Origin of the sequence: Muricoprocola aceti (genome assembly GCF_025567005.1) — a bacterium.
GTDB classification, from domain to species: domain Bacteria; phylum Bacillota; class Clostridia; order Lachnospirales; family Lachnospiraceae; genus Marvinbryantia; species Marvinbryantia aceti.
Genome location: NZ_JAOQKE010000020.1, coordinates 1 through 57,671, shown reverse-complemented (window position 1 = coordinate 57,671; position 57,671 = coordinate 1). Strand labels below are relative to the sequence as shown.

Here is a 57,671-nt window from a genome sequence, read left to right as displayed (position 1 = left end):
CAGAAGGCAGGAATAAAAAAAGATATTACTCCGCATACATTGCGGCATTCCTTTGGTGCACATCTGGTACAGAATGGTGCAGATTTAAGAGCTGTTCAGGAGATGATGGGGCATGCAGATATATCTACGACACAGCTTTATATGGATATGAATGTACGAAGAGTGCGTGAGATCTATGCGAAAGCGCACCCGAGACGCTAGAGGATAAAGAAAGCAGTAACAAAAATGCAGTAACCACAATCAGTGGATACTGCATTTTTTGTAAACAAAATAAAATCATTCCAGATTAACAGGATTTATAGATATCATAAATCAACTGTTCAGATTCCTTCCAACCGAGGCATGGATCGGTAATGGACTTGCCATATACATGGTTGGTACAGCCGATTTTCTGGTTGCCAGGTTCAATGTAACTCTCGATCATAACACCTTTCACCAATGTCTTTAAACGAGTGTTGATAGAACGGCTGTTCAGAATCTCTTTCACAATACGAATCTGTTCCATATACTGCTTATTAGAATTGGAATGGTTGGCATCGATGACAACAGCAGGATTCTGAAGATCACGTTGATCGTACATATTCAGCAGATTGACCAGATCTTCATAGTGATAATTCGGAATAGAATTACCATGCTTGTTGGTTGCACCACGTAGAATGGTATGGGCAAGTGGATTGCCAGGGGTATGTACTTCCCATCCACGATAAATAAACTGCTGTGCAGCCTGTGCGGCAACAACGGAGTTCAGCATAACGGAGAGATCTCCACTGGTTGGATTCTTCATTCCGGCAGGAACATCCATACCACTGGTTGTCATACGATGGTGCTGGTCTTCTACTGAGCGGGCACCGATGGCTACATAAGAAAGGATATCAGCAAGATACCAGAAGTTTTCAGGATACAGCATCTCGTCAGCAGCGGTCAGACCGGTTTCTTCTACGGCACGGATGTGAAGTTTACGGATAGCAATCAATCCGGCCAGCATATCCGGCTTTTTCTCAGGATCTGGTTGATGTACCATGCCTTTATATCCTTCCCCGGTAGTACGCGGCTTATTTGTATAAATACGCGGGATGATCATCAGGCGGTCGCCTACTTTATCCTGAACCTTTGCCAGGCGATGAATATAATCCATCACAGATTCTTCATTATCTGCAGAACAAGGACCGATGATGACAACGAATTTATCGGAATTTCCTGTAAAGATATCCTTCAGTTCCGCATCACGCTGCTGTTTTACCCTGGCAACATAATCAGAAACAGGATAAGCTTTTTTAATTTCCGCAGGAATCGGCAGTTTTTTTATAAATTCAAAGCTCATAATTTCCTCCAAATAGTTTCTATGCGATTTTTATTATAAACCACCATATGACAAAATACCAGAAAAAAATTCTACTTGATGAAAATCAGAAGTTTTTGTATACTGAATAATTAGATGTACATAAAGTAACTATGAAATTTATGAGAGGAATCAGTAATGAAAAAACCTTATTTTCCGCTGTTTGTGGATCTTTCAGAAAAGAAAGTATATGTAATAGGAGCCGGAACCATTGCCAAAAGAAGGATTCGATCTCTGACAGATTTTACTGATCATCTGATCGTGGTTGCACCGGAGGTGAATCCGGAACTGAACGGACTGGAACAGGAAGGAAAGATTACCATCCTCAGAAAAAAATTTGAACTGCAGGATATTGCAGAGGCAGATATTGTGATTGCAGCCACCAATGACCATTCATTGAATGGTGAGATTTATGATTATTGCATAGAACAGGAAATTCTGGTAAATGTATGCAATGATAAGAAAAAATGTGATTTTTATTTCCCGGGACTTGCCATGAAGGATAATGTGGTGGTAGGTGTAACTGCTAATGGTACGAACCATAAAATGGCCAGAAAGGCTGTAGAAAAAATCAGGGAGATGCTGGAAGAATGGTTGTAAAGATCTATACAGATGGTGCAGCAAGAGGAAATCCGGATGGACCGGGTGGATATGGCACAGTATTACATTATGTGGACAGCAAAGGGGTGCTTCATGAACGGGAGTACAGCCAGGGATATGTGCGGACAACAAATAACCGCATGGAATTGATGGCAGCGATTGTGGGACTGGAAGCACTGACCAGACCATGTGAAGTGGAGCTTTATTCCGACTCGAAGTATCTGACGGATGCTTTTAATAAAAAATGGATTGATGGATGGATAAAGAAAAACTGGAAACGTGGAAAAAATGAACCGGTAAAAAACAGAGAACTGTGGGAACGTCTGTTAAAAGCCAAAGCTCCGCATCAGGTTACTTTTATCTGGGTAAAAGGACATGATGGGCATGAAATGAATGAGCGTTGCGATACGCTGGCGACTACAGCGGCAGATGGAGATGATTTAATAGAAGATCCGGGAATTGCATAAAAACTTGAAAAGACAGCATTCCTATGATATATTTAAGGGTAGATTTTTGAAAGAAGTTTTGAGGAGATCAAAGATGGGAATTTATGAAGAATTAGTTGCCAGAGGATTGATTGCCCAGGTAACAGATGAAGAGAAGATCAGAAAACTGATCAATAATGGAGAAGCGACCTTTTACATTGGCTTTGACCCAACGGCAGACAGCCTTCACGTAGGACACTTCATGGCACTTTGCCTGATGAAGCGTCTCCAGATGGCTGGAAATAAACCAATTGCTCTGATCGGCGGTGGTACCGCAATGGTTGGAGACCCTTCAGGACGCAGTGATATGCGTCAGATGATGACAAAAGAGACGATTCAGCACAACTGTGACTGCTTTAAGAAGCAGATGTCCAAGTTCATCGATTTCTCAGATGGCAAGGCATTGATGGTGAACAATGCAGACTGGCTTCTGGATCTGAATTATATCGAGCTGCTTCGAGATGTGGGAGCATGCTTTTCGGTGAATAATATGCTTCGTGCAGAATGTTACAAGCAGAGAATGGAAAAGGGATTAAGTTTTCTGGAGTTCAACTACATGATCATGCAGAGTTACGATTTCTATGAATTATACCGTAAGTACGGATGTAACCTGCAGTTTGGTGGTGATGACCAGTGGAGCAACATGCTGGGTGGCCGTGAACTGATTCGCCGTAAGCTGGGACTTTCTGAAGAAGATGCCAAGGCACAGGCTATGACCATTACTCTTCTCCTGAATTCAGAAGGAAAGAAGATGGGTAAGACACAGTCCGGTGCAGTATGGCTGGATCCGAACAAGACATCTCCTTATGATTTCTATCAGTACTGGAGAAATGTAGGCGATGCTGATGTATTAAAATGTATCCGTATGCTGACATTCCTGCCACTGGAGCAGATTGATGAGATGGATAAGTGGGAAGGAAGCCAGTTGAACCAGGCAAAAGAGATTCTGGCTTATGAACTGACTAAGCTGGTACACGGCGAAGAAGAAGCTTCCAAGGCTCAGGAAAGTGCCCGTGCACTGTTTTCCTCAGGTAATGCAGAAGATATGCCGACAGCAGAACTGGAAGATGGAGATTTCAAAGATGGCGCGGTAGATCTGATCTCTATGCTGGTAAAGGCGGAACTGGTTGGAACGCGTTCCGAAGGACGCCGTGCGATTGAACAGGGTGGTGTGACACTGGATGGTGAGAAGATCACAGATATTCATTTTACACTGAAAAAAGAAGATATTCCGGAAGATGGACTTGTGCTCAAACGCGGAAAGAAGAAATTTAAAAAGATCATTGCAAAATAGAAGGTGTAGAACCTTTAAGGAGGAACAATATGAAAAAGTATGGAGTAAATGAACTTCGTAAGATGTATCTGGACTTTTTCGAGAGCAAAGGCCATCTGGTTATGAAAAGCTTTTCCCTCGTACCACAGAATGACAAGAGTCTGCTGCTGATCAATGCAGGTATGGCTCCGCTGAAGCCTTATTTTACAGGAGCTGAGATCCCGCCAAGAAGGCGTGTAGCTACCTGCCAGAAGTGTATTCGTACCGGCGATATTGAGAATGTAGGTAAGACCGCACGTCATGGTACATTCTTTGAGATGCTGGGTAACTTCTCTTTTGGAGATTATTTCAAGCATGAAGCCATCAACTGGTCCTGGGAATTCCTGACGGAAGTAGTTGGACTGGATTCGGATCGCCTGTATCCATCCGTGTATGTGGATGATGATGAAGCATTTGATATCTGGAATAAAGAAGTAGGTATTGCACCGGAACGTATTTTCCGTTTTGGTAAGGAAGACAACTTCTGGGAGCACGGTGCAGGACCTTGTGGACCATGTTCTGAGATCTACTATGACCGTGGAGAAAAGTATGGCTGTGGAAAACCAGGCTGTACCGTAGGATGTGACTGTGACCGTTATATGGAGATCTGGAACAATGTATTTACCCAGTTCGAGAACGACGGTAATGGAAATTATACAACACTGAAGAATAAAAATATTGATACCGGTATGGGACTGGAACGTCTGGCCAGTGTTGTACAGGATGTAGATTCTATTTTTGATGTAGATACTGTATGTGCACTGAGAAATCATGTATGTAAGATGGCAGGAAAGGTATATCAGGAAAACTACAAAGATGATGTATCCATTCGTTTGATTACAGACCATATCCGTTCTGCAACATTTATGATTTCTGATGGTATTATGCCGACCAATGAAGGACGTGGATATGTACTGCGCCGTCTGATTCGTCGTGCAGCACGTCACGGCAAACTGCTTGGTATTGAAGGAAAGTTCCTTGCAGACTTAAGTGCAACAGTCATTGAAGGTTCCAAAGATGGATATCCGGAACTGGAAGAAAAGAAAGAATTCATCTTCAATGTTCTGAACAATGAAGAGAATCAGTTTAATAAGACAATTGATCAGGGACTTCGTATTCTGAATGATCTGGAAGAAGATCTGAAGGCTAAGGGAGAAAAGATACTTGGAGGCGCAGATGCATTCAAGCTGTATGATACCTATGGATTCCCGATGGATCTGACGAAAGAGATCCTGGAAGAAAAAGGATATGAGATTGATGAAGCTGGTTTCCAGGCCGAGATGGATGCACAGAGAAAACGTGCCCGTGAAAGCCGCGAAGTGACCAATTACATGGGAGCAGATGCCACTGTTTACGATCAGATCGATGTATCTGTCACTACAGAATTTACCGGATACACTACTCTGAAGGATGAGTCTGAGATCACAGTGCTTACTTCTGAAACTGAACTGGCAGATTCTCTGGTAGAAGGTCAGAAGGGAACGGTATTTACTGCGAAGACACCATTTTATGCTACCATGGGTGGACAGGAAGGTGACACAGGTGTGATCTATACAGAGAACGGTAAGTTCCAGGTAGAGGATACCATCAAGCTTCGTGGAGGAAAATATGGCCATGTTGGTCATATGGTTTCCGGTATGCTTTCCAAGGGTGATAAAGTGACTCTGGAAGTGGCAGAGCAGGAAAGACTAGATACCTGCAAGAACCACAGTGCAACTCATCTGCTTCAGAAAGCATTGAAGACTGTGCTGGGAAGTCATGTAGAACAGAAAGGTTCTCTGGTTACGCCAACCAGATTGCGTTTTGACTTTGCACATTTCCAGGCTATGACAGCAGAAGAGATTGCAAAAGTAGAAGAGATTGTGAATAAAGAGATCCAGGCAGCAATTCCGGTTGTGACAAAAGTAATGCCGATCGAAGAGGCAAAAAAGACCGGTGCAATGGCGTTGTTCGGAGAAAAATATGGCGAAGAAGTACGTGTAGTGTCTATTGGAGATTTCTCAGTAGAGCTCTGTGGTGGTACACATGTGGCAAATACCAGCAGTATTGCACTGTTCAAGATTGTATCGGAAGCAGGTGTGGCAGCAGGTGTACGTCGTATCGAAGCACTGACTGGCAATAATGTATTGGCTTATTATAAAGAGATGGAAGAGAAAATGGCAGAAGCTGCCAAAGCCCTTAAGACAACACCGGCAGAGATGTTGGAGAAGATTGCCCATTTACAGAAAGAGGTTAAAGACCTTCAGAGCGAAAATGAGTCCCTGAAGAGCAAGATGGCTCAGAACTCTCTGGGTGATGTTATGAGTAAAATAACCGAAGTCAAAGGTGTCAAAGTACTGGCTACTGCAGTAGACGGTGTGGATATGAACGGACTTCGCGATCTGGGTGACCAGTTAAAAGAAAAACTGGGAGAAGGTGTCGTTGTACTGGCATCTGCCAAAGATGGAAAAGTCAGCCTTCTGGCAATGGCTACCGATGGAGCTATGAAGAAAGGTGCTCATGCAGGTAACCTGATCAAGGCTGCTGCAGCAATCGTTGGAGGTGGCGGCGGTGGACGTCCGAATATGGCACAGGCCGGCGGAAAGAATCCAGATGCTATTCCAGAAGCAATTGCTAAGATCCCAGAACTGGTAGAAGGACAGATCAAATAAAAAGTGGATAAGTAAACAAAAAAGGTGAATTTCCAGAAAGAAACTACTTGACGAAAGTGGATAAAGTAGGTATAATCCTAGTAGTGCAATAAAATAACCCAACAGTTGTATTATGCACAATCTACAACTGGAGGGAGGTTAGGTGTGAGACAATGTCAAATGTAATCGTAAAAGAAAACGAGACTTTGGACAGCGCTTTACGCCGTTTCAAGAGAAACTGCGCAAAAGCTGGTATCCAGCAGGAGATTCGTAAAAGAGAACATTACGAAAAACCAAGCGTTAGACGTAAGAAAAAATCCGAAGCTGCTCGTAAACGTAAATTTAACTAATGTGCAGACAAATCCCTGGTCATATCGATCAGGGATTTTTTCTGCCTAAAATACTGTAAAAGATATCTGTGGATTGCTTCACACTCTTAGAATCACATATATCGAAATAGGTAGTATATAACGTTTTTAGTGTTCATAAGTTGTACTATTAGATAAAAGGGGCGTGGTGCAATGATAAGAAATGGAAAAATGTGTATACTGCTTTTTATTTTGTGGATATCCCTGTTTTATGGTATTTCATGGAACGCAGGGGCAGAGGATCTGGAACTGGCTTCCCAGGAGGCGGTGCTGATGGAGGCTTCCACTGGAAAAATCTTATTTGAGAAAGCTTCTCATGAGAAACGCAGTCCAGCCAGTGTAACGAAGATTATGACGGTACTTCTGGCTTTTGAAGCATTGGAAAATGGTCAGATTCATCTGGAGGATGAAGTAGTGACCAGTGCGTATGCCAAATCTATGGGAGGATCTCAGGTATTTCTGGAAGAAGGAGAGAAGCAGACAGTGCAGACTCTGCTGAAGTGTATTCTGGTTTCCTCGGGAAATGATGCCTCTGTGGCATTGGCGGAGTACATAGCAGGCAGTGAAATGGAGTTTGTCAACAAAATGAATGAAAAGGCAAAAAAATTGGGGATGAATGATACCCATTTTGTGGATTGCTGCGGGTTGACGGATTCGGACGATCACTACACATCAGCCAATGATATCGCGATAATGTCCCGGGAGTTGATTACCAGATTCCCGGAAGTTTTCGATTATACCACTATCTGGATGGAAAATATCACCCATGTGACTCAGCGGGGAAGCAGCGAGTTTGGTCTGTCCAATACCAATAAACTGCTGCGCAGCTATAATGGCTGCAATGGATTAAAAACAGGCAGTACCAGTAAAGCATTGTTCTGCGTATCAGCTACAGCATTGAGAAACGATATTCAGCTCATCAGCGTGATCATGGCCGGACCGGATTCCAAGACCAGATTCAAAGAGGCAGCACAGCTCCTGGACTATGGATTTGGAAAATGCCGCCTGTATACAGATGAAGAACAGATGAAATTCCCATCACTGAAGGTTCGAAAAGGGGTTCAAAATCAGGTTACCTGTCATGTGAAGGAAGATTTTCGATATCTGGACACTGATGGAAAAGATCTTGCCGGGATTCAGCGCAGTATTCAACTGGCGGATACTGTCACAGCACCGGTACAGGAAGGAGAGACAGCGGGCTATCTGGTATATACACTGGATGGAAAAGAAATAGGAAGAAGCGAGCTGGTATTCGATAAGAGCGTAGAAAAAGCCGGGTATGGATTCTGTGTGAAAAAGGCGTGGGAAGTATATAGTATGTGAGAAAATACATATATGGACTTTGTAAAAAGAAACAATTATAATAAATGTGTATCCGCAATTATGCAAAGGAGAACAGGAATGGGAGGTTTTGATTCGTGATGAAGCAGGCAGAAAAGATATTCAGAATGAATATGTTCGATTTTTACGTGGCTTATTCAAAGGCGCAGAGCCGATGAAATATATCAGCCTTGCTTATATCACCGGCATCCTGCCAATGATAAAATTTAAAACACAGTCGGCACTGAATAATTTCGATGAATTTACCATGCTGGATGCCGGACAAATGGCTCCCTATATAGGTTTTTCAGAGGAAGAGGTAAAGGCACTGTGCCAGAAGTATCAGATGAGATTTGATGAAGTGCAGAAATGGTATGATGGATATTTTTTGGATGACTGTCATGTATATAATCCGAAAGCGGTTGTCAGTGCAATGACACGGAAAAAAGTGCAGAATTACTGGTCTCAGACGGCCTCCTATAAATCCGTACTGCCATTTATCAGTATGAATTTTGATGGATTAAAAACAGCTATCATGGAAATGTATTCCGGATCAGAAGTAGAGGTAAATGTAGGATCATTCCAGAACAATATCAGCAGTTTCTCCGGGAAAGATGATGTACTGACTTATTTGATTCATCTTGGATATCTGGGCTATGACCAGTACCACAGAACGGCATTTATACCAAATGAGGAAATAAGACAGGAATTTCAGACAGTATTGAAAGAAGAAAAATGGGATGAACTGCATCGGATGGAAAAAAAGACAAAAGTGCATGAATGTGTAATTGAAAAATATAAGAAAAAATAATTGCTTGAAGGGAATCGGAATTATATCTGATTCTCTTTTGGTTTTGAACAAAGAATGTAATATGATATACTATACCATAAAAGCTATATTGATGATTGATATGACCATTAAGTTTGGCGAAAAAATGAAGATAATATTGGAAAAAACCCCTGTTGAGCAAAGGGATAATTGAATGCAAAGAAAACCAGATAATTAACTAAGACTTAAGAGATTTAGAGTGACGAATCGGTGCTACAGAAATCGTCGCATTGGAGATATTTTGAAGGAGTTGCATTTAACAGAGGGAAGAAATACAGGGTTTGGAAAAATACTGAGAGCACTTTCTGCAAATGGTTCGCCAAAACCAGAGTTTGAAACAGATGATGATCACAGCTATTTTATATCAAGATTTTTTGTACATGAAGCATTCTTAGAAGATGAAAATGAGCGAAGTTTGAGCGAAGAGAAAGAAAAAGAATTAAAAGATTTGGAAAAGGAGCCGAAAAAGAGCCAAAAAGGAGCCAAAAAAGAGCCGAAACAAAACAGAAAATACTAGAAATATTAATTTCAAATTCTAAAACAACACAAACGGAACTTATGGAGAAATTAGGCATTTCAAGAAAACAGGTTCAAATATTGATGGAAGAATTGCAGGAAGAAGATCTGCTCAGCAGAGAGGGAATGAACAGAAATGGAAAATGGATTGTGAAAATAAATAATTCGACAATTGTATGAAATATACGGAATGAAAATTTGGGTAAATCAACACCAAAGCTATATTCTTCCCTTTCCCTTGCCAAACCCACAATATTTGTTTATACTATTAAACAGAAAATTGGGTTGGTAGAATTATGAGTAGAATAATTATCAGACACTACCGGATTGCGTTGCCGCGAAAGGTTCCTAAGCCTACGGCACCGATCCGTATTGTAGTGATAGGAGATTTGCACAATCGAACATTTGGAAAAGGTAATCGGAACCTGGTGGAGCAGATCGTAGGGCAGCACCCGGATTTGATTTTTTCCGTGGGTGATCTGACAGTATGCAAGCCGGGAAAAGAAACGAATATTGATGTGGCGGTTTCGTTGCTTAAGAGACTGTCCTGTGAGTGTCCGGTATATTGCATTAATGGAAACCATGAATTCAGGGCTAAAAGATACCCGGATGCTTATGATGGTGTGTATGAGCAGTTCAAAAGGGGCATCCATACATCGAATATACGTCTTCTGGAAGATGAAAAAGAACAGATCGATATAAAGGGAACTCATTTGACGGTACATGGATTTGAACTCCCTGAGAAATATTATAGGAGATTTCACCAGCAGTATATCAGCGCAGAGGAGATCCGTAAGTCGATTCAGAAACCGGAAGAAGGACGTTACAATATTTTACTTGCACATAATCCGGTGTATTTTGAAGGTTATGCACTGTGGGGAGCAGATCTGACTTTAAGCGGCCATCTGCATGGAGGCTTGATGCGCCTGCCGCTAGTTGGAGGTGTAATCAGCCCACAGGTGAAGCTTTTTCCGAAGTATGACTGTGGAATGTATGAAAAATATGGAAGAAAGCTTCTGGTCACAGCAGGATTGGGATCCCATTCCATTGCATTTCGCATCAACAATCCGGCAGAATTCATGCTGGTGGAGTTATATTAAGTGATGTCAGAATTGTGTGAGATGTTTTACAGCATAAGGCATCGTAAAGTATAAATAATTCAGAGGTAACTATGGGAATTTCGGTAAAATTGGAGCAGTTTGAAGGACCGCTGGATCTGCTGCTGCATTTGATTGATAAGAATAAAGTAGACATTTTTGATATCCCGATTGTGGAGATCACGAATCAGTACATGGAATATCTTCATGCCATGAAAACGGAAGATATGTCAGTAATGAGTGAATTTCTGGTCATGGCAGCCACACTTCTGGATATCAAGGCCCGTATGCTTCTTCCCAAGGAAGTCAATGAAGAGGGCGAAGAGGAAGATCCGAGACAGGAACTGGTGGAACGCCTTTTGGAATATAAGATGTATAAATATATGTCTTATGAACTCAGGGACCGCCAGATGGATGCAGAGCATATGCTGTACCGGGATCCATCAATTCCCAAAGAAGTACAGCAGTACAAGCCTCCGGTGAATCTGGATGAGATCCTGGGAGATTTGAATCTGGAGAAGCTGAATGCCATTTTTCAGGATGTCATGAAGCGTTCTGAGAATCGCCTGGATCCGGTGAGAAGCAAGTTCGGTCAGGTAGAAAAGGAAGAGGTGGATCTGGATCAGACCATCGCCTATGTGGAGAAATATATATCCCGGCATCGGAAATGCAATTTCCGTGATCTGTTGAATAAGCAGAAGAGCAAGATGCGCATTGCGATTACGTTTCTGACTATTTTGGAAATGATGAAGACCGGGAAAATCGAAGTGGAGCAGGATGAGATCTTTGGAGAGATTCTGATTACGGCAAAGCAAAGTGAGGAATAAGTGTGGATAAAAAAGAACTGGAAGCGGCAGCAGAAGCCATTTTATTTACTATGGGAAATGCAGTAGAGGTAGAGCGGATTGCCAAAGCGATTGGCATGAGTACGGAGGCTACCCGGAAAATGCTGCGGGCCATGAAAGAAAAATATGAAACAGAAGGTCGTGGAATCCGTCTGATTGAACTGGAAGATTCTTTTCAGATGTGTACCAATCCGGAACTTTACGAATATCTGATCAAAATCGCCAAACAACCGAAGAAGATTGTATTAACGGACGTAGTTTTGGAGACACTTTCTATTATCGCATACAAACAGCCCATTACTCGAATTGAGCTGGAAAAGATTCGTGGAGTAAAATGTGACCATGCCGTCAACAAACTAATTGAATTTAATCTGGTCAAGGAAGTGGGACGACTGGATGCACCGGGGCGTCCACTGCTATTTGGAACGACAGAAGAGTTTCTGAGGAGATTTGGAGTATCCTCTTTGGAAGAACTGCCGGAAGTGAATCCTGTGAAGATGGAAGATTTCAAGGCAGAAGCGGAAGAAGAGATAGAGATGACATTAAAGGTTTAGGAAGATCCGAACCGGAAAGGAAGCAGCGTGCCAACCACATATGCACATGATTTGTTTGGAAAAATGGTATATCACCGGCTGAGTCCGGAGATCAGAGAGGTGATAAAAGCACATCAGACCACCTATCAGATTGGACTCCATGGACCGGATATTTTATTCTATGTTCGTCCATTTCACAGAAATCGGTTCAATCAGATGGCACATCGGCTTCACAGAGAAGAAGCGATTGGATTCTTTGAAAAGGGAAGACTGCTTTATCAGCAGACAGGGGATGAGGAGATCTTAGTATATCTTCTGGGCTTTATCTGTCACTTTATGCTGGACAGTACCTGTCATCCTTATATCAGTGAATATATGAAAAAGACTGGTGCAGGACACGATGAGATCGAGACAGAATTTGACCGGAGTCTCATGATTCGTACCGGAAAGGATCCGTTCCATTATCAGCCGGGGAGTGTACTGCGGATAGAGAAAAAAAGTGTAGATGCCATATCGAAAGTATTGGAAGGTATGAGATACAGAGATATCGTGCGGGCATTGATGGGAACGAAGTTCTATACAAAGCTTCCGATCTGTGAATCAGAACAGAAGAGAAAGATCAAGCTGGCGATCGCAAAGGTATTTTTTGTACATCGATTTGCAGATGGGAGGATTATCCGGGAAGAGGCGAAGCCTATCTGTCTGGAGAGTACAGAGCACCTGACCAGGCTGTTTCAGAGTGCAGTACCAGAAGCGGCAGCAATGATAGAAGTATATTACAAGGATCGAAATGACGACAGAGAACTAAGCCAGAGATTTCGGAGAAATTACAAATAAAAAGTAGAGCAGTTCGGACATAAAATTGTGGAAGCATCATAAGCTGATAAAAAGCAAATCGGAGCAAGCAATATGAAGGCAAGCAGAAGAAGAGTGCTGATGACCCTGATCATCTGGCTGGCATATATCTGGCCGGTATCAGCTGGAGAGGTGGCGCTTCCGGAGGAATTGCAGAATCTATACGCCCGCAGTGCCGTTGTGATGGACGGCAGCAGCGGGCGTGTTCTTTTTGGAAAAAATACGGAAGAAGTTATGCCGATGGCCAGTACCACCAAGATCATGACCTGTATTCTGGCGTTGGAAGCCTGCACACCGGATACAGTTGTAACCGTGTCAGAAACAGCAGCGGCTCAGCCGGAAGTACATCTTGGAGCTTCTGTTGGAGAAAAATTCTATCTGGATGATCTCCTTTATGCTCTGATGCTGGAATCCTTTAATGATGCAGCAGTGATGATTGCAGAGCAGGTAAGTGGAAATGTGCCGGCATTTGCAGAGCAGATGAATGAAAAGGCAAAAAAGATCGGATGTGAAAGTACGCATTTTGTTACGCCAAACGGACTGGATGGAGCAGATGAAGACGGCGCACATGGAACAACAGCAGAAGATCTGGCACGCATCATGAAATATTGTACCTGGGATTCACCGAAATCAGAAGCATTCATAAAGATTACCAGAGAAAAGAAGCATACGTTCACAAATTTGTCCGAAACAAGAACCTATGCCTGCTACAATCATAATGCATTTCTGGATTTATATGAAGGAACGATATCAGGAAAAACGGGATTTACTGCAGCAGCAGGATATTGTTATGTCTGTGCGGTGGAACGTGATGGAAAAAGATTTACCGGTGTGGTACTGGCATGCGGATGGCCCTATAACCGAGCCTATAAATGGAAAGACATGACAAGGATGATGAATTATGCAGAACAACATTATCGTTATGTGACATTGGAGTACCCACAGGAAATACGTTATGTAAGAGTAGAAAATGGATGGAACAGGGAAGAAAATCCATGGAATCCGGTCGAAGTGCCAGTTTATGTGGAAAAAACAGAGACACAAAAGGTATTGCTGGGCAGCCAGGAAAAAATAGTGAGACATACTGAATACAGAAAAAAAACAGAAGCGCCGCTGCAAAAAGATACGGTACTTGGAAAAGTACAATTTCTTCTGAATGGGGAGGTGCTTCAGGAAAAAAGGATTCTGGCAAAATCATCAGTCGAACAACGAAAAATGGAAAACTGGTTAGTCTGGACTTTACAAAGGTTTCTGTTCTGAGGAAAATAGGTATTGTCAAAATTGCTATAAAAAATAAGAAAATAAGGGGGAATTTTTATGCTTACTAATCGACAAAAGGCTTGCCAGTACCTGCAAAACAAGTTACAATGATACATGGCAGATAATTGGTTACAATTTATCTAATATAGAAAAATGGAGGGCTGAAAAATGAGTAACACAGCACAAAGCTTAGCAGGCAAAAGAATCGCGTCTTTGCTTGATGAGAACAGTTTTGTTGAAATTGGTGCAGGCATTACTGCCAGAAATACAGATTTCAACATGGCGAAGGCCGAGACTCCGGCAGATGGTGTCATCACAGGTTATGGTGTGATCAATGACAAACTGGTTTATGTATATAGCCAGGATGCATCTGTTTTAGGCGGAACAATCGGTGAAATGCACGCGAAAAAGATTTCAGGTATCTACGATATGGCTATGAAGATGGGAGCACCAGTGATCGGACTGATCGACTGTGCAGGCTTAAGACTTCAGGAAGCTACAGATGCCATGAACGCTTTTGGTGATATCTACATGAAACAGACACTGGCATCAGGAGTGATTCCACAGATCACAGCAATCTTTGGGAACTGCGGTGGCGGTCTGGCACTGGTTCCAGGTATGACAGACTTCACATTCATGGAAGAGAAGAATGCAAAATTATTTGTAAATTCTCCAAATGCACTGGATGGCAACAGAGTGGAAAAATGTGATACCGCATCTGCCAAGTTCCAGAGTGAAGAGACCGGTCTGGTTGATTATGTAGGAAGTGAAGCAGATATTTTTGCACAGATCCGTGATCTGGTATCCGTTCTTCCTTCTAACAATGAAGACGATACTTACTATGCAGAATCTGAAGATGATCTGAACAGAGTATGCGCAGATCTGGCTAACTGTGTTGGTGATACATCCATTCTGCTGTCCAATATCGCAGACGACAATCTGTTCATCGAGACAAAGGCAGCATATGCAAAAGACATGGTTACCGGATTCCTTCGTCTGAATGGACAGACTGTTGGTGCAGTTGCCAACCGTACAGAAGTTTATGATGCAGAAGGAACTAAAACAGACAGCTTTGATGCAGTCCTGACAAGAAAGGGTGCTGAAAAAGCAGCAGAATTCATTAATTTCTGTGATGCATTTGAGATCCCTGTATTATCCCTGACTAATGTAACAGGTTTCAAGGCTGATATTCATTCAGAAAAGGGTGTTGCAAAAGCAGCAGCAAAGCTTACCTATGCATTCGCTAACGCTACAGTACCGAAGGTAAATGTAGTAGTCGGTAAAGCATACGGAAGTGCTTACTCTGTTATGAACAGCAAGGCTACAGGCGCAGACATGACATTTGCATGGCCTACAGCAGAGATCGGAACAATGGACGCTAAGCTTGCCTGCAAGATTATGTATCCAGAAGCAACAGCAGCAGAATTAAATGAAAAAGCAGCAGAATATGCAGCACTTCAGACAAGCGCAGTTTCAGCAGCCAGAAGAGGTTATGTAGATACTATCATCGAAGCAGCTGATACAAGAAAATATGTGATCGGTGCATTCGAGATGTTATTCACAAAAAGAGATGACCGTCCAGGCAAAAAACACGGAACAGTTTAAGCGAGGTGTATGATATGAGAAAATATAAAGGATTATTCGTTTCCGTATCTATGGCCGCTATGCTGATGACATCCGGAACCGTTTTTGCCGAAGAGACAGAAACTACCGAAGTTGTCACTGAAGTTGCATCTGAGACAGAAGCAGCTTCTGAGAGTGCATCAGAAGAAGTAGCTGTGGAATCTGAAGCACAGGCAGCAGAAGAAGTCGTAGAGGGCGGAATCAGTGCATCCGACAGAGCATCTCTGGAATCTTATGCTCAGCAGAGCATTGAGATGATTGTAGGAATGGACGATGCTCAGGCAGAAGAGATTCTGCATCCTTCATCCATCCTCAGCAAATACCAGGACAGCATGGTAGCGAGTGTTCAGTCATGGGTGAATGCAAAAGAGGAACTTGGCGCATACAAGCAGATCCTTGCGCAGGATATCGAAGTTGATGATGATATCGTGATCAAGACAGACTGTGAATTTGAGAACGGCGAAAGCGTAGTTACTACCACACTTTCTCTGGATGATCTTTCACTGGTAAGTATGGAATTTGCAACTGCTGAGAAGACCATGGGACAGAAGATGGAAGAAGCAGTCCTGAACACTCTGATGGGTGTCTGCGTCGTATTCGTAATGCTGTTCTTCCTGAGCTTCCTGATTTCACAGTTTAAGCATATCAGCAAACTGGAAGAAGGTTTCAAAAAGAAAAACGCACCTGCAGCCCCGGCTCCTGCACCGGTAGCAGCCCCGGCTCCTGTAGAAGAGGAAGAAGTTGCAGATGACGGAGAACTGATCGCAGTCATTGCAGCAGCTATTGCAGCAGCAGAAGGCACAAGTACAGATGGATTCGTAGTACGTTCCATTAAGAAGAGCAACCGCAATAAATGGCAGAGAGCTTAATATAGTAGGAGGAAAACTATAATGAAGAATTATACAATTACCGTGAACGGTGTAGCATATGATGTAACTGTAGAAGAAGGAACAGGAAACGGAGCAGCACCTGTTGCAAGAGCAGCAGCACCAAAGGCAGCTCCAAAGGCAGCTCCTGCAGCAGCACCAAAGGCAGCAGCAGGCGCAGGAAGCGTAAAAGTAACCGCTTCTGTACCAGGTAAAGTATTTAAAGTAGAAGCAAGCGTTGGACAGTCTGTAAAGGCTGGTGATCCAATCGTTGTTCTTGAAGCTATGAAGATGGAGATCCCAGTTGTAGCTCCTCAGGACGGAACTGTTGCAAGTATCGATGTAGCAGTTGGTGCAGCTGTTGAAAACGGTGACGTACTGGCAACAATGAACTAGTTCAGTCGTTTCGCAGTAAAGCTACAACACAGGAGGTAAAACAATGTCATATGTAACAGACACATTATCGAACCTGCTTCACCAGACAGCGTTTTTTAACCTGACAGTAGGAAACTATGTAATGATCGCAGTAGCTTGTGTATTCTTATATCTTGCAATTAAGAAAGAATATGAGCCACTCCTTCTGGTACCTATTGCATTTGGTATGCTGTTGGTAAACATTTATCCGGATATTATGGCAGCTCCGGAAGATATGTCTAATGGTGTGGGAGGTCTTCTCCATTACTTCTATCTGATGGATGAATGGAGTATCTTACCGTCACTTATTTTCATGGGTGTCGGAGCTATGACGGACTTTGGTCCGCTGATCGCAAACCCAAAGAGCTTTATTCTTGGTGCAGCAGCACAGATCGGTATCTATGCAGCTTACTTCCTTGCAATCTTTATGGGATTCAATGGAAAGGCAGCAGCAGCAATCTCCATTATTGGTGGTGCTGACGGCCCAACATCTATCTTCCTTGCAGGTAAGCTGGGACAGACAGCGCTGATGGGACCTATCGCTGTAGCAGCATATTCCTATATGTCACTGGTTCCTATTATCCAGCCGCCTATTATGAAGGCTCTGACTTCTGAAAAAGAAAGAAAGATCAAGATGGAACAGCTTCGTCCTGTTTCTAAACTGGAAAAGATTCTTTTCCCAATTATTGTAACTATCGTTGTTTGTCTGCTTCTTCCGACAACTGCTCCACTGGTAGGTATGCTGATGCTTGGTAACCTGTTCCGTGAGTCTGGTGTAGTTAAGCAGCTGACAGAGACAGCTTCCAATGCACTGATGTATATCGTAGTTATCCTGCTGGGTACTTCCGTAGGTGCTACTACAAGTGCAGAAGCATTCCTGAACATGAACACCATCAAGATCGTAGTGCTTGGTCTGGTAGCATTTGCATGCGGTACTGCAGCCGGTGTTATCTTTGGTAAGATCATGTGCAAGCTTTCCGGAGGCAAGATTAACCCACTGATTGGTTCTGCCGGAGTATCCGCGGTTCCTATGGCAGCCCGTGTATCCCAGAAGGTTGGTGCAGAAGCAGATCCTACAAACTTCCTGCTGATGCATGCGATGGGACCTAACGTAGCTGGTGTTATCGGTACTGCAGTAGCAGCCGGAACCTTTATGGCAATCTTTGGAGTATAGGAGGAACATTTAAAATGGCAGATATCGCTAAGAAACCTATTAAAATTACTGAGACCATCTTACGTGACGCACATCAGTCTCTGATTGCTACAAGAATGACAACAGAAGAGATGCTTCCAATCGTAGAAAAGATGGACAAAGTTGGTTACCATTCCGTAGAGTGCTGGGGTGGAGCAACTTTCGATGCTTCCCTTCGTTTCCTGAAAGAGGATCCATGGGAAAGACTTCGTAAATTCCGTGACGGATTCAAAAACACAAAACTGCAGATGCTGTTCCGTGGACAGAACATTCTGGGTTACAGCCAGTATGCAGATGATGTAGTAGAATACTTCGTACAGAAGTCTATTGCAAACGGTATCGATATTATCCGTATTTTCGACTGCCTGAATGATATCAGAAATCTTCAGACAGCAGTTACAGCAGCTAACAAAGAAAAAGGTCATGCACAGGTTGCACTTTCCTATACTCTGGGTGAAGCTTATACACTGGATTACTGGAAAGATATGGCTAAGAAAGTAGAAGATATGGGAGCTAATTCTCTGTGTATCAAAGATATGGCTGGTCTTCTTCTTCCATATACAGCAACAGAACTGGTACAGGCTCTGAAAGAAACCGTTGATATTCCAATTCAGCTGCATACACATTACACATCAGGTGTTGCTTCCATGACATACCTGAAAGCAGTAGAAGCTGGTGTAGATGTCATTGATACAGCAATGTCTCCATTTGCACTGGGAACATCCCAGCCAGCAACTGAAGTTATGGTTGAAACCTTCAAAGGTACTCCATATGATACAGGGCTGGATCAGAAGCTTCTGGCTGAGATCGCTGATTACTTCAGACCAATTCGTGACCATGCTCTGGAAACAGGTCTGCTGAATCCAAAGAACCTTGGTGTAAACATCAAGACTCTGTTATATCAGGTACCAGGTGGTATGCTTTCCAACCTGACCTCTCAGCTGAAAGACCTTCATGCAGAAGATAAGTACTATGAAGTACTGGAAGAAGTACCTCGTGTACGTAAAGACCTTGGTGAATGCCCTCTGGTTACCCCATCTTCACAGATTGTTGGTACTCAGGCTGTTATGAACGTTATCAACGGCGAACGTTATAAGATGGTTCCACAGCAGACTAAAGATGTTCTCTCAGGACATTATGGAAAGACTGTTAAACCATTTAATCCTGAAGTGGTTAAGAAATGCATCGGTGATGAAAAAGTTATCACATGCCGTCCTGCAGATCTGATTCCACCACAGCTGGACAAGCTGAAAGAAGAATGCGCAAAGTGGACACAGCAGGAAGAAGATGTTTTATCTTACGCACTGTTCCCACAGGTTGCTACTGAATTCTTCAAATACAGAGAAGCTCAGCAGACAAAGGTTGATGAGACCGTTGCAGACACTAAGAATGGAGCATATCCAGTCTAAGAAAACAAGAAAAATAGCAGACGCCCCGGAGGAATCCGGGGCGTTTATAGCAAAGGAAACTATATGAAAAAAACAATAATCATTGGCGGCGGAGCAGCAGGAATGTTTGCTGCTATTGCAGCGGCAGAACGAGGATGTGAAGTTCATTTATATGAAAAGAACGAGAAGCTTGGGAAAAAAATCTATATTACAGGAAAAGGCCGGTGCAATTTGACGAATGCCTGTGACATGGAAAAATTGATGGACAGTGTCTGTACCAACCGGAAATTTTTATACAGCTCCTTTTATGGCTACACCAACCAGGATGTCATAAATTTTTTTGAAACGCATGGAATGAAAACGAAAACAGAGAGGGGTGACCGTGTATTCCCTCTTTCAGATAAATCGGCAGATGTGATTGATACCCTGCGGGATGCTATGAAAAAATCCGGTGTAAAAGTGCATCTGCATACAGAAGTGGAAAGCATTTTGCTTGAAGATACAGCAGAAAAGGAAAGAAAAAAGAAAATTCTTGGAATAAAACTGAAAAACGGAACGGAGATTTCGGCAGACAGGGTGCTGGTGGCTACCGGAGGGTTATCTTATAAAACGACAGGTTCTACCGGGGATGGATATCGGTTTGCAGAATCTGCCGGGCATAAGGTGACAGAACTTTCTCCGTCTCTTGTGCCGTTTAATACTCGAGAAGAGTATGGAAAACGTATGCAGGGACTTTCGTTAAAGAATGTAACACTATCTGTTTTAGATGGTAAAAAATGTCTGTATGAAGACTTTGGTGAAATGATGTTCACCCATTTTGGAGTTACCGGTCCACTTGTGCTGACAGCAAGCACCGCTGTGTTAAAAAAGCTTAGACAGAAAGAACTGCGAATGGAGATTGATCTGAAGCCTGCCTTGTCAGAAGAGCAGCTGGATGCAAGATTACTCCGTGAGTTCGAGGAAGGCAATAAGAAACAGTTTAAAAATGTAATCGGCACATTATTTCCGGCAAAGATGATACCGATTATGATAGAGCTGTCAGGAATAACTCCGGAGAAAAAGGTAAATGAGATCACGAAAGCGGAAAGAGAAGCGCTGATTCATCTCACCAAACACTTTCCATTGACTGCAACTGGTCTGCGAGACTATAATGAAGCTATTATTACCAGAGGTGGGGTGTCAGTGAAAGAGATCAATCCATCCACCATGGAATCAAAACTGGTATCAGGACTTTACTTTGCCGGAGAGGTACTGGATTTGGATGCGGTAACCGGAGGATTTAATTTGCAGATCGCATGGTCAACCGGATACGCAGCCGGGATCGGTATGGCTGAGTAAGGAGACAAAGGGAGGAATCTATGTCATATAATATAGCAATTGACGGGCCGGCAGGAGCCGGAAAAAGCACAATCGCAAAGAGAGTTTCAGCAGAGCTGTCATTTATTTATGTAGATACGGGAGCAATGTACCGGGCCATCGCCCTTTATCTGCTGAAGAATGCAATTCAACCGGAGGATCTGGACAGTGTAAAGTATGCTCTGGGTGAGATCGAGATTGCCATTCGATATGTAGGTGGAGAACAGCATGTATTATTAAATGGAGAAGATGTCTCAGGTCAGATCCGTACAGAAGAGGTGGGAAATATGGCATCAAAGTCATCTGCACTGCCATGTGTAAGAGAAAAGCTTCTGGAATTGCAGCAGAAACTGGCAAGAGAAAATGATGTGGTTATGGATGGAAGAGATATCGGAACCAACATCCTGCCAGATGCACAACTGAAGATCTATCTGACGGCCAGTGTGGATACCAGGGCAAATCGCAGGTACAAAGAATTGTTGGAAAAAGGAACGGACTGTGATCTGGAAGAGATCAAAAAAGATATTGAGCAGAGAGATTATCAGGATATGCACAGAGAAGTTGCACCGCTTAGACAGGCAGCAGATGCTGTTTACCTGGATTCTTCGGATCTGACCATTGACCAGGTTGTGGAAAAGATCAAATCTCTTGCAAAATAAGAGAGGTGACGGATATGGAAGTAATCACGGCTAAAACGGCAGGCTTCTGCTTTGGCGTAAAGCGTGCAGTGGAGAAGGTATATGACCAGGTAAATCAGGGGAAAAAAGAGATCTATACCTATGGACCGATTATTCACAACGAAGAAGTAGTGGCAGATCTGGAATCCAAAGGAGTGAAGGTGCTGGAGAGCAAAGAAGACCTTCAGAACCTGGCACATGGAACAGTGATCATCCGTTCTCATGGAGTGGGAAAAGAGATTTATCGGGATATTGAAGAACAGGGGCTGGAGCTCGTAGATGCTACCTGTCCTTATGTTCGAAAAATTCACAGGATTGTCAGGGAGAAAAGCGAACAGGGCAAACAGATTATCATCATTGGAAATGATACCCATCCGGAAGTAGAAGGCATCAAAGGATGGTGTGTTCATCCGGCTATTGTAGTCGGAGATCAGAAGGCAGCAGAGGAACTGTGTCTGCCTCAGGACCAGGAAATATGCATCGTATCACAAACGACATTTAACTACAATAAATTTAAAAATTTAGTTGAAATTATTGACAAAAAGGGTTATGATATTGATGTTATCAATACGATTTGCAGTGCGACCGAAGAGCGACAATTAGAAGCAGGAGAACTGGCTGATAAAGTTGATGCTATGATAGTAATCGGTGGAAAAAGCAGTTCGAATACACAGAAGCTCTTTGAGATTTGCAAAACGAATTGCGTAAATACGTATTATATTCAGACACTTGATGATTTGGAGCTCTATTCACTACCTCCTGTCAAATGTGTAGGTATTACGGCAGGGGCATCGACCCCAAATTATTTAATTAAGGAGGTTCAAGAGTATGTCAGAAATGAGCTTTGAACAGATGTTAGAAGAATCTTTAAAAACAATTCATAATGGCCAGATTGTAGAAGGTACAGTCATCGCTGTGAAGGAAGATGAGGCCGTATTAAATATCGGATATAAGGCCGATGGTATTCTTACCAGAAGCGAATATACTAATGATTCTAATGTAGATTTATGTGATGTCATCAAAGTTGGTGATACTATGGAAGTAAAAGTACTGAAAGTAAATGATGGTGACGGACAGGTTCAGCTGACCTACAAGAGACTGGCAGCAGAAAAAGGAAATAAGAGACTGGAAGAGGCATTTGAGAATCATGAAGTACTGACAGCTACGGTAGCTCAGGTATTAAATGGTGGATTAAGTGTAGTAGTAGACGAAGCAAGAGTATTCATTCCGGCAAGTCTGGTATCTGATACTTATGAAAAGAATCTCGAAAAGTTCGCTGGTCAGGAAATCGAATTCGTTATTACAGAGTTCAATCCTCGCAGAAGAAGAATCATCGGTGATCGCAAGCAGCTGTTAGTTGCTAAGAAAGCTGAGATGCAGAAGGAGCTTTTCGAAAAGATCCACGTTGGTGATGTTGTAGAAGGCGTTGTAAAGAATGTAACAGACTTTGGTGCTTTCATTGACCTTGGCGGAGCAGATGGTCTGCTTCATATCTCTGAGATGTCCTGGGGACGTGTAGAGAATCCTAAGAAAGTTTTCAATGTAGGTGATAAAGTATCTGTTCTCATTAAAGAGATCAACGGAACTAAGATTGCACTTAGCCTGAAGTTCGAAGATCAGAATCCATGGCTGACAGCAGCTGATAAATATGCTGTAGGCAATGTAGTAACTGGTAAAGTTGCAAGAATGACAGATTTCGGTGCATTCGTAGAACTGGAGCCAGGTGTAGATGCACTGCTTCATGTATCACAGATCTCTCATGATCATGTAGATAAGCCAGCAGATGTTCTTCAGATTGGACAGGAGATTGAAGCAAAAGTAGTAGATTTCAATGCAGATGAGAAGAAGATCAGCCTGAGCATGAAAGCTCTGGAACAGGCTCCTGCAAAGGAAGAAGCAGAAGACGCTGAATAAAATAACTGATATAGATAAGAAACGGGCGGACAGGTTTTCCTGTCCGTTTTTTCGTGAGAAATTTACAAAAAAGCGATAAACAAATGAAACAGGTTTATCGCTTAAAAATAATATTATAATTGAAAAAACTACAGGTCAGACAGCAGGTGATGTACATAGTTTGTGATATTATCCGGGTCTGCAAGAAAGGCTTCGTTACAGGAAAAATATAGCTGTCGGTTATAGTAGTCCGTCTTGAACACCGGGGTAAATAACTTGTCGTTCTGTGGTAGATAAAAGCCTTTTTTTCTGCTGTAGCATGTGGAAGCTCTGGCAGGCTCTCGATGATCTTTATCCACAAAAGCAGCCACGCTTTTGTGCAAAGCCATATCTTCTTCTGGAAGGTAGTAATAGTTTTTATAATCAGGGAAAAAATACTTCAATGGTTCTCGTGTACCAGGAACCATAATCTTCATCTGATCCTTCTCTGCATGGATAGAATACAGCTCTCCGATATAGGAGAAGGGACGTGGGAGAAGTACCGGCAGACGAGCCTGCACATCAAGCGAATCTCCATTTACTTCATAACTGGTAATATGATAGATCTTGTTCAGAATTGTCTGATAAGACAGAATAGGTAAGATTGCAATCATACCCAGAAGATCTTCATAGTTGTGCAGTAGTAAAAGTTTCAGATCCGTTTCATTCGGAGTACGCTGATACCGTTGATATACTTGAATCAGTTCACCACCGGAATATTCATCATCCCGGTTGACATGCAGGAAGCTTTCCAGGCTTTTCTGTTTCAGGGAAGTCAGCTGCAACATTTTACGAAGTGGACGAATCATGCGAAGCAGATCTCGACTGATAATGGAAGAAAGTGTAGTATCCAGATGATAAGTTTCACATTTTTCATTGATATAAGGAATATCAAAACGGTCTCCGTTAAAATGAATCAGTAAGGTTTTATCCTGAGTATAAGCCAGGAATTCCTTTAAGATATCCGGTTCTTCTATAGTATTTTGTGCAAACCATTGAGTACACTTCCAGCAGTTATCTTCCCATGCGATGGCGCCAATCAGATAGATATACGACATACGCGCAGTCAGGCCGGTTGTCTCGATATCAAAAAACAGCAGACTGGACCGATTATAATCCTGAAACTGTGTTCCGGTGAGATCAAGCTGTAAGTGGTATGTTTTCTTTATCATAGTGATGTCCCTTCTGTCATAAAATGCCATAAAATGGACTTTTTTGTAATATTACGAACGGATTTATTCTACAATAAAAAAAATTAAGTGTCAACGAAAGAAGCGTACTCAGATACTGAAAAAAAGCTAGACTATTTTGTCATTTTGTGCGAAAATAGTAAACGAGGTATGTTCAGAATGTTTGACATTCTGATTACATAAAAGACTTTTACTATTGAAAGGAGTTTAAAAATGATTTATTCACGCGAAGTAGAAGAAATGTGCCCAGTAGCACAGGGTGTTCATCATGGCGCAGCTCCGATTCCGGAAGAAGCAAAATGGGTACAGGCAAAAGAAGTAAAAGACATTTCTGGTTTTACACATGGTGTAGGCTGGTGTGCTCCACAGCAGGGTGCCTGTAAGCTGAGCCTGAATGTAAAAGAAGGTATCATTCAGGAAGCTCTGGTTGAGACCATTGGATGTTCAGGTATGACTCATTCCGCAGCTATGGCAGCAGAGATCCTTCCAGGACTGACTGTTATGGAAGCATTAAATACAGACCTTGTCTGTGACGCAATCAATACAGCTATGAGAGAACTGTTCCTGCAGATCGTTTACGGACGTTCACAGTCTGCATTCTCTGAAGATGGTCTGGCAGTTGGTGCAGGTCTGGAAGACCTTGGAAAAGGCCTCAGATCTCAGGTTGGTACGATGTACGGAACACTGAAAAAAGGTCCTCGTTATCTGGAAATGGCTGAAGGTTATGTTACCGGTATCGCTCTGGATGCAGACGATGAGATCATCGGATACCAGTTCGTAAGCCTTGGCAAAATGACAGACTTCATCAAAAAGGGTGATGACCCTAACACAGCTTGGGAAAAAGCTAAAGGACAGTATGGCCGTGTTGCAGATGCTGTTAAGATCATCGACCCAAGAAAAGAATAATTAGAGGAGGACTAGTACAATGGCATTATTTGAATCATATGAAAGACGAATTGACCAGATCAATTCCGTTCTGAATAGTTATGGAATTGCTTCTATTGAAGAAGCAGAGAAAATTACAAAAGATGCTGGCCTGAATGTATACGATCAGATCAAAGGCATTCAGCCAATCTGTTTTGAAAATGCATGCTGGGCTTATACTGTAGGTGCAGCAATTGCAATCAAGAAAAACTGCCGTAAAGCTTCTGAAGCAGCAGCAGCAATCGGTGAAGGTCTTCAGGCTTTCTGTATTCCAGGTTCTGTAGCAGACACACGTAAGGTTGGTCTGGGACATGGTAACCTTGGTAAAATGCTTCTGGAAGAAGAAACAGAATGTTTCGCATTCCTGGCTGGTCACGAATCTTTCGCAGCAGCAGAGGGTGCCATCGGTATCGCTGAAAAAGCAAACAAAGTTCGTCAGAAACCACTGCGTGTTATCCTGAACGGTCTTGGAAAAGATGCTGCACAGATCATTTCCCGTATCAACGGATTTACTTATGTTGAAACAGAATATGATCCATACAAGAACGAAGTAAAAGAAGTATTCAGAAAATCTTACTCTGAAGGACTTCGTGCAAAAGTTAACTGCTACGGCGCTAACAGCGTACCAGAAGGTGTAGCAATCATGTGGAAAGAAAACGTAGATGTATCCATTACAGGTAACTCTACCAACCCTACACGTTTCCAGCACCCGGTAGCAGGTACTTATAAGAAAGAAAGACTGGAAGCTGGTAAGAAGTACTTCTCCGTAGCATCAGGCGGTGGTACAGGACGTACACTTCACCCAGATAATATGGCAGCAGGTCCAGCTTCCTACGGTATGACAGATACACTTGGACGTATGCACAGTGACGCTCAGTTTGCTGGCTCATCCTCCGTACCTGCTCACGTAGAGATGATGGGTCTGATCGGTGCAGGTAACAACCCAATGGTTGGTATGACTGTATCCGTAGCTGTATCCATCGAGGAAGCAGCAACAGCTGGTAAATTCTAAGAAATGGCTTAAACAGACACAAAAATTGACCGTCACTATACAGAAAAATGTATAATGGCGGTCTTTTTTGAATTAAAGTTGTATGGTACTGAAATCAATATACAGATCATCATAGATACCGGCTTTCACTTTATCGGAGAAAGAATATTCATCATTATTATCATTTCTAAGATCCCAAACAGTAATAGTCCATTTTCCTGCTGGCAGGTTGTAAATGTCTTCAATGGTGTACTCATCGTATGCTTTTGATAACGGCATATTATCGCACATCCTTTCTATTACTCAATAAAAATAGTTCTTGAATTTATTACAGAAAGCTATCTTTTGTATGTATAGCTTTATCATATCATTTCTTCCGTCCTGTTTTCAACAGCCATTTCTGATCGATCTTTTTCAGTTCATCCTGAAAGCGGATATGAAGCCTAACGGAACTTTCAAGTTGGACGATTTCTTCGACAATACCTTCTCCAAATTTTGGATGACGTACCACATCGTTTACTTTGTATTGAATAGTACGATTCTTTGTATTCTGATATTCCCGTTCTTGTCGGTAACGATCCCGTACAGGGATGGTTTTGTCATGAATGGGATTGTTAAGCGCTTTTTGATAATCGTGTTTCATCAGTCCCTCACCGACTTTGTAGTAAGGGGTTGGAGCAGCACCCACCAGCGAACAGCAGTATTTCCAGGCACTGCCATGGATGCCAGGCTGCCAGTGGTATTTGGCCGGAATCTCCATATGATACTGCATGTAATGAGCATATTCATGCTTATAGAGATCTATACGATCACTGCGCTGAAGAGGATTCTTCACAGCATATCCAATAAAAAGCAGAGAAAAACAAAAGTGCTCTTTTTCATGATGTCCAGCCTGGGTATAAGATCCCAGCAGACCCTCGTCATAGCTGAAAAATATCGGGACAGAAGAGGCATGAAGACCAAACTTCCGGTCCAGGTCCTGATAAAGTGCGCGGATTTCTGCAAGATGGATATGTGTTTCTTTTTCCAGTAACTGTTTCAAATGAGTATCTATGTTCATCATAAAATCCTGTCTTTCTAAATATTTCCAGATACAAATTATAAAGCATCAGAAAAAGATGCACAAGCAAAAATCAGATACCAAGGTAAAGAAAAGATACCGGGAAATTCAGGTACCTTACATTGAGAAATAATACCTGCAATGTTATAATGTTAACAAGAATGTCGCGGTATGTTCAGTGACAGACAGTACAAAAAGAAACGGAATGGATACAGCAAAAAGGGGCGCACATGGACAAAAAGAATGAGATCAGAATCGTGATAACTGGATTGATAATTCTGGTGCTTTGTATCGTGGCAGACATTAGCACAGGAAAGAAGAAGGAAGCGCAGAAGCCTGTGCTGATTGCAGTGAGTACCATTGGCCCAACTCATGGATGGGCCAAAGCAGTAGACTATTATGCGGAAGAAGCGCTTCAGAAAGTAGTAGCAGAGAATCAGTGGGAGTATCAGTGCGTAGAGGCAAAAGATGCCAATGAACAATCTCAGCAGGTGGAGGAATTGATTGGACAGGGAGTGGACTGTCTGATTATGCTGCCAAAAGATGGAGCTTCTTTGAAGACTGCGGGAATTGCAGTACAGAATGCAGATATTCCGCTGGTCATTTTCGACCGGGAGATTCCGGAATTTGCCCCTATGGCGACGGTAAAAGGAGATAATAAAGAGATTGGTGCTGCAACAGCACGATATTTTAATCGTTATTTTCCAAATGGAACACTGGTACTGGAAATGATGGGAGATACCTCTACGGTACCATTTCTCAGAAGTGCCGGATACGATGAAGTGATTAATGATAACTTTACGAAAATACAGGTAGGTTATACGGAATGGCAACGTGAATATTCCAAGGAATTATTCCGACAATGGGTTCTGAAGCAGGATCAGGAAATCCTGGATCAGGTCGGAGCAATTTTTACTCATGATGATGAAATTGCACTGGGGGTGCTGGATGTGCTGGATGAGTATGAGAAGGGCAGGCAGATCAGTGCCAGATTGCCCAATTTAAAGATGATTGCTGGATCGTCAGGCTCTCAGGAGATGTATCAGAAAATTCAGAATGAAGACAGGTGGATCATTTTTTCTATGACATACGAGCCGGAGATGATAATGCAGGCAGTAGATACTGGTGCTGCAATCTTAAAAGATGAAGAATACGATGAAATCAAGATTGTGCCGACAGTCTGTGTAGACAGAAGTAATGTAGAAAAATATTTAGATGAGAACAGTCCTTTTAAATAGAAAGCTGGACGGGGGATATCGATAAATGGACAGAAAGCTATATAAAATAGTTGTGGCTGATGATGAGAATACCATAAGGAGAGGAATCTGCAATTTTATTGACTGGAAAAGAATGGGATATCAGATTGTGGCAGACTTTGAAGACGGAAAAGAACTGCTGGAGTATTTGGAGAAGCATGAAGTGGATGTAGTGCTGACTGATATTCGTATGGCTGAAGTGGGTGGACTGGATGTGGCCAGGATTATTTCAGAAAAGGAACTGCCAGTGAAGGTCGTAATTATCAGCGGCTATAAAGAATTTGATTACGCAAGAGAAGCATTAAAATATAATGTGGTGAATTATATTTTAAAGCCCATTCAGATTGATGAAATCGAAAAAACATTTGAAGAGATTTATCAGCAGCTGCAGCAGAAAGCGCAGGAGAAGGATCAGAAAAAAGGAATGGAAGAAGATATCCTGGAACTGCTCCCAGAACTGCAGGAACAGTTCTGGTTACGGGTACTGCTGGGAGGGTTAAGAAACAGAGATAATATTATTCAGCAAAAGGAATTTTTAGATTTAGACTTTAATACAGATACGCCATGTGCGATTGCAGAAATCCAAATAGATCTGGATGAAAAGGTAACGAAAAAATACTATGCAGAAAAGAATAGCCGTTATAATCTGCTGAATAATATTTTTTCCGGTTCGGTAGAAGGAATGCACTATTATCCGGTGTACCTGTCCAGAGAACAGCTGAAGATAGTGATTACTTCCGCAACAGCTATCAGGAAAGCGGAATTTGTCAGGACGCTGGAAAGACATTTATCAGATAGAAGTAGGGAAATAGAGGAACTCGTCTCGCTGAAGATCAGCTATCATCTGGAGCAAAGCTTTTCTAATTTTACAGAGATGGCAGATTATTATGCATCCATGCAGATTCATATGCACAGAAAAAGCGAGAGAGTATATGAATGGAATGAAGTGGATCAACAAAGGCTTCTGCAGAAATATCAACTGCTGATGGATATTATTAACAGCGGAGATGTGGAGAGTCTGGACAGTCAGATCGGAAATATTATGTTTGAATTCCGGGAATTGCCACTAATAGAACGAAAAAATGTGATAATTGATATGTTTTCCATGCTGCTTCAGCGTTATATGAAGATGAATCAGGAATTGTGGATAGATGTAAAAGAGCAGGTCGATTATTCACTGATTCTGAATGCACCGGATAAAGAAAGCCTGCAAAAAATTTGTTCAGATCTGATTCATCGTATTAAGCGAATTGTGGAAGAACATCAGGGGGAAGTATCCAGGAATATTACAGAACAGATTATGGAATATCTGAAGAGCCATTATCAGGAAGATATTTCTCTGGATTTACTGGCTGACCGATATTATCTGAATCCATCGTATCTGAGCCGTATGTTCAAGCAATGTTTGGGAACCGGGCTGACGGATTATCTGATAGAACTTCGAATGGAAAATGCCAAAAAACTATTGCTGACAGGAAAATATAAAGTCTATGAAATCAGCCAGAAGGTAGGGTATAAAAGTGATAAATACTTTTTTCGGGTATTTAAGAGCTATACTGGACAGTCACCATTGGAATTTTGCAGGAGTAATGTGGAAGAAGGCTAATGAAAAAGAAGAAGATTGGAAAAAGCACCATTTGGCAAATGTTGCAGGATTATCGATTTAACAGTGTACTGGTGCGAAATTTTGTGATGATACTGGGAATTTTATTTGCAGTATTTTCCATGATTATGCTGGTAGTATCAAAAAGAATGGATACACTGACAGAGCAGGAAGTACAGACAGTCAGTGAGAACAGTCTGAAGCAGACTGCCCAGAGAATGGATACGGTTATGAATGAGGTGATTCAGATCTCAGTACAATTGTCGCTGGATGATGACATTATGAATTTTTTGCTGGCAGATCTGGAGGACTCATCCGTTAATCATGAAGAAACACTGGTGGCTCGAACAAAATTAAAGCAGTATGCAGATATTTTCAGTTATGTGGATTCAATCTATGTATATTCCAGTCGAAGCCGTTATCTGGTAACTGAGGAGTGGGGAGGTAACATAGGAGAATTTGATGATTTGACCTGGTACTCGAATTTTAACGAAAGAATTTATGAGCCGGCCAGGATGATCAGTCGGCCGAAGGCTAATAAGTATCCCTATCTGATTACTTACATACAGCCAGTTCGTCTTTCACAGATGCATTTCCTTGGCGGCATCATTGTCAATGTAGATGTAGAACGCCTGGGAGAATTTGCTGTTGCGGAAACGGATGAAACTATTATGATTGTGGACAGAAGGAATCATATTCTGTTTACGACAAATAAAAATTATAAAAAGGAAAAATGGAAAGAAACAGATGCAGACGTAAATAAGATGCTTTTACAGGAAGTGGAATCAGAAACCCATGACTGGAAATATGTTTCATTGGTGCCAAGAGAAAAGTATCAGCATTATCGTCGTGAATTGAAACGATTTGTGGTCTATATGATGGGACTGATTTCACTGTGCAGTATCATTGCTTCGGTAGCTATCTCAGTTTACAGCTATCAGCCGGTGGGGAGCATTGTAAACTTGCTGAAAGATCCCCAGGCTTACCAGCCAAGTAAGAAAAATGGATTTCGAAAAGATGAGACGCAGACGATTATCCAAAATATTGCCTATAATTTTTATAGTAATAATAAAATGCAAAAAGAGCTTCAGGACTATCTGACGATGACCAATCAGGCACAGCTGACGGCGCTGCAGGCTCAGATTAGTCCCCATTTTCTGTACAATACACTGGAGAACATCAGATGGAAAGTAATTGAATTATGCAGAGGAGATAACGAAGCATCCCAGATGATATTAAAGCTGTCAGAACTTTTAAGAATCAGTCTGGATGATGCGGATCAGATCATATCTATTGAGCAGGAAGTGCGAAATACCCGATTATATGTGGATATTTTACAGCTTCGTTATGAATCAAAGCTGGAAGTACAGTGGAATATACCGGAAGAGGTGCAGAAATGTGCAATTGTAAAAGTCAGCCTACAGCCTTTGATAGAAAATGCGGTCTACCATGGAATAAAACCAAAAAGAGAAAAGGGAATTATACAGGTGTATGCAGAAAAAGATTCTGAGAAACTGAAAGTAACGATTCGGGACGATGGAATCGGAATGGATCCGGAAGAATGCAGAATTCTGAATGAAGATCTGCGGAATAATTTTCAGTTTAAAAAAGGACATATTGGTGTGCGAAATGTGAACCAGCGCCTGAAGCTGCTGTTGGGAGATCAGGCACAGATGAATGTCACCAGTGAAAAAGGGAAAGGAACCTGTGTGCAGATGGCACTGCCATACAGAGAAGTGGAGTGATGGTATGCAGAAAAAAGGAAGATTGGCAGCCTGGAGCCTGCTGCTGTTGTGTATTCTGGTGTCCGGCTTGTGTTTTTCTGCAAAAGCAGAAGATACCTGTCAGACAGCCAGCCTGAAGTGGATGATTTATGGGGAAAAGACACAGGAATGGGATCGGGTATTTCAGGAGTTCAATGAAGAATTACATCAGTTTTATCCGAATATGAATGTAGAATTTGAGGTAATCAGTAAAGACAGCTATGCCAGACAATGGGAAATGAAGATGGCAGCAGGAGAAAGCATAGATATTGCCTGGATCGGCTCAGAAGTCCTCAGTTTTTCGGAAGAAGTGAAAAAGGGAAATTTTATGGCCATGGATTATCTGTTGAATATCTGCGGAAAAGATCTGACCGAACAGATTCCACAGGAATTGTGGGAAAAACAGAAGAGAGACAGTAATACGTATGGAATTCCGGTGCTTGGACCGTTATATCGGGAGAACAGGACGCTGATAGTAAATAAGAATCTTATGGATCGATATGGAGATTTTGAGGAGATCCTGACAGTGAATCGGGAGTATCCCTATACAGAAAAAGAGTGCTTTACCGTAATGGAGCCTTTTCTGGAAAAAGTGAAAGAAAATCATGCACTGGGAAAAGGTGTGGATTATCAGTCTGTCTGCAAACTGGCTGATAAGGGATATGAGGGACTGTATGGCGTGGATTCACCGTTTGTGATACGTATATTTGACGAAAAGCCTGTGGTATATAATAAATATGAACTAGATTCTTACCGGGACTGCTTTGAAGTGATGTCAGACTGGTATCAGAAAGGATATATCAGAGAAGATGTGGCTTATCTGATTAATCCCGGGGAAGAAAATGGAAAGATATCAGGAAATATTTTATTTGTAGAGGAGACAGGGGAAAAGAAAAGTGTGTTTGATCAGATTGACACAGAATATGAGTCGCTGCAGGGAGATCTGGAAGGATATCGGTACATATCCGGAGATACTGGCAGAAACTGCCTGGTGATTCCTAAAACCAGTAAATATCCGAAAGAAGCAATGGAACTTTTGAATCTGCTTCATTCGGAAGAGGGAAAAGAGTTGTATCGGCTTCTGGCGAATGGAGTAGAAAAGACAGATTATATCAGGGTAAGGCAGGATACGGATATCATTGCCCGTATGACAGATAACAATCACCATTATAAGTATAGCGTGTCTCCGGTCAATTTTGGCAATTTGTTTCATGGATTTGAACTGTGTGAAGGACAGTTTGATAAGATACTGGAGAATAATCAACAGGCGATGATATCCAGACTGGAGGGATTTGAGTTAGATGTGCGTATGATTGCGGTGGAAATGAAAAAAATTGACCTGATCGTGCAACGCTATAAGGAGCCGCTGATAGAAGGTATTACACAAGACTGGAAAACAGAATATCAAGAATTTTGTGCAGAGATGGAAGCGGCAGGCTCTCAGAAGGTAGTAGAGGAAATACAGCGTCAGATAGATCGTTTTCTGATGCAGAAAAACAGCTGAGTAAAAAAAGGATACGAATCTTGAAATAAGATACGATATCCTTTTTTCATGGCTGCAAATGTGTAAAAATAGAAAACCAAGGTCGAAACCGGATACCACAGAAACAGGAAAAAAGATGTTATAGTAAATACATCAAAAAGAAACGAAGAAATGGTCTGGGTGACCAACAAAAAAGGAGGGCTTTAGTATGAAAAGAAAATTAACAACCGTGCTGGCAGGAGCAGTTGCAGCAACCATGATGATGGGTATGGCCGTATCTGCTGATGAGATTGCTGTTATGGTTCCAAGTGCTGATCATGGATGGACAGGAGCAGTACTTTCTTATGCACAGGAAAAAGTGGATGAGATCAACGATGAGGGAACCTACAGTGCAAAATTGTACGCAGCAACCGATGTGGAAAATCAGATTCAGCAGGTAGATGACCTTCTGGCCAATACAGACGGACTTTCCGGTATTGTGATTCTTCCATACGATAATGGCCTTCAGTCTACATTGGAAAAGATTGCAGCAGCAGATATTCCATTTGTACAGTTTGACAGATGTATCAACAGTGATGTGATTGATGCAAAAGTTGTAGCGGATGTAAAAGGCGATAATGAAGGAATTGGTTATGAAACAGCCAAGAGATTTATTGAAGACGGATTGACCAAAGATGACTATGTATATGAAATGATCGGTGATAATTCTTCTGTTCCGGAACTTCGTTCTGCAGGCTTCCGCAAATATCTGACCGAACAGGGATGGTCTGACGAAGAAATCGATGCAGTAGTAGTAAAATCTGCTTCAACAGGCTGGAGCCGTGACAAGGGAAAAGAGTTATTTGAATCCTGGTTTTCCAGTGCACAATGTGATACCAGTAAGAAGATCTGGATCTTTACACATGATGATGAAATTGCCATGGGCGTTCTGGAATCCTTAAATGGTGCAGCTCTGGATGAAAGCAAAAAAGCAGAATTCATGGACAGCCTTCAGGCACTGTCAGCATCTTCTGGCCTGGCTGAGATCTATGCAGTATTAAAAGACAAACATCAGACCATTGCAAGACCTGACAGCTATGATTTATTCTCCGTTACTTATGATCCGGCTATGATCAAAGAAGCCATTGATGCAATGGAGAAATCCTTAAGTGGAGAAGAAATCGAACAGAATTATGTGATTCCTGTATCTGTTGTGGATGCGGAAAATGTAGAAGAATTCCAGCCATTTGGAACATATGATGAAAAATAAGAAAAAGGCAGAATAAGTGAACATGGACTGCCCCGTCACTGGGGGCAGTCCGATTCACATTCAGTTATGGGGGACAAAATGTTGGAATTATTGAAGATGGAACACATTCAGAAAAGTTTTTTCGGTGTAACGGTTTTGGATGATGTATCACTGACAATCGGACAGGGAGAAATTCACGCATTGCTGGGAGAAAATGGCGCGGGTAAGTCAACTTTGATGAACATCCTTTCAGGTGTTTATTCAAAAGATTCCGGCCGGGTAATATTCGAAGAAAAAGAGTTACCGGATGGATCTATCGCAGCCGCAGAGCAGGCGGGGATTGCTTTTGTACACCAGGAACTGAATATCTTTAATGACCTGAGAGTCTATGAGAATCTGTTCCTGGGAAAAGAATACACCGGATTTCTGGGAAAACTGGAAAAACAGAAAATGATCCAGGAAACAGAAGAACTGCTTGATGAGATGGGAGTCAATATTGATGCAACAGAACTGGCGGGTCATCTGGATACCGGAAAAAAACAACTCCTGGAGATCGCAAAGGCGCTGCATTCCAAAGCAAAACTGATTATCCTGGATGAACCGACTACAGCATTGAACAATGATGAGATTCAGCATCTGTTTGAACTGGTTCGAAATCTCAGAGAAAAAGGAACTACGTTTATCTTTATCTCACATAAGATGCCGGAAATTTTCGCATTGGCAGATCATTATACGGTGCTTCGAAATGCCAGATATATTGCCAGCGGGCTGATATCAGAGACAACGCCAGAAGAAGTAACCAGTTACATGGTAGGAGAATCCTTCAGTACGCAAGACGTTTATGAAAAACGAAAGCTGGGAGATGTGATTCTGAAGGTAGACCATATCAGTGGAAATGGATTTCGGGATGTATCGTTCCAGGTGAGAAAAGGCGAAATTTTGGGACTCACCGGATTGCAGGGAGCGGGATGCTCCGATGTGATGCAGGCAATTTTTGGACAGAAAAAAATCGAAAGTGGAAGCATTGCTGCATGGGGACAGGAATACAAAACGGGAAGCATCCATCAGGCCATGAAACATTATGTGGGAATGGTGGCCGCCAACCGTAAAGAAAATTCTGTCATACCGGATATGAATCTGGTAGAAAACATGTATATTTCCCGACATACCATTGACGGAAAGAATCCGGTCATCCAGAAAAAGCAGGAATTAGGAAGATTTCTGGATTACAAAGAAAAATTAAACATGAAAGCTGGAGATCCGAAAAATCTGATCATCAGCCTGTCCGGTGGAAATCAGCAGAAAGTTATCCTTGCCAGATGGCTGAGTACAGAAGCAGAACTACTGCTTCTGGATAATCCGACACAGGGAATTGACGTAGGTGCAAAAGAAGAGATCTATCGTCTGATTTTAAAACTGGCAAAACAGGGGAAAACCATTATTATCAATACATTGGAAATCCCGGAAATAAAGAAAATTGCAGATCGATGCATTGTATTCTACCATGGAAAGGTAATGGCGGATTTGGAGCATTCGAAGATCAGCGAAGAGAAAGTCATGCTTTATGCAACTGCAGCAATTGAGGAGCAGATAAAGGGGGAAAAAGAACATGGTTAAAAAATTAAAATCATTTTGGAGTCAGTATAATTTTATTGTGATTTTTCTTGGAATTTTCCTCATTTACCTTGCGATCAATGGATCACAGACTACATGGACCAGCGTAACCAATATTTTTCTGCACAGTGCCATACTTGGAACTATTGCACTGGGAATGGGAATGATTATTCTGACCGGAGATATTGATCTTTCAGTAGGCTCATCCTTTGTACTGGCTGGCGGATTAACAATTTTGTTCTTTAACAAAGTAAACAGCATTTTTCTGGCACTGGTAATGGCGGTTTTGCTGGGAGCAGTTTTTGGTCTGATCAATGGAATTTTGGTGGGAAAATTCAGAATGCCGGCATTTATTGTGACACTGGCAACGATGTTGATCTATCGGTCGATTTCACAGTATATGATGAATGAACTGGGACAGACCAGATACAGTGTAGATGCCACATTATCAAAGTATCAGCCATTGTTTCAGTTTGGAAATGGAAATTTCCTGACGATTTCTTATATAGCACTGGTGTTTCTGGCAGTTGCACTGCTTTTGATTTATGTGACAACATCCACGAAGTATGGAAAAAGAGTTTATGCGCTTGGCAGCAATGAAAAGGCGGCACTTTTGGCAGGAGTAAATGTGGTATGGACCAGAATCTCGGTGTTTGTACTGTGCGGAGCCTGTACCGGTCTGGCAACATTCCTGAAAATTGCGAAAGATACGTCTTTTGACCCGGCTACATCAGGAAAAAACTATGAGTTATATTCCATTGCAGCAGTAGTAATTGGTGGAATCAGTATGACAGGAGGAAGAGGAAAGATCCTCGGAATTATTTTCGGAACCATGTCATTTACCCTGATTGATAAGATTATTACCGCACTGGGGATGAATGCGTTGTTAAATGATACGGTAAAAGGGGTCATTCTTCTTTTAGCGGTGGGACTTCAGATGATACAGAAAAAATCAAAATCAGAATAGATATAGATGAAAAACAGGAGGACATGATTATGAGCAGATTATTAACTATTATGACATGCCAGTGGGCAGATCTGGACATGGAGACAATGTGTAAGAAAGCAAAGGAAATGGGATATGACGGACTGGAACTGGCCTGCTGGGGAAATCACCTGGATGTGAAACGGGCAGCAGAAGATGACAGCTATGTAGCAGAAATAAAAGCATTGCTGGCAAAGTATGATCTGAAGTGTGAAGCACTGGCTGCCCATATTATTGGACAGTGCGTAGGGGATTATGATGACCCGAGATTAAATAATTTTGCACCGCCGGAGCTGGCTGATAAACCGGCTGAGATTCGTGCATGGGCTATCGAAACCATGAAACTTGCAGCTGTGGCAGCAAAGAAGATGGGATGCAGCATTGTGACCGGATTCACAGGATCTCCGATCTGGAAATATCTGTATTCCTTCCCTCAGACCCCGGAATCTATGGTGGAAGCAGGATATCAGCAGATCTATGATCTCTGGACACCGATTCTGGATGAATTTGTGAAAAATGGTATTAAGTTTGCATTGGAAGTACATCCTGGAGAAATTGCATTTGATTATTATTCCACAAAGAGATTACTGGAGAAATTTGCAGATCGTCCGGAATTTGGATTGAATTTTGATCCAAGTCATCTGATATGGCAGGGTATTACACCACATATTTTCCTTCAGGATTTTGCAGATAAGGTGTATCATGTACATATGAAAGATGCTGCGGTTACCTTAGATGGAAGAAGCGGACTGCTTGGTTCTCATATTGATTTTGGCGATCTGAGAAGAGGCTGGAATTTCCGCTCTCTTGGTCATGGTGATGTGGACTTTGAAAATATTATCCGTGTATTAAATGCGATCGGTTATGAAGGCCCGTTGTCAGTAGAGTGGGAAGACAGCGGAATGGAAAGAGAGTACGGTGCAAAAGAAGCGGCTGAATTTGTAAGAAAGATTGATTTCCGTGCATCTGATTTCAAATTTGATGATGCAATTGCAAACTAGACGGGAGGCGTAAAAATGGGTGACAGAAAAAGACTGAGATATGGAATGGTTGGCGGAGGGATCGGTGCATTTATCGGTGCAGTACACAGAAGAGCCATTGCACTGGAAGAAACAGCAGATCTGGTGGCCGGATGCTTTAGCTCCAGAAGGGAAAAAAATCAGGAAACCGGTGACTTTTATGGAATTGCAGCGGACAGACTGTATGCTTCCTATGAAGAAATGGCAAAAGCAGAGAGTGCCAGAGAAGATGGAATTGATTTTGTATCGATCGTAACGCCAAATGCAACGCATTATGAAGTGGCGAAAGCATTTCTGGAAGCAGGAATTCATGTAGCTTGTGAAAAACCACTATGTTTTACTGTGGAACAGGGAGAAGAACTGGAACGAATTGCAAAAGAAAAGCATCTGATGTTTGCAGTGACTTATACTTACACTGGATATGCAATGGTAAAACTGGCCAGGGAACTGGTAGCAGCAGGTGAGATTGGTAATATTGTAAACATAAATGCAGAATATCTGCAGGACTGGCTGATTGATGAGATCGGCGGCGGTAACCAGACAACAACGAAGATGTCTGTCTGGAGAACGGACCCGGCGAAATCTGGCATTTCCAACTGTGTAGGTGACATCGGAACTCATATTGAAGATACCGTGGCTTATATCACAGGAATGCATCCGAAAAAGGTGGCAGCTGTTCTGGATAACTATGGCATGGATCTGGATTTGAATGCCAATATTCTGGTAGAATATGAGAATGGAGTACATGGTGTATACAGTTGTTCACAAGTATGTGCCGGACATCTGAATGGTCTGGTGATACGGATCTTTGGCAGCGAAGGTTCACTGGAATGGGTACAGGAAGACCCAGATTATCTGAAAGTGACCAAAAAGGGACAGCCAGATCAGATCTATCATAGAGGAACTGGATACATTACCGGAATGGCAGCAGAACGGAATCACATCCCATCCGGACATCCGGAAGGACTGACATTTGCATTTGCTAATATTTATCATGGATTTATGGCAGATGTACTGGAGTGTGTAAATGGTCATGCCCCAGAGAAAGCAGGAGATTATCCATCTGTTTCGGATGGAGTGTCCGGTGTCAGATTTATTCATGCAGTTGTAAACAGCGGAAAGAATGGATCTGGGTGGACAGAAGTATAAATTGAGGTTATGTATTATTTTAAGAGAAACCACCGTTGAGATTATCTGTCTCAGCGGTGGCATTTTCTGTTATAGTTATAATAGAAAATGCTATGGAAATAAGACGCTACAGAAAGTGAACAGAATAAGAAATGAAGGATCGGGAATTTTATAAAAGTTTTTTCAGACTCTATGTTGTGCTGGTACTGCAGAATATAGTGACGTTGAGTGTGAATCTGGCAGATAATATTATGTTGGGATCATACGGTGAGATATCTTTGTCAGGAGTGACTTCTGTAAATCAAATACAGTTTCTTTATCAGCAGCTGCTGATTGCGTTTGGCGATGGAATGGTGATTTTTTGCAGTCAGTACTGGGGAAAGAAACAGTTTGCACCAATGAAAAAAATCATTGCCCTTGCCATGCATTTTGGTATTGCAGTCGCAGTGATTCTGTTTGCAGTGATTTCAGTTTTTCCGGAGCAGGCTATGTTGTGTTTTACCAGCGACCGGCAGATTATAGAAGAAGGAGTCCGGTATCTTCATACAATCCGTTTTACTTATCTGTTTTTTGCAGTAACACAGATGCTTTTGGCGGCGCTTCGCAGTACGGAAGTTGCAGGGATTGCTTTACGCTTGTCTGTGATGGCGCTGGTTGTGAATTGTGGAATCAATTATGTACTGATTTTCGGAAGATTTTGCGCACCAGAACTTGGAGTGACCGGAGCGGCCATCGGTACCTTAACGGCCAGAATTCTGGAATGTGGAATTTTGATCTTTTATGTGGCACGTAAGGAAAGGTATCTGCGTCTGAAGCTGACAGATTTCCTTAAAATGGACTGGCAGTTTCTGCGGGATTACCTGAAGATTACGCTTCCACTTTTGATGCTTTGCGGTCTGTGGGGCATCAATACAGCCATGCAGACTGTGGTACTGGGACATATGAATTCTGCCGCAATTGCAGCTAACAGTGCGGCCTCCAATCTTTATCTGATGGTGAAATCAGCAGCAGTGGGTGCGGCATCAGCCGCCAGTGTGGTGATTGGAAAAACTATTGGAATAGGGGATGGAGAACTGGTAAAGAAATATGCCAGAAAATTGCAGATATTGTTTGTTATATTGGCGGTAACAGGTGGGATATTCCTGTATTTCATCCGGATTCCGATTCTGAGTCTGTATGATCTCAGTCCGGAAGCCATGGTACTGGCTAATCATTTTCTGATAATTTTGAGTGTAGTATATGTGTTTATGGCTTATCAGATGCCAGCCAATGCAGGAATTATCAAAGGTGGAGGATGCGTAGAATTTGGAGCAAAGCTGGACAGTATCTGTATTTGTCTGATTGTGATACCATTGTCCTGTTATATGGCTTTCGTAGCAGACGCATCACCGGCGGTTGTGGTGGTTTGTCTGAATATTGATCAGTTCATCAAATGTGTACCGGTATTCTGGAAAGTAAATTATGGAAACTGGATGAAAAAACTGACGAAAGAGACAAAAACTTCAGGTTAATCGTTACACATAAATTTATTCTTCCAGGTGGACATAGAAAAAGCAGGGTGTTATAATAACCATATGTTACTATGCCATCAGCTGTAAGGGTGGAAAATGTATCAGGTATTGGGAAGAGGAAAAAAGTGCTATCAGTGTCTTATGAATCTGGGTGCACCATGCGAAGTTTGTCCTGTCAATAATCAGATAGAAGGACCGCATACTTATCTGGATCCGATCCGTCATCGGTATGAGACCGTGGATGCAGTGGAAATTAATATGAAAGATCATTCCTGTGGACATGCAATGGTATTCAGCACAGTTGGCACAGGAGAGAAGCTGGTGGGTCTGCTGCCAAACAATGAGGAAAGCTTACGCCAGCTGAGTGTAATCAATATTCTGGGGAATGGATACAGCGATATTTTATCGGTGAACACCAGGACACAGCAGATGCAGAGCTATCGTTATTCTGGTCAGGTGCTGACATGGAATCCTATGTTATATACAGATGATGTGTATGAGAAGACTATGAGACAGTATATAGAAGAGGCTGTAGTACCGGAAGACCAGGGAAAACTGAAGATTCTGTTAAATATGCCGGAGTTGTGTGAGCAGCTGAAAGCTCTGAATCGGATTACAATGCATTACCGTGTGAAGATTGGTGAGGAAATACACTATTATTATCTGAAATGTGCCAGATTAGAAGAGAGAGAAGATCTGGAAAATATTGTTTTTGCTTTCGCAAATGAAGATAATGATGTCAGAAGAAATGAATTAGAGAGTATGATTGTTCCGAGGAAAACGGTAACAAAGCGAAAAATACTGGTAGTAGAAGATAATGAACTGAACCGGGAGATGCTGACCGAGTTGCTGGTCGGACAGTTTGAGGTCCTGACGGCAGAGAATGGAGAAGAAGGATTAAAGATGCTTTCGCAGCATTACAAAGAATTGTCGGCAGTATTATTGGATGTTTATATGCCAGTCTGTGATGGATTTGAATTTCTGGAAAGAATTAAGGATGATATCATGCTTTCCTCCGTGCCGGTGATTGTGACAACAGGAAGCAACCGGCCAGAGGACGAAGAACACTGTCTTGAGCTTGGCGCAGTGGATTTTGTCTCCAAACCATATAATCCAAAAGTGGTAAAAGGAAGACTGAATAGTGTGATCAAGTTGAGAGAGTCGGCAGCAGCCTTGTCTGCCATAGAGTATGATGAACTGACTGGATTATATACCAGACAGGCATTTTTCCATCATGCGAAGACATTGATTAATTATAAGTCGGATCAGAAATTTCACATTATCGTGGCAGATATTCGGAACTTTAAGCTGGTGAACAGTATTTATGGTGATAAAGCTGGAGACCGGGTTCTGGTATATATTGCTAAGGTATTTTCTGATTCTATGAAAGAAGGAATTCTGGCTCGTTATGGGAGTGACCAGTTTGTATGTATTACATACGGGGAAATGGATCTGTCAGTAGAGACAGTGGAAGAACGGGTAAAGAAGATTGTGGAAGAAGCACCGATTCAGAACCTGGTCATTAAGTATGGTATTTATGAGAATGCAGATCTGACACAGCCATTGACGATTATCTGTGACAGGGCTTTCATGGCAATGAAAAGCATTCAGTATAGTTATGAACACAGTGTAGCGACCTATGACAGTGCCATGAGTCAGCAGCATATCAGAGAACTAATGATGGAAAATGACTTCGACAGAGCAATTGCTGACGAAGAATTTGTTGTCTGGTATCAGCCAAAGTATGATGTGAAGACAGAACGAATTGCAGGGGCGGAAGCACTTGTGCGCTGGAAAAAGAGCGATGGTACGATGATCTCTCCAGGAGAATTTATTCCGTTGTTTGAGAAAAATGGATTGATTGTGCGTCTGGATGAGTATGTATTCCGGAAAGTCTGCCAGAAACAGAAAGAGCGCATGAAGCAGGGAAAAGTGGTACTGCCTGTTTCTGTGAATCTGTCTCGTGCTACCCTGCATCATGATGGAATTGTGGAGCGTTATGCGCAGATTGTATATGATAATGAGAATCCTTTCGAGTCTGTTCCGATTGAACTGACGGAAACAGCAGCATTGTACAGTATACAGATTCAGGGCCTGACAGAGAAGATGGTGAATGTGGGATTTATGCTTCACATGGATGACTTTGGATCTGGCTATTCCTCTATGACCAGTCTGAATGTACTTCCGTTTCATGTATTGAAACTGGACAAGGCGTTGATTGATTACATTGGCAATTCCAGAGGAGACCAGGTGATCCAGCATACGATAGCACTGGCGCACGGGCTGGATATGAAAGTCCTGGCAGAAGGTGTGGAGAAAAAGGAACAGGTGGAATTCCTGAGAAAAATGCAGTGCGATGAGATACAGGGCTTTTATTATGCCATGCCACAGCCATACGAAGTATATGATGCAATGGTAGAAAAGGAACAGTCAGAACGGAAATAGGACTTGTCTTTTGAGAGCAGTTGTATTATAATCGAAAAGAATATAAAAGAAGAAAGACCGGGGGAGTTTCGATTGAGAAGCTGAGAGTAAGGTAGTCCTTAGACCCTTTAACCTGTTGGATCATGCCAGTGTAGGAAGTGTTAAGACCAGAAGAGCATCTGCTGACAGCAGGTGCTCTTTTTTCAATAAGGAGGAAAAGAAAATGAATGCAAGTGTAGCGATTCAGGTACTGCCAAATGTGCAGGACGAGAATGAAGTGATTCGAATTGTGGATGAGGTGATTGCCTATATTCGTTCTACGGGACTGAATTATTATGTTGGACCGTTTGAGACAACGATTGAAGGTGATTACGATGAACTGATGGACATTGTAAAGGAATGCCAGCATGTAGCTGAACGGGCAGGCTGTAAGGCTATGAGTGTTTATGTAAAGATTTCGTACAAGCCAGAAGGGGATGTGCTGACCATTGAAAAAAAAGTTTCCAAACATCACCAGTAAGATACCGCCGGTTGTGGCCATTGCTGCGATATTGATTGCCTGGCAGCTGGTAAGCATATCAGGGCTGCTGCCTTCTTATATGCTTCCTTCACCGGTGGCGGTATGTCAGGCGCTGGTGAATGACAGATCCACCATTTTGTTTCATGCAGGATTTACACTGCAGGAGTCTTTTTATGGACTGGTGATTGGTGTTTGCCTGGCTTTTCTGTTTGCCACCATGATGGATCGATTCCCAATATTGGATCAGGCCTTTTATCCGATTATGATCATTACGCAGACGATACCGACCATTGCGATAGCACCGATTCTGGTCCTTTGGATGGGGTTTGGTATGGCACCAAAGATTACCCTGGTAGTGATTACCACATTTTTCCCGATTACGATAGGCCTTTTGGATGGATATAAAAGTGTGGATATGGATGCGGTGCATTTGCTGCAGGCCATGGGAGCCAGCAGAGCACAGATCTTTTACCATGTAAAGTTTCCTTCGGCACTTCCGCATTTCTTTTCGGGATTGAAGATCTCAGCGTCTTATGCAGTGGTGGGAGCGGTAGTTTCTGAATGGCTGGGAGGCTTTAACGGACTTGGTGTATATATGACGAGAGTAAAAAAAGCATATGCTTTTGATAAAATGTTTGCCGTGATTATCTTTATCGTAGTGATCAGTCTGTTGCTGCTTCTGGCGGTCAATGTGATCAGAAGAATTGTAATGCCATGGCTTCATACAGAAAAAGGAGAAAAAAAGAGATGAGAAAGAATGTAAAAAAATATGCAGTACCAATGATGACAGTGGCTCTTGCAGCTGCATTTGCAGTTGGAGCATCTGCGGAAGAGAAAGACACAGAAAAGATTACTTTTTGTCTGGACTGGACCCCGAACACCAATCATACAGGTATTTATGTAGCACAGGCTCAGGGATATTATGAGGAAGCAGGACTGGATGTAGAGATTGTACAGCCACCTGAAGACGGATCTGCACTGATGTGTGCAGCAGGACAGGCACAGTTTGCGATCCAGGCACAGGATACCATGGCAGCTTCGCTGGCGTTGGATGATCCACTTGGAATTACTGCAGTAGCAGCAGTGATTCAGCATAATACATCTGGTATTATTTCCAGAGCAGGTGATGGCATCGACACCCCTGCAGGACTGACAGGCAAGACGTATTCTACCTGGGAATCCCCAATCGAACTTGCTATGCTGGAAAATGTAGTAAACGGAGATGGCGGAGATTTCAGTAAAGTGACTCTGATTCCAAATGATATTACGGATGAACCTGCAGCACTGGCCGCACATCAGACCGATGCAATCTGGGTATTTGAGGGATGGGGCTATATCAATTCAGAAGTAGAAGGAGTAGAGTGTGACTATTTCAATTTCGCTGATGTAAATCCGGTATTTGACTATTATACTCCGGTAATCATTGCCAATAATGATTATCTGGAATCCAATCCTGAGCAGGCCAGGGCATTCATGGAAGCAACAGCAAAAGGATATGAATATGCAGCAGAACACCCGGAAGAAGCAGCAGATATGCTGATTGCAGGAGACAATACCGGATCCCTGAAAGGTGCAGAAGAACTGGTAAAGAAGAGCCAGGAATTCTTATCTGCAAAATATATTGATGATGCAGACAGCTGGGGAGTGATCGATGCGGACAGATGGAATGCATTTTACAGCTGGCTTTATGAGAATGATCTTTGTGAGAAGGATCTGACCGGCATTGGCTTTTCCAATGATTATCTGCCGCAGTAAGGAGCAGATATGTCAGTAGTCAAAGCAGAGCATATTACAAAATCTTATGGAGAGAATCAAGTCCTGAAGGATATCAGTATTCATCTGGAAAAAGGAGAATTGGTATCGCTTCTTGGAGTCAGTGGCTCGGGAAAGACAACTCTGTTTCATATCCTTTCCGGTCTGGTGACACCGGAAGAGGGAAAAGTATATCTGAACGATAAAGATGTGACATCTTCACCAGGAAGTATCAGTTATATGCTTCAGAAAGATCTTTTGCTGGAACATAAGAAGGTGATCGATAATGTATCACTGCCGTTGGTATTAAAGGGCATGAAGAAAAAAGAGGCAAGGCAGAAGGCGGATCCGCTTTTTTCAGAGTTCGGACTGGAAGGAACACAGTATCAGTATCCGCATCAGTTATCCGGCGGAATGCGGCAGCGTGCGGCGCTTCTTCGAACGTATTTGTCTTCTGGTGGTGTGGCACTTCTGGATGAACCGTTCAGCGCACTGGACACCCTGACGAAATCCAGTGTTCATAAGTGGTATCTGAACATTATGCAGCATATTGATTTGTCTACATTATTTATCACTCATGACATTGATGAAGCAATTTTGCTTTCTGATCGGATCTATATTCTGAATGGAAAACCAGGGCAGATCAGAGATGAAATCGTTATAAAGGAAAAGAAGCCAAGGGGAGAGGATTTCCCATTATCAGAAGAATTTCTTGCATACAAGAGACAGATTATCAGTAAATTATAATAGAAAACAGCTGAATAGATATTGGAAATACCATGGAATGAGAATATTTTCTTATCCATGGTATTTTTTTCGAAAAATTTTACACATTTTTTGGAAAAAAATCGAAAAATGGAAAAATACTGCACAAACAGGAAGAATTAGTAGACACATTTTTAATAGAAAAATAATAAAATCCAATTAACAAAAGCGAAGCAGTGCAACAATAAGGATTGGAGGATGAAAATGAGATACGCAAAATGTTTCAGTGATAAGCATTACGAGATCGGAAAGATTGATAACAAACTGTATTCTTCCTTTACAGAACATCTGGGAAGGAGCATTTATTCAGGTATTTATGAACCGGGACATCCGACAGCAGATGAAAAAGGGTATCGGATGGACGTAGCTGAACTGGTAAAGGAACTTGGAGTGCCAGTAATTCGTTACCCGGGCGGAAACTTTGTTTCCTGCTATGACTGGCATGATGGAATTGGTCCAAAGGAACAGAGACCAAGAAGAATGGATTATGCATGGGCAACTATTGAAACAAATGAATTTGGAATCGATGAATTTTGTCAGTGGGCTGAAAAAGTCGGAATAGAACCAATGATCGCAGTAAATCTGGGAACTGGCTCTATTAAAGATGCAGGAGATTTGGTAGAATATTGCAACCATCCGGGTGGAACCTACTGGAGTGATCTGAGAGCCCAAAATGGTCATCCGGAACCATATAATATCAAATACTGGTGCCTTGGAAATGAAATGGAAGGAAGCTGGCAGGCAGGACATCTTTCCGCTGAAGATTATACGAAGAAAGCACTGGAAGCTGCTAAAATTATGAGATGGGTAGACCCGAGCATTAAACTGGTTGCCTGCGGAAGCAGTTATGAAATGCTTCCAACTTATCTGGAATGGGACAGAGTCATGCTGACAGAACTGTATGAGCAGGTAGACTACATTTCTACTCATAACTATACTATGAATGCAGGTCAGGGAACAACCAATTTCCTTGCAGCATATAAACAGCTGGATACCCATATTAAGGCAAGTGCAAAAGCCGTTGAATTCGTAAAAGCAAAGAATCATTTTGATAAAGATATTAAGATCTGTCTGGATGAATGGAATGTATGGAACTTCCAGGATATTAAACTGGATTCACTGGATGATCTTGCAGGACTTACTACATTTGAAATGACTTCCGCAGAAAAATGGGAAGTAGCACCAAGTATCCTTCAGGAAAAATATTCTCTGCTGGATGCGCTGGTAGTTGGTGGACTTGGAATTACACTGTTAAATAATGTAGATACCGTAGAAATTGCGTGTCTGGCACAGCTGATCAATGTAATTGCACCGATTACAACGATCCGTAATGGCGGTATCTTTAAACAGACAATTTACCATCCATTCCATATGTTAAGCAAATATGGACATGGTGTTACCATGAAAGCAGTGGTAGATGCAGAAACTTATAATTGTGAATTCGGAGATCTTCCGATTGTGGAACCGGCAGTTGTATATAATGAAGAAACAGATGAAGTCAGAGTATTTGTACTGAACTGCAGCCAGGATGAAGATACTGAATTTGAAATGGAACTTCAGGGATACGGAGACAAGAAAGTGAAAAAACATCTGGTATTAAACGGAGATGATCTGGAAGCCCGCAATACATTTGAAGATCCGGATCGTGTAGTGATGAAAGAACTGGAAGTTCCGGCAGACAGCACAAAGGTTGTATTACCAAAAATGTCATGGAACATTGTCATCTATGGATAAGCAGCAGGAATTGAGAGGAATCGTATGAGTGGTGAAGTTATTTTAAAGTCACATGATATAGTAAAACATTTCGGTCAGACTCATGCGCTCAATGGAATTTCAGTTGAAATCCACCGTGGAGAAATCATCGGACTGATAGGAGAAAATGGATCAGGAAAATCTACGTTTTCTTCTATCATATCCGGTGTATATCCACCGACATCTGGAAGCCTTGAGTTAAAAGGTCAGCCATATAAACCGACAAATCCTCTGGATGCACAGAAGCATGGCATCAGCATGGTTACACAGGAAATGGGAACACTGCCAGGAATTAAAGTGGCAGATAATATTTTCCTTGGTCGGGAAGAAATGTTTACACAGCATGGCATTGTAAATCGTAAGCAGATGTATGAAGCTGCGAAAAAAGCAATGGAAAAAGTGGGTATCACAGACATCAAACCGGATGCACCGATATCCAATTACGGCCTGGAAGACAGAAAGCTGATAGAAGTAGTACGAGCTATCTATAATGATCCGGAAATCTTCATTGTAGATGAGACCACGACAGCATTGTCACAGAAAGGCAGGGATATTATCTATCGTCTGATTCGTAAATTCTGTGATGAAAATAAAGCAGTTATTTTTATTTCACATGACCTGGAAGAGATCATGGAAGTCTGCAGCCAGCTGATCGTTCTGCGTGATGGAGATTTTATTGAACAGCTGCCCAAGAGTGAATTTGAAGAAGAACGAATCAAAGAACTGATGGTTGGACGAAAACTGACCGGAAGTTATTACAGAAGTGATTACGATGGAAGTTTTTCAGATGAAGTAGTACTAAAAGCAGAGAAAATCTGGAAAAGTCACACCTTGGAAGATATTTCGCTGGAACTGCATAAAGGTGAAATTCTTGGTATCGGCGGTCTGACAGACTGCGGTATGCATGATCTGGGAAAAATTCTCTTTGGCATAGAAAAGCCTTTGATCGGAAAAGTAACCCTTGGAGACGGAACAGAAATTTCCAATCCGAAAGTGGCAATTAACCATAAGATTGGTTATGTATCCAAGAACAGAGACCAGGAAGCTTTGATTCTTTCTGCAAGTATTATGGAAAATACTGTGTTGCCATCTATGTCCTTGATTTCCAAGGGCGGTTTGATATTCAAATCTGCAGAGAAGAAATTTACACAGGAACAGATTAAAGGTATGAGTATCAAATGCCGGGAAATGTCCCAGGATGTAAGGGATTTGAGTGGTGGTAATAAGCAGAAAGTTGTTTTTGGAAAATGGCTTGGAAATAAATCTGAAATATTTATTCTGGACTGTCCGACACGAGGTATTGATATTGGTGTAAAGGCATTTATGTATCAGTTAATGTATCAGCTGAAGCAGGAAGGAAAATCCATTATTATGATTTCAGAAGAGCTTCCAGAGCTGATCGGTATGAGCGATAAGATCATGATCATGAAAGACGGAAAAGTTCAGAAGACCTTTGATCGATCAGAAAAACTGTCAGAATCATTACTGATCAAAGAAATGGTATAGGAAAGGAGTGGACTTGAATGGAAAAGAAAAAAGAAGAAAGCAGTATTTCCTATACGAATATATTAAATAAGATCATACCTTTCCTTGGACTTGCAATTATGATCATTGTATTTCAGGTCTTTGGTGATGGAAAGCTACTTACTCAGGGAAATATCAAAAGTATTCTGAATCAGTCGGTATATGTTGCAATCATGGCATTTGGTGCGATCTTTGTATATTCCCATGGTGGAATGGATCTTTCATATGGAAGTGTTATTGGATTCAGTGTATTATGTGGAATCCTGATTGGACGGGCAGGAGCACCATTTCCAGTAATTGTCATTGTCAACATTGTATCAGCAGTAGTATGGTTTATGTTGAATGGTATTGTATCCGTCTACTTAAGAGTGTCTCCATTTATTACATCCTTATGTATTATGTATATGTGTCGAGGTATCTTAAATACAGTTTGTGCAAAGGAAAAATATAGTGTTCCGGTGTACATCTATAATTATGATAACTGGACCGTAAAAATTGTTGTGCTGGTTGTGGCTTTTATTATTTGCTATCTCCTGTTCGAAAAGAGCTGGATTGGAAAAGCAAATAAAGCAATTGGTGGAAATCCGCTGGCAGCACAGCAGGCAGGTGTCAATGTGGAACGCACCAAGATGATTGCCTATCTGATCAGTGGCATCACAGTAGGTGTTGGAGGCTTTATCCTGATGGCAAGAGCAGGAAGCGTAAGTACATCAACAGGACAGGGTCTTGAAATGAATGTTATCACCGCATTGGTACTCGGAGGAGTTCCCCTTTCCGGTGGATCAAGGGCAAAGATGATCGGAGCCCTGATCGGAAGTCTTTCCGTAATTGTATTACGTAATGGATTAATAATATTGGGAGTAAATGAACGTGTCATTGAAGGTATTCAGGGGCTCGTGTTGCTGATCATCGTATTCCTGACTTATATCAAGAATAAAGATGGTATATGGCAGTAATGAAAAAAGGAGGAAAAAAGAGTGAAAACTATAATTAAAAAAGTGGTATCTTGTTTACTGACAGTAGCAATGGTATTATCAATGTTTAGCTTCAGCGTATTTGCAGAAGATCAGACAGAAGATCCAGAAACAGCTGCAGTATGGGGCGGACAAAGTGGAGAAGTTTGTGGTGATGAAAACGGTGAATATACAATTGGTGTTGTAATTCATACGACAACAGATTATCTGTGCTCAAAACTGAAAGCATACACAGATTACTTGGGAAAATCTTTTGGCGTTAAATTCACATACTACATTATTGAGAACTTTGCAGATGAAACTTACCTGGCAGGTATCGAAAACTTATGTGCACAGGGTGTAGATGGTATCATTACAACAAACTTCTCAGGAACAGCTGTATTACAGGGTCTGAAGATCTGTGAAGACAATGGCGTATACATGGGAGTAGGCTGGTCTCAGATCGATGATGAAATCAAAGATCAGGTATATGCAAGTGATTACTTTGTAGGCGGTGCTTACGAATCAGAAGTACAGGCTGGTAAAGATATCGTAGAAAGCTTAATCGATGCAGGCTGCAAGAATATCGCACCAATCGGTTATGAACCTGGTATCACATGCCATGACAGACGTTGGCAGGGTATGATGGAAGCTTTTGAAGAGCATCCGGAAATCAAAAAAGCAGGCGAATACAGAGGACTTGAATTTACAAAAGCAGTAGAAGATTATCTGGCAGCAGATGATACAATCGATGGTATCGCTATTACCTTACTTGGTATCGAATATTGTACAGAACCAATCAAATCAGCAGGCAGAGAAGGCGAAGTTAAGATCGCATTCGTTGACCTTTCTGAAACATGCGGCGAAGCACTGGCAAGCGGAACAACTGTATGCGCAATCGGTGGTCAGTATGTAGATATCGTATTCCCATTCATCATGATGTACAATGCGCTGAATGGCACACCACTTGAAAAAACAGAAGTTCCTGTAAACTTCATTACATGCAAGACAGCAGAAGAGTTCGAAAACTTTGAAACATACCTGAATAATGATGGTGTTTACTGCTGGACAGCAGAAGAACTTGAAGATGTTATTGTAAAATACAATCCAGATGCATCTGCAGATACCTTACTGGAAATGGGTGCAAACTACAGCACAGAAGATACAATGCAGAGACATGGTGCGTAATTACTGATCGATAACCGGAAAGGGGAATAAAATGAACACACAATCCACCAAATTGAAAAATGCGATCACAGTAATTTTGCTACCAGTACTGGTGTATCTGCTGTTTTTCATCCTTTCAAGAGGAAAATTTGGAAAATCAGCAACGATTATCATGAACTTTAAACAAACCCTGGTTCCGACGTTAATATCTTATGCAATGTGTTGCAACGTTCTGTGTAACAGGATGGATTTAAGTGCAGGTGCAGTTGTTATGCTGGCAAGCATGTTTGGAGCAAAGATGGTATATTTATACCAGATCAGTCTGCCGGCGTTTGCGCTGCTGGTAGTTGGATCAGGAATTGTACTTGGAGTGATTTCTGGTATTGCTTATATGGTACTTCGTGTGCCGGCAATCGTTACCGCTCTTGGTGTATGTATGATTTATGAAACATTATCTAACCTGACAAGTATTTCCTGGGTAACAGCAATCAGCGGAGAAACTACATTATTAGGACATTTTCCATATTGTGTGATTATATTTGCAGTCATGGCAGTCCTGTTTTACATTATATTTAATTACACAAAGTTCGGATATAATGTAAGAGCTTGCGCAAGCTCTCAGCAGATAGCAAAAAATGGTGGTGTAAATACAAAGAAAACAGCATTTATGTGTTATGTAGTATCTGCAGTATTTCTGGGAGTCGCAGCATTGCTTCGGATTTCAATCCAGGGATCCATTGATACACCAATGTATATGTCAAGTACCAATATTATTTTCAACTGTCTGCTTGGAATCTATGTAGGACTTGCACTGGAACAGTATTGTAACCTGACAATTGGTATTTTCGTAGGTAACTTTGTTTTGAACATGCTGACAAGCGGTCTGATGAGCCTGGGACTGTCCTCCTCTCTTCAGGATACTGCATCAGGAGTATTCCTTTTGATTATTATGATCTATACATACAATAACCAGAGAATACTGGATTATATTCAAAACAAAAAAGAAAAGAAATTACTGGAAAATAAGATAGCATAATAAGTACAGTTAAGTGGCATCCGAGTTGGACTGTGATAGATAAAGAATATCTGTTGCACAGATTCGGGTGCCACTGTATAATTTGGGGTAGACGGCTATCTCACAAACAGACAGAAAGACAGGGTGAGGACATGATAAAAGTACTATTAGTAGATGATGAAAAACTTGCGTTAGAATATATTGAGAATATCATAGATTGGAAAATATACGGGTTTGAACTGGTAGGAGTCATGTCGGATGCCCAGCAGGCACTGAAGGTTTTCAGGAAAAAAAGACCGGATCTGATTATCAGTGACATTTGTATGTATGGTATGGATGGATTGGATTTTGCGGCCGCAATCAGGGAAATTGATCAAAATGTGCACATTCTTTTTTTGTCCGGATATAAAAATTTTGATTATATACAGGAAGCGATACGGCTTGGAATAGATGATTATTTATTGAAAAGTGATATTGATGAAGAAGTTTTTTTAAGTAAAATACTGAAATTAAAAGAAAAGATTGAAAAAGAACATCAAAAACAGAGATATACGCAGAAAGCAATTTTTAAAGAGCTGTTTCTTAAAAATAAAGAAGAAAAAGAATACAAAGAAATATTAAGTGATACAGATTATATCAGTCTGCATAAAAAGTATCATTATCTCATTCTGGCAAGAAGGCGGATTCCGAAGTTTATGGAAGAATTTCTTCCTGGGATTGGCAGTGAAGAATATAATGACGAAGAACTGATTTACCGGATTGTAAACAAAGGAATAGAAAACTTCAGGGTAGAAAAATTTGTCCTGTTTCCAATCAATGAGTATGAGATATTGGTAGTGATGAAAATGGAAAGTAATTTTGTGTCGCAGAAGGAGATCTATGAACAGATTTATCATTTAACCTGCGGCATTTTTAAAGAGATTAATAAGGCAACGGATAATGAATACAACGTGCTGTTTTATTCAAAAGCGTGTGCCATCAGACAGTTTGGACTTTTCTATCGGGAAAATCGCGAACAGATGAATCAGTTTTATGTAAAAAAAGAGGTACAGATTGCGGAATTAGAACTGAGAAGCGACTATGAGAATGAAACAGGAATATCCGAAAATATCACATCCGGACAGGTTGCGGAGATGATACGCAATAACCGGGAAGATGAGATAGAAGGTATGATAGAAAGCATTATGATCGCACTGGAGCAGGAGGATTACGTTACATACCTGTGGTATACGAAAGAGATGATGCTGGCCTTTCGAAGACTGGAGGAAAGTGTAACATCCAGCCGTGGTGCACTGGGATTTGATATCGCAGAAGGTGCAGGAAATTACAACTTGCGTAATCCTTATGAAGTGATCAAATATCTGTCTTATAAACTGGAGGAACTGTCTGAAATATACGGAGAGAAAAAAGGAATCAGTTATTCACAGCCCATTACAAAAGCAATGGAGATCGTGGAAGAGAACTATGGAGATGAAGAACTGTCAGCCAATATCATTGCAAAACAGGTGGGGTTGAGCAATTCCTATTTTTCAACGAAATTTAAAGAAGAGGTTGGAACCGGCATTACGGATTATATTAATACAGTAAGAATCCAGCATGCAAAAAAGATGCTGGATGAGGAAACTTATATGATTTACGAGGTGGCAGAGAAAACAGGTTTTGGTTCCAGTCAGTATTTCAGTAAAATATTTAAGCAGATAACTGGTTTGACGCCAAATGAGTATAAGAGAAAGAAGCAGAAATGAAAAATATGTCCCTGATAAAAAAGATTATATTGGCAGAACTGGCAGTTTTGATTTTGGTATATATAATTGTAGCCTCCATAACGCCAATGGTGGTATATTCTCTGGTCAGCAAGCCAGAGGCACAGGATGCCATGAGCTTTAACAAGCAGGTAGCTATGAGTATGGAACAGCGCTTTGAGGAACTGAAGCGCTTTTCTTCAGTAGTAGCAGAAGATGACGGATTGAACGAGCTATTGAGAATAGGGATAAGTGATAAATCATCATCCAATGACGCAAAACTTAGAATGTATCTGTCGAATATTATTCAAAAAGACGGAGTATCCACCTATCATGTGCTGGGAATGTATCTGGAAGTGGATAATCCGGAAAAGTATGCCACTACCACAGTCGGTCTGTCAGACAATCTGAAATCTTATATTCAGGATCAGGTAATGCCGGAATATATAGCTGATGACAGAGACAGTGATTTTATAGAACCATTTGTATTTTCCACGGATGATAATAAATCTTCCTGGTTTGGAAATGCATTCACAAGGGGCTACGGATATATTACCAGATATAATAAAAATGGAGTAACTGGAAGGCTGGTGATTATATCCTCTTATGATGAGATTGTTTACATCGTAAACAATCTGAGCAGTTACAGTAATGATTACGTATTGCTGACAAGAGACAGACATGCAGTAATACCAAGCATAGAAGATTCAGAGATTGATTACATAGAAATTCTGGATAACTGTAAATTTGGAGATTCTTATCTGGAAGGATATTATATAAGAAAAGATGGTATATTTACTTCCAGAACGATACAGGTTGGCGGCTGGACATTGCTGACTTATATTAGTAAAGAAGAGGTCCTGAAAAGAAATACTACGCAGAGCTATATGATTCTGATCAGTGTCGGGCTTTTTGGAATCATTACGATCTCAGCAACCATACTGGTTCTCAGAAAGTTTATTGCACCGTTAAAGGAAGTGTCCGGGCAGATGGAGATCATTGCCGGCGGTAATTTCGGTGTACGGGTACCGATTGAGTCCGGAGATGAGATTGGACAGGTGGGTGTATCTTTCAATATTATGGCAAGTAAACTGGAAGAGATGATCGGGGAAATCATAGAGAAAGAGAAAATTGAACAGAGAATGCGATATAGTCTTCTTGTATCCCAGATAGATCCACATTTCATATACAACACCATGAATACCATTACATATCTTGCGCAGAAAGGAAGAAACGAAGATGTAATTATTGTGAATAAAGCGATGATCGAGATTCTTCGTGATCGTCTGCGCATAGAGATCTCGGAAGTATATGATACAGTACAGCAGGAACTGAATGTAGTAGAAAAGTACCTGATTATTCAGAAATACCGTTTCAATGGAATGTTTAAAGTAAAGACACAGATTGAAGATGGAGTGCGGGAGTGCCTGATCGCAAAGAATATTCTTCAGCCACTGGTGGAAAATGCGCTTGCTCATGGAATTATGGAAAATAAAGATGAGAATGGGGAACTTCTCGGAGGCTGCATCACAATTACCATAAAAAAGAATAGAGAGTATCTGTTTCTGGAGATTGCAGATAACGGAACCGGTATGTCCCAGGAAAGAATTCAGGAAATATTAAATGATGAGGGAAAGAGAGCGAGAGGAGAACACATCGGTATACGAAACATCAAAGAACGCATCAAATATATTTATGAGAATAAGGCAGAGATCACCATATGGTCCGAAATAGAAATGGGCACAAAAGTCATGCTGAAGCTTCCGGTAAATGTGGAAGAAGGGAAAAACGGGAATACCAGAGTGGGAGAACTCTGTGATACCAGGATGGATCTGCTGACGCAAAACAGATAAAAAATGAGCCACCCGTTTTGTGGTGTGCTACTGGTGTGCTACCCGTCAAGAGAACAATGAAAAATAATAATTTTTCTCCGTCAGCCTATTAACCGGCTGGCGGTATTTTTATGCTGCTTTCAACGTAAGTTCATGAAAGGCCATCGGTGTCATTATATGCAACTTACGCTGTAGTCGTCGGTTGTTATAGTATTCAATATAGTCTTGGATGCTTTGGATTAATTCTTCTTTTGATGTAAAGCGTTTCCCATAATACATTTCCCGTTTTAAGATTCCCCAAAATCCTTCCATTGGTCCATTGTCAATACAGTGTGCAACTCTGGACATACTTTGTTTCATATGATGTTTCTTCAGCCGACTATAAAATGCCTGACTGGTATATTGGAATCCCCGGTCCGAATGAAAAAGCGGATGCGCATCAGGCTCTGCCGTTACCGCCTGATCAAATGTATCCATAACGAGGGAATTATCATTATGCGCGCTGATTTTATACGAAACAATTCTGCGGTCGCACAGATCAAGAATCGCGCTTAAATATATTTTGTGTACTTCTACCCCTATATAATATTTGAACTCTGTTACATCTGTCAGCCATTTTTCATTCGGTTTATCTGCGTGAAACTCCCGATGAAGAAAGTTTTTCGCAATGTGGGAAGGATTCCTGTCTGCTTTCGTACAGCTCTTCGGTTTCCATTTGATAGATGACTGTATTCCGATTTTCCGGCAGATTCTCAGGATCCTCTTATCATTGGCAGGAATCCCATAATTTACAGCCAGTTCATCACGGATACGCCGATACCCCATATCTGGATGCAGCTGATGTATTTCCCTGATAATATCGGCAATCTGTTCATTCCTGATCTCATTGTCACTTTTTGGATGTTTCAGCCATCGGTAATAAGAAGAACGAGTAATTCCAAGGTATCTGCCCATTTGTCTGACAGGATATCCCTTTGATTTGGACAGTTCCCTGATTGCCTGATATTCACATAATTTATGTATTAAAGAAAGC

General features: G+C 41.7%; 53 protein-coding genes (1 of these 53 running past the window's edge). 48 read left to right on the top strand and 5 right to left on the bottom strand.

Annotation, left to right across the window (positions count from 1 at the left end; all coding sequences use genetic code 11):
• Window positions 1–201: the 3' end of a site-specific tyrosine recombinase XerD gene (gene xerD, locus OCV47_RS12950; RefSeq protein WP_262655499.1), read on the top strand. 723 nt of this gene lie to the left of the window's left edge; only the last 201 of its 924 coding nucleotides appear in the window; its start codon lies beyond the left edge, outside the window; its stop codon occupies window positions 199–201.
• Between the two features lie 85 nt (window positions 202–286).
• On the opposite strand, the gene OCV47_RS12945 is transcribed toward xerD, so the two are convergent.
• Window positions 287–1,321, bottom strand: coding sequence for a 3-deoxy-7-phosphoheptulonate synthase (locus tag OCV47_RS12945; protein WP_117448969.1), 1,035 nt, complete (start codon window positions 1,319–1,321; stop codon window positions 287–289).
• Window positions 1,322–1,477: 156 nt separating this feature from the next.
• Here OCV47_RS12945 and OCV47_RS12940 point away from each other — a divergent pair, with 156 nt between their 5' ends.
• The 23 genes from OCV47_RS12940 to rpsA all read left to right on the top strand — a co-directional run bounded on the left by OCV47_RS12940 (window position 1,478) and on the right by rpsA (window position 23,419).
• The gene (locus tag OCV47_RS12940) at window positions 1,478–1,939 is read left to right on the top strand and encodes a precorrin-2 dehydrogenase/sirohydrochlorin ferrochelatase family protein (RefSeq protein WP_262655498.1); all 462 of its coding nucleotides are present in this window, start codon (window positions 1,478–1,480) and stop codon (window positions 1,937–1,939) included.
• Window positions 1,930–2,406: a ribonuclease HI gene (rnhA, locus tag OCV47_RS12935; protein WP_117448970.1), complete on the top strand. Its 477-nt coding sequence runs from the start codon at window positions 1,930–1,932 to the stop codon at window positions 2,404–2,406. Before OCV47_RS12940 ends, rnhA begins: the two co-directional genes overlap by 10 nt.
• Before the next feature lie 73 nt (window positions 2,407–2,479).
• Complete coding sequence (gene tyrS / locus OCV47_RS12930) at window positions 2,480–3,718, top strand: tyrosine--tRNA ligase (protein WP_262655497.1); 1,239 nt, start codon at window positions 2,480–2,482, stop codon at window positions 3,716–3,718.
• 29 nt (window positions 3,719–3,747) lie between these two features.
• On the top strand, window positions 3,748–6,387 hold the full coding sequence (gene alaS, locus OCV47_RS12925; protein ID WP_262655496.1) for an alanine--tRNA ligase: 2,640 nt from the start codon (window positions 3,748–3,750) through the stop codon (window positions 6,385–6,387).
• Window positions 6,388–6,539: 152 nt separating this feature from the next.
• Window positions 6,540–6,716 (top strand): 30S ribosomal protein S21, encoded by a 177-nt coding sequence (gene rpsU, locus OCV47_RS12920; RefSeq protein ID WP_006864570.1) that lies wholly within the window; start codon window positions 6,540–6,542, stop codon window positions 6,714–6,716.
• A gap of 171 nt (window positions 6,717–6,887) precedes the next feature.
• Entirely contained in the window at window positions 6,888–8,057 is a 1,170-nt protein-coding gene (locus OCV47_RS12915; protein WP_262655495.1) for a D-alanyl-D-alanine carboxypeptidase family protein, read from the top strand.
• A gap of 88 nt (window positions 8,058–8,145) precedes the next feature.
• The gene (locus OCV47_RS12910) at window positions 8,146–8,865 is read left to right on the top strand and encodes a P-loop NTPase family protein (protein WP_262655494.1); all 720 of its coding nucleotides are present in this window, start codon (window positions 8,146–8,148) and stop codon (window positions 8,863–8,865) included.
• A gap of 259 nt (window positions 8,866–9,124) precedes the next feature.
• Window positions 9,125–9,400 carry a hypothetical protein gene (locus tag OCV47_RS12905; protein ID WP_262655493.1) on the top strand — a complete coding sequence of 92 codons (276 nt, stop codon included), beginning with the start codon at window positions 9,125–9,127 and terminating at the stop codon, window positions 9,398–9,400.
• A complete protein-coding gene (locus OCV47_RS16085) occupies window positions 9,322–9,579 on the top strand; it encodes a winged helix-turn-helix domain-containing protein (RefSeq protein WP_317244418.1) in 258 nt (85 codons plus the stop codon). Before OCV47_RS12905 ends, OCV47_RS16085 begins: the two co-directional genes overlap by 79 nt.
• Before the next feature lie 116 nt (window positions 9,580–9,695).
• Window positions 9,696–10,499: a metallophosphoesterase gene (locus OCV47_RS12895; RefSeq protein WP_262655492.1), complete on the top strand. Its 804-nt coding sequence runs from the start codon at window positions 9,696–9,698 to the stop codon at window positions 10,497–10,499.
• 71 nt (window positions 10,500–10,570) lie between these two features.
• Entirely contained in the window at window positions 10,571–11,323 is a 753-nt protein-coding gene (locus OCV47_RS12890; RefSeq protein WP_256301160.1) for a segregation and condensation protein A, read from the top strand.
• 2 nt (window positions 11,324–11,325) lie between these two features.
• On the top strand, window positions 11,326–11,895 hold the full coding sequence (gene scpB, locus OCV47_RS12885; RefSeq protein ID WP_256301158.1) for an SMC-Scp complex subunit ScpB: 570 nt from the start codon (window positions 11,326–11,328) through the stop codon (window positions 11,893–11,895).
• A 27-nt stretch (window positions 11,896–11,922) separates the two neighbouring features.
• Window positions 11,923–12,711 (top strand): zinc dependent phospholipase C family protein, encoded by a 789-nt coding sequence (locus tag OCV47_RS12880; RefSeq protein WP_262655491.1) that lies wholly within the window; start codon window positions 11,923–11,925, stop codon window positions 12,709–12,711.
• A gap of 72 nt (window positions 12,712–12,783) precedes the next feature.
• Window positions 12,784–13,989 carry a D-alanyl-D-alanine carboxypeptidase family protein gene (locus tag OCV47_RS12875; RefSeq protein ID WP_262655490.1) on the top strand — a complete coding sequence of 402 codons (1,206 nt, stop codon included), beginning with the start codon at window positions 12,784–12,786 and terminating at the stop codon, window positions 13,987–13,989.
• Between the two features lie 168 nt (window positions 13,990–14,157).
• Window positions 14,158–15,594, top strand: a complete 1,437-nt coding sequence (locus OCV47_RS12870) for an acyl-CoA carboxylase subunit beta (protein ID WP_262655489.1) — start codon at window positions 14,158–14,160, stop codon at window positions 15,592–15,594.
• A 14-nt stretch (window positions 15,595–15,608) separates the two neighbouring features.
• Window positions 15,609–16,481 (top strand): OadG family protein, encoded by an 873-nt coding sequence (locus tag OCV47_RS12865; protein ID WP_262655488.1) that lies wholly within the window; start codon window positions 15,609–15,611, stop codon window positions 16,479–16,481.
• A gap of 21 nt (window positions 16,482–16,502) precedes the next feature.
• Window positions 16,503–16,874 (top strand): biotin/lipoyl-containing protein, encoded by a 372-nt coding sequence (locus OCV47_RS12860; RefSeq protein ID WP_117448988.1) that lies wholly within the window; start codon window positions 16,503–16,505, stop codon window positions 16,872–16,874.
• 43 nt (window positions 16,875–16,917) lie between these two features.
• A complete protein-coding gene (locus OCV47_RS12855; RefSeq protein WP_256301147.1) occupies window positions 16,918–18,066 on the top strand; it encodes a sodium ion-translocating decarboxylase subunit beta in 1,149 nt (382 codons plus the stop codon).
• Window positions 18,067–18,080: 14 nt separating this feature from the next.
• Window positions 18,081–19,493, top strand: coding sequence for an oxaloacetate decarboxylase subunit alpha (locus OCV47_RS12850; RefSeq protein ID WP_262655487.1), 1,413 nt, complete (start codon window positions 18,081–18,083; stop codon window positions 19,491–19,493).
• A 63-nt stretch (window positions 19,494–19,556) separates the two neighbouring features.
• The gene (locus tag OCV47_RS12845; RefSeq protein WP_262655486.1) at window positions 19,557–20,810 is read left to right on the top strand and encodes a BaiN/RdsA family NAD(P)/FAD-dependent oxidoreductase; all 1,254 of its coding nucleotides are present in this window, start codon (window positions 19,557–19,559) and stop codon (window positions 20,808–20,810) included.
• Between the two features lie 20 nt (window positions 20,811–20,830).
• Complete coding sequence (gene cmk / locus OCV47_RS12840) at window positions 20,831–21,487, top strand: (d)CMP kinase (protein ID WP_262655484.1); 657 nt, start codon at window positions 20,831–20,833, stop codon at window positions 21,485–21,487.
• A gap of 14 nt (window positions 21,488–21,501) precedes the next feature.
• Window positions 21,502–22,353 carry a 4-hydroxy-3-methylbut-2-enyl diphosphate reductase gene (ispH, locus tag OCV47_RS12835; protein WP_117448992.1) on the top strand — a complete coding sequence of 284 codons (852 nt, stop codon included), beginning with the start codon at window positions 21,502–21,504 and terminating at the stop codon, window positions 22,351–22,353.
• Entirely contained in the window at window positions 22,334–23,419 is a 1,086-nt protein-coding gene (gene rpsA / locus OCV47_RS12830; RefSeq protein WP_256301137.1) for a 30S ribosomal protein S1, read from the top strand. Before ispH ends, rpsA begins: the two co-directional genes overlap by 20 nt.
• Window positions 23,420–23,547: 128 nt before the next feature.
• Here the strand turns inward: rpsA and OCV47_RS12825 are convergent, their stop codons facing one another.
• Complete coding sequence (locus tag OCV47_RS12825) at window positions 23,548–24,609, bottom strand: ribonuclease H-like domain-containing protein (protein WP_262655483.1); 1,062 nt, start codon at window positions 24,607–24,609, stop codon at window positions 23,548–23,550.
• 231 nt (window positions 24,610–24,840) lie between these two features.
• Here OCV47_RS12825 and OCV47_RS12820 point away from each other — a divergent pair, with 231 nt between their 5' ends.
• Window positions 24,841–25,533 (top strand): iron-sulfur cluster assembly scaffold protein, encoded by a 693-nt coding sequence (locus tag OCV47_RS12820; protein WP_117448995.1) that lies wholly within the window; start codon window positions 24,841–24,843, stop codon window positions 25,531–25,533.
• 19 nt (window positions 25,534–25,552) lie between these two features.
• The gene (locus tag OCV47_RS12815; protein WP_117448996.1) at window positions 25,553–26,563 is read left to right on the top strand and encodes a GGGtGRT protein; all 1,011 of its coding nucleotides are present in this window, start codon (window positions 25,553–25,555) and stop codon (window positions 26,561–26,563) included.
• 72 nt (window positions 26,564–26,635) lie between these two features.
• Here the strand turns inward: OCV47_RS12815 and OCV47_RS12810 are convergent, their stop codons facing one another.
• Window positions 26,636–26,821: a hypothetical protein gene (locus tag OCV47_RS12810; protein ID WP_262655482.1), complete on the bottom strand. Its 186-nt coding sequence runs from the start codon at window positions 26,819–26,821 to the stop codon at window positions 26,636–26,638.
• Between the two features lie 88 nt (window positions 26,822–26,909).
• On the bottom strand, window positions 26,910–27,605 hold the full coding sequence (locus OCV47_RS12805) for a hypothetical protein (protein WP_331481305.1): 696 nt from the start codon (window positions 27,603–27,605) through the stop codon (window positions 26,910–26,912).
• 227 nt (window positions 27,606–27,832) lie between these two features.
• Here OCV47_RS12805 and OCV47_RS12800 point away from each other — a divergent pair, with 227 nt between their 5' ends.
• From OCV47_RS12800 to OCV47_RS12695, 22 genes are all read left to right on the top strand, one after another.
• Complete coding sequence (locus OCV47_RS12800; RefSeq protein WP_262655481.1) at window positions 27,833–28,840, top strand: substrate-binding domain-containing protein; 1,008 nt, start codon at window positions 27,833–27,835, stop codon at window positions 28,838–28,840.
• A gap of 25 nt (window positions 28,841–28,865) precedes the next feature.
• Window positions 28,866–30,464: a response regulator gene (locus OCV47_RS12795; protein ID WP_117448999.1), complete on the top strand. Its 1,599-nt coding sequence runs from the start codon at window positions 28,866–28,868 to the stop codon at window positions 30,462–30,464.
• Window positions 30,464–32,206: a sensor histidine kinase gene (locus tag OCV47_RS12790; RefSeq protein ID WP_262655479.1), complete on the top strand. Its 1,743-nt coding sequence runs from the start codon at window positions 30,464–30,466 to the stop codon at window positions 32,204–32,206. Before OCV47_RS12795 ends, OCV47_RS12790 begins: the two co-directional genes overlap by 1 nt.
• A gap of 4 nt (window positions 32,207–32,210) precedes the next feature.
• Window positions 32,211–33,728 (top strand): ABC transporter substrate-binding protein, encoded by a 1,518-nt coding sequence (locus tag OCV47_RS12785; protein ID WP_262655478.1) that lies wholly within the window; start codon window positions 32,211–32,213, stop codon window positions 33,726–33,728.
• 187 nt (window positions 33,729–33,915) lie between these two features.
• Window positions 33,916–34,956, top strand: coding sequence for a substrate-binding domain-containing protein (locus OCV47_RS12780; RefSeq protein WP_117449002.1), 1,041 nt, complete (start codon window positions 33,916–33,918; stop codon window positions 34,954–34,956).
• 78 nt (window positions 34,957–35,034) lie between these two features.
• On the top strand, window positions 35,035–36,552 hold the full coding sequence (locus OCV47_RS12775; protein WP_262655477.1) for a sugar ABC transporter ATP-binding protein: 1,518 nt from the start codon (window positions 35,035–35,037) through the stop codon (window positions 36,550–36,552).
• Window positions 36,545–37,516, top strand: coding sequence for an ABC transporter permease (locus OCV47_RS12770; protein WP_117449003.1), 972 nt, complete (start codon window positions 36,545–36,547; stop codon window positions 37,514–37,516). Before OCV47_RS12775 ends, OCV47_RS12770 begins: the two co-directional genes overlap by 8 nt.
• 29 nt (window positions 37,517–37,545) lie before the next feature.
• On the top strand, window positions 37,546–38,535 hold the full coding sequence (locus OCV47_RS12765; RefSeq protein WP_117449004.1) for a sugar phosphate isomerase/epimerase family protein: 990 nt from the start codon (window positions 37,546–37,548) through the stop codon (window positions 38,533–38,535).
• Between the two features lie 15 nt (window positions 38,536–38,550).
• Entirely contained in the window at window positions 38,551–39,702 is a 1,152-nt protein-coding gene (locus tag OCV47_RS12760) for a Gfo/Idh/MocA family protein (RefSeq protein ID WP_262655475.1), read from the top strand.
• 131 nt (window positions 39,703–39,833) lie between these two features.
• A complete protein-coding gene (locus OCV47_RS12755; RefSeq protein ID WP_262655473.1) occupies window positions 39,834–41,192 on the top strand; it encodes an MATE family efflux transporter in 1,359 nt (452 codons plus the stop codon).
• Between the two features lie 96 nt (window positions 41,193–41,288).
• A complete protein-coding gene (locus OCV47_RS12750; RefSeq protein ID WP_262655472.1) occupies window positions 41,289–43,637 on the top strand; it encodes an EAL domain-containing response regulator in 2,349 nt (782 codons plus the stop codon).
• A 202-nt stretch (window positions 43,638–43,839) separates the two neighbouring features.
• Complete coding sequence (locus OCV47_RS12745; protein ID WP_117449006.1) at window positions 43,840–44,136, top strand: thiamine-binding protein; 297 nt, start codon at window positions 43,840–43,842, stop codon at window positions 44,134–44,136.
• Entirely contained in the window at window positions 44,105–44,887 is a 783-nt protein-coding gene (locus OCV47_RS12740; RefSeq protein ID WP_256301585.1) for an ABC transporter permease, read from the top strand. Before OCV47_RS12745 ends, OCV47_RS12740 begins: the two co-directional genes overlap by 32 nt.
• Window positions 44,884–45,891, top strand: coding sequence for an ABC transporter substrate-binding protein (locus OCV47_RS12735; protein ID WP_256301587.1), 1,008 nt, complete (start codon window positions 44,884–44,886; stop codon window positions 45,889–45,891). Before OCV47_RS12740 ends, OCV47_RS12735 begins: the two co-directional genes overlap by 4 nt.
• A 9-nt stretch (window positions 45,892–45,900) precedes the next feature.
• On the top strand, window positions 45,901–46,635 hold the full coding sequence (locus OCV47_RS12730) for an ABC transporter ATP-binding protein (protein WP_262655470.1): 735 nt from the start codon (window positions 45,901–45,903) through the stop codon (window positions 46,633–46,635).
• A 222-nt stretch (window positions 46,636–46,857) separates the two neighbouring features.
• Window positions 46,858–48,387 carry an arabinosylfuranosidase ArfA gene (gene arfA / locus OCV47_RS12725; protein WP_262655469.1) on the top strand — a complete coding sequence of 510 codons (1,530 nt, stop codon included), beginning with the start codon at window positions 46,858–46,860 and terminating at the stop codon, window positions 48,385–48,387.
• 24 nt (window positions 48,388–48,411) lie between these two features.
• Complete coding sequence (locus OCV47_RS12720) at window positions 48,412–49,911, top strand: sugar ABC transporter ATP-binding protein (RefSeq protein WP_262655468.1); 1,500 nt, start codon at window positions 48,412–48,414, stop codon at window positions 49,909–49,911.
• A gap of 17 nt (window positions 49,912–49,928) precedes the next feature.
• On the top strand, window positions 49,929–50,885 hold the full coding sequence (locus OCV47_RS12715) for an ABC transporter permease (protein ID WP_262655467.1): 957 nt from the start codon (window positions 49,929–49,931) through the stop codon (window positions 50,883–50,885).
• Window positions 50,886–50,906: 21 nt separating this feature from the next.
• Window positions 50,907–52,070 (top strand): sugar ABC transporter substrate-binding protein, encoded by a 1,164-nt coding sequence (locus OCV47_RS12710; protein WP_262655465.1) that lies wholly within the window; start codon window positions 50,907–50,909, stop codon window positions 52,068–52,070.
• Between the two features lie 31 nt (window positions 52,071–52,101).
• Window positions 52,102–53,085, top strand: coding sequence for an ABC transporter permease (locus OCV47_RS12705; protein ID WP_262655463.1), 984 nt, complete (start codon window positions 52,102–52,104; stop codon window positions 53,083–53,085).
• Between the two features lie 131 nt (window positions 53,086–53,216).
• A complete protein-coding gene (locus OCV47_RS12700) occupies window positions 53,217–54,809 on the top strand; it encodes a response regulator transcription factor (RefSeq protein ID WP_262655462.1) in 1,593 nt (530 codons plus the stop codon).
• Window positions 54,810–54,814: 5 nt separating this feature from the next.
• Window positions 54,815–56,659, top strand: a complete 1,845-nt coding sequence (locus OCV47_RS12695) for a sensor histidine kinase (protein ID WP_262655461.1) — start codon at window positions 54,815–54,817, stop codon at window positions 56,657–56,659.
• Window positions 56,660–56,767: 108 nt separating this feature from the next.
• Here the strand turns inward: OCV47_RS12695 and OCV47_RS12690 are convergent.
• The coding region (locus OCV47_RS12690) for an IS3 family transposase (RefSeq protein WP_262655459.1) at window positions 56,768–57,671 on the bottom strand (904 nt) is incomplete at its 5' end.

Coding starts and splice junctions, on each gene's coding strand:
- OCV47_RS12945 (WP_117448969.1), bottom strand. CDS start 1,321: ATGAGCTTTGAATTTATAAAAAAACTGCCGATTCCTGCGGAAATTAAA.
- OCV47_RS12940 (WP_262655498.1), top strand. CDS start 1,478: ATGAAAAAACCTTATTTTCCGCTGTTTGTGGATCTTTCAGAAAAGAAA.
- rnhA (WP_117448970.1), top strand. CDS start 1,930: ATGGTTGTAAAGATCTATACAGATGGTGCAGCAAGAGGAAATCCGGAT.
- tyrS (WP_262655497.1), top strand. CDS start 2,480: ATGGGAATTTATGAAGAATTAGTTGCCAGAGGATTGATTGCCCAGGTA.
- alaS (WP_262655496.1), top strand. CDS start 3,748: ATGAAAAAGTATGGAGTAAATGAACTTCGTAAGATGTATCTGGACTTT.
- rpsU (WP_006864570.1), top strand. CDS start 6,540: ATGTCAAATGTAATCGTAAAAGAAAACGAGACTTTGGACAGCGCTTTA.
- OCV47_RS12915 (WP_262655495.1), top strand. CDS start 6,888: ATGATAAGAAATGGAAAAATGTGTATACTGCTTTTTATTTTGTGGATA.
- OCV47_RS12895 (WP_262655492.1), top strand. CDS start 9,696: ATGAGTAGAATAATTATCAGACACTACCGGATTGCGTTGCCGCGAAAG.
- OCV47_RS12890 (WP_256301160.1), top strand. CDS start 10,571: ATGGGAATTTCGGTAAAATTGGAGCAGTTTGAAGGACCGCTGGATCTG.
- OCV47_RS12875 (WP_262655490.1), top strand. CDS start 12,784: ATGAAGGCAAGCAGAAGAAGAGTGCTGATGACCCTGATCATCTGGCTG.
- OCV47_RS12870 (WP_262655489.1), top strand. CDS start 14,158: ATGAGTAACACAGCACAAAGCTTAGCAGGCAAAAGAATCGCGTCTTTG.
- OCV47_RS12865 (WP_262655488.1), top strand. CDS start 15,609: ATGAGAAAATATAAAGGATTATTCGTTTCCGTATCTATGGCCGCTATG.
- OCV47_RS12860 (WP_117448988.1), top strand. CDS start 16,503: ATGAAGAATTATACAATTACCGTGAACGGTGTAGCATATGATGTAACT.
- OCV47_RS12855 (WP_256301147.1), top strand. CDS start 16,918: ATGTCATATGTAACAGACACATTATCGAACCTGCTTCACCAGACAGCG.
- OCV47_RS12850 (WP_262655487.1), top strand. CDS start 18,081: ATGGCAGATATCGCTAAGAAACCTATTAAAATTACTGAGACCATCTTA.
- OCV47_RS12845 (WP_262655486.1), top strand. CDS start 19,557: ATGAAAAAAACAATAATCATTGGCGGCGGAGCAGCAGGAATGTTTGCT.
- cmk (WP_262655484.1), top strand. CDS start 20,831: ATGTCATATAATATAGCAATTGACGGGCCGGCAGGAGCCGGAAAAAGC.
- ispH (WP_117448992.1), top strand. CDS start 21,502: ATGGAAGTAATCACGGCTAAAACGGCAGGCTTCTGCTTTGGCGTAAAG.
- rpsA (WP_256301137.1), top strand. CDS start 22,334: ATGTCAGAAATGAGCTTTGAACAGATGTTAGAAGAATCTTTAAAAACA.
- OCV47_RS12825 (WP_262655483.1), bottom strand. CDS start 24,609: ATGATAAAGAAAACATACCACTTACAGCTTGATCTCACCGGAACACAG.
- OCV47_RS12820 (WP_117448995.1), top strand. CDS start 24,841: ATGATTTATTCACGCGAAGTAGAAGAAATGTGCCCAGTAGCACAGGGT.
- OCV47_RS12815 (WP_117448996.1), top strand. CDS start 25,553: ATGGCATTATTTGAATCATATGAAAGACGAATTGACCAGATCAATTCC.
- OCV47_RS12810 (WP_262655482.1), bottom strand. CDS start 26,821: ATGCCGTTATCAAAAGCATACGATGAGTACACCATTGAAGACATTTAC.
- OCV47_RS12805 (WP_331481305.1), bottom strand. CDS start 27,605: ATGATGAACATAGATACTCATTTGAAACAGTTACTGGAAAAAGAAACA.
- OCV47_RS12800 (WP_262655481.1), top strand. CDS start 27,833: ATGGACAAAAAGAATGAGATCAGAATCGTGATAACTGGATTGATAATT.
- OCV47_RS12795 (WP_117448999.1), top strand. CDS start 28,866: ATGGACAGAAAGCTATATAAAATAGTTGTGGCTGATGATGAGAATACC.
- OCV47_RS12790 (WP_262655479.1), top strand. CDS start 30,464: ATGAAAAAGAAGAAGATTGGAAAAAGCACCATTTGGCAAATGTTGCAG.
- OCV47_RS12785 (WP_262655478.1), top strand. CDS start 32,211: ATGCAGAAAAAAGGAAGATTGGCAGCCTGGAGCCTGCTGCTGTTGTGT.
- OCV47_RS12780 (WP_117449002.1), top strand. CDS start 33,916: ATGAAAAGAAAATTAACAACCGTGCTGGCAGGAGCAGTTGCAGCAACC.
- OCV47_RS12775 (WP_262655477.1), top strand. CDS start 35,035: ATGTTGGAATTATTGAAGATGGAACACATTCAGAAAAGTTTTTTCGGT.
- OCV47_RS12770 (WP_117449003.1), top strand. CDS start 36,545: ATGGTTAAAAAATTAAAATCATTTTGGAGTCAGTATAATTTTATTGTG.
- OCV47_RS12765 (WP_117449004.1), top strand. CDS start 37,546: ATGAGCAGATTATTAACTATTATGACATGCCAGTGGGCAGATCTGGAC.
- OCV47_RS12760 (WP_262655475.1), top strand. CDS start 38,551: ATGGGTGACAGAAAAAGACTGAGATATGGAATGGTTGGCGGAGGGATC.
- OCV47_RS12755 (WP_262655473.1), top strand. CDS start 39,834: ATGAAGGATCGGGAATTTTATAAAAGTTTTTTCAGACTCTATGTTGTG.
- OCV47_RS12750 (WP_262655472.1), top strand. CDS start 41,289: ATGTATCAGGTATTGGGAAGAGGAAAAAAGTGCTATCAGTGTCTTATG.
- OCV47_RS12745 (WP_117449006.1), top strand. CDS start 43,840: ATGAATGCAAGTGTAGCGATTCAGGTACTGCCAAATGTGCAGGACGAG.
- OCV47_RS12735 (WP_256301587.1), top strand. CDS start 44,884: ATGAGAAAGAATGTAAAAAAATATGCAGTACCAATGATGACAGTGGCT.
- OCV47_RS12730 (WP_262655470.1), top strand. CDS start 45,901: ATGTCAGTAGTCAAAGCAGAGCATATTACAAAATCTTATGGAGAGAAT.
- arfA (WP_262655469.1), top strand. CDS start 46,858: ATGAGATACGCAAAATGTTTCAGTGATAAGCATTACGAGATCGGAAAG.
- OCV47_RS12720 (WP_262655468.1), top strand. CDS start 48,412: ATGAGTGGTGAAGTTATTTTAAAGTCACATGATATAGTAAAACATTTC.
- OCV47_RS12715 (WP_262655467.1), top strand. CDS start 49,929: ATGGAAAAGAAAAAAGAAGAAAGCAGTATTTCCTATACGAATATATTA.
- OCV47_RS12705 (WP_262655463.1), top strand. CDS start 52,102: ATGAACACACAATCCACCAAATTGAAAAATGCGATCACAGTAATTTTG.
- OCV47_RS12700 (WP_262655462.1), top strand. CDS start 53,217: ATGATAAAAGTACTATTAGTAGATGATGAAAAACTTGCGTTAGAATAT.
- OCV47_RS12695 (WP_262655461.1), top strand. CDS start 54,815: ATGTCCCTGATAAAAAAGATTATATTGGCAGAACTGGCAGTTTTGATT.